The following is a 57,671-nucleotide window of genomic DNA, read 5'->3' as shown; positions in this document are numbered from 1 at the left end:
TTGGCCGTGGATACCCCGTACGGCGCGCCCTCGGCCGAGGTACAGATCGGCGAATTCGCCGGCAAAGAAGTGCTGTTCCTCGCGCGTCATGGCCATCCTCACCGTTTTCCGCCGCATCAGGTCAACTACCGCGCCAACCTCTGGGCGCTGAAACAGGCCGGGGCCGAAGCGATTCTTGCGGTCAACGCCGTGGGTGGGATTCATGCGGCAATGGGGACCGGGCATTTCTGCGTACCGCATCAATTGATTGATTACACCAGCGGTCGTGAACACACCTATTTCGCCGATGACCTGGAACAGGTGACCCACATCGATTTCAGCTACCCCTACAGCGAGCCGCTGCGTCAGCAGTTAATCGCCGCGTTGGCGGCTGAAGGGGTTGGCTACAGCGGGCAGGGCGTGTACGCCTGCACCCAAGGGCCGAGGCTGGAAACTGCCGCTGAAATCGCCAGGCTGGAGCGTGACGGCTGCGACATCGTCGGCATGACCGGGATGCCGGAAGCGGCGCTGGCCCGTGAGCTGGACCTGGATTACGCCTGTCTGGCACTGGTTCTGAACCCGGCGGCGGGCAAGTCCGCGTCGGTGATCACCATGGCCGAGATCGAGCAGGCGCTGCGGGACGGGATGGGGAAAGTCCAATCGACGTTGGCACGGGTGTTGGCGGGTTGAACATCAACGTTCAGGTGGTGTGTCTGGCCGCTTCACGATTCATTTGGTTTTAAGCGGCGTTGATCCCATGACGACAATAATTGAGCAACTTCATGCGCTACCTTGGGCAAAGGTGTTCAGTCATCGCGCTCTGGAAAAAGCTCGCGATTATGCGGATGAGGATCGGATAGAGATCGAACAATTCGATGACGTGATGGTGGTCGCCACCTGTATCGGCTCCGAGGCGCAGGCATACGAGCAAGTCATTGAGCTCACTGTAGACAACCGTGGGCCACGGCTCCGCTGCACGTGTACTTGCCCTGTCATGTTCAATTGCAAGCATTGCGCCGCGGTCATCTATTACCTGCAGGATAATCCCATTGAAACGCCTGGAAATGCCGTCCAGGTTCACCTGAATAGTGAATTGGAGCGCTGGCTCGACGGTATTCCTTCTGCTGGCAATTCCCCTGGAGAGTCGGCGCAGGGCACAGGCACATGCCTGGTGTACAAGCTCAAGGCAACGCCAGCTGCCGGGAAATGGACACTGGAAATTTTCAAGGCCCGGCAACTCAAGAGTGGTGGCTTGCAAGACATCAAGTCGATGTATTCCATGGGGGACATACTGATACGTCAACCCGGATACCTGACTGAACTGGATCTTCGAATCGCCCGGTTGCTGGTTGCCGTTCACTCCCACCACGCGTATTACAGCGGCTATCCGTTACAAGGCAGTAGTGGGGCCGAGCTCCTCGAGATGCTGTTGAGAACCTCGCGGCTGTTCCTTGATCTGGAACAGTTGCAACCCCTGACGCCAGGCATGAAGAGAACAGGTCAGTTCGCCTGGGCCGAACAAGCCAACGGCAGTTTTCGTCCTCAATGGGGCAGCGATGAAGCCCCAGTGGAAACCATCCTGGCCCTGGAGCCGCTGTACTATCTCGATCGCGAGCGGTTGCAAGTCGGACTGCTGTTTAGCGAGCTGGATGAAAAACTGGCCTGTCACTTGTCGTTGGCCCCCGATATCCCAGCGGGTCAGGCGCTGCAGTTCAGTCAACGGATGAGTGCCGCGACCCGGGTAGTGCCGTCGCCGCACACCCTGACAGAGCGGGTCATTGAGGATGTTTTTCCTCAGGCGCACCTGACCCTCGCCAGCGGCAAGCGTTACATCCGTTGGCGATACGAGCCAGAGCACCGTGCTGCATTCGTGTTTACCTACAACGGGCATCCAACGGTGGACAGGAATCCGGAAGTGTTGATCCTTTCGGGTACTGAAACCCAGCGTATCCAGCGTAACCCCGTCGCCGAAAAGACTTTGCGCCAAGCCCTGCAAAAACACGGTTTTAAAAAGGCCTCGCGCAAAAGCAGCCTGGATCGTCCAGGCGAAATGTTAACCCTGCCGGATGACGCGGCCTGGCTTGCCTTTGTGCAGGATGGGGTCCCGGTGCTGCGAAAGAAAAATTGGCTGATCGATATCAGCGATAACTTTCACTTCAACTTGCAGCCCGTAGAGGAGTGGTATGCAGAAGTCGAAGAAGAGTCGGCACACCAGTGGTTCGATCTGCAACTGGGTATCGTCGTCAACGGTGAGCGTCACAGCCTGCTGCCCATCTTGCTGCATTTGCTGCGCAGCCAGCCACAGCTGATGGACCCCGCAAGCCTGGCCCAGCGCAACGATGATGAACACGTGTTGATCGAGCTCGGCGGTGGGCGATTAGGTCCCGGTACCGGCACGAAAGTCGCGCTGCCCTATGGCCGGATCAAACCGTTGATGGCCACGCTGGGCGAGTTGTACCTGGGGGCCCACGAGGGTGACTCCTTGCGTTTGAGTGCTCCGGATGCGGCGCGGCTGAGTGCACTGGACGGTGTGCCTCTGGTCTGGCAGGGCGGTGAGCGACTGCGCCGTTTCGCGAATCGCTTGCGTGAGTCGACTCATGTGCAGGTGCTGGCGCCCGAGGGTCTGAAGGCGACGCTGCGACCGTATCAGCTCGAAGGGTTGAACTGGATGCAGACCCTTCGCGAGCTGGAGGTCGGCGGCATCCTTGGCGACGACATGGGCCTGGGGAAAACGTTGCAAACCCTGGCTCACTTGCTGACGGAAAAACAGGCCGGGCGGCTTGATCGTCCGGCACTTGCCGTGATGCCCACCAGCCTGATCCCGAACTGGCTCGACGAATCACTGCGTTTTACCCCGCAGTTGAAGGTGTTGGCGCTTCATGGCGCCGCGCGGCAAAAAGACTTTGCCAGCCTTGCCGACTACGACTTGGTGTTGACCACCTACGCGTTGCTACCGCGAGACCTGGAGGTGTTGCAGCCTCAAGCCTGGAGTGTGTTGATTCTCGATGAGGCGCAAAACATCAAGAACCCACTTAGCAAAGCCGCTCAGGCCGCCCGAGATCTACAGGCCCGGCAACGATTGTGTCTGTCCGGCACACCGCTGGAAAACCACCTCGGCGAACTGTGGTCACAGTTTCACTTTTTGCTGCCCGGTTGGCTTGGCGACAGCAAGACCTTCAATCGCGATTACCGCACACCGATCGAGAAGCACGGTAATGCCGAGAGGATGCAACATCTGACTGCCCGGATAAAACCCTTTCTGCTGCGTCGCAAAAAAGATCAGGTGGCAACCGAATTGCCGCCGAAAACCGAGATTGTGCATTGGGTGGAACTCAGTGAAGGGCAACGGGATGTGTATGAAACCGTGCGCGTGGCCATGGACAAGAAGGTCCGTGATGAAATTGCCCGCAGCGGTGTTGGACGCAGTCAAATCATTATCCTGGATGCGCTGCTCAAGCTGCGTCAGGTGTGCTGCGATCTGCGGTTGGTCAAGGCGCCGCTGACTGCAAAGGCCCTTCGTTCGGGTAGTGGAAAACTGCTCAGCCTGATGGAGATGCTGGAGGAGTTGCTCAGCGAAGGTCGCAAGGTTTTGCTGTTTTCGCAGTTCACTTCGATGCTCGCCTTGATCGAGGAAGAGTTGCAGCAACGGGGCCTCGGCTACTCATTGCTGACCGGTGAAACAACGGATCGACGCACCCCGGTCAAGGATTTCCAGAGCGGCAACGTGCCGTTGTTTCTGATTAGTTTGAAGGCCGGCGGCACAGGCTTGAACCTGACCGCGGCCGACACGGTCATTCATTTCGATCCCTGGTGGAACCCGGCGGTCGAAAATCAGGCGACCGACCGTGCCTACCGGATCGGGCAAAACAAACCGGTGTTCGTCTACAAGCTGATTGCCCGAGGCACGGTGGAAGAGAAAATACAGGCGCTGCAGCAGGAGAAGGCTGCATTGGCCGGGGCGGTGCTGGAAGGCGGAACGACGGGCGGCTGGAAGCTTGAGCAAGGTGATATTGAGGCGTTGTTTGCGCCGCTGCCTGAGCCCAAGTCCTGATAGTGCGTTTCTTCAGTGGTGGCCTCTTCGCGGGCAAGCCTCGCTCCTACAGGGTTCGTGGTCGACTCAAACCTGTAGGAGCGAGGCTTGCCCGCGAAAGCGATCTGCCCAACACCGCAAACCTCAGCGCTTCTCCAGCTTATCCGGCAACGGCGCAAACAGCGCTTCAATATCATCGCTCTGCAACTTCCAGTCCCCGGCCGAGCGTCCATCCAGTACGCCTGCCGCCAGGTCGGACTTTTCCTTCTGCAGGTGCTGAATCTTCTCTTCCACCGTGCCCCGGGCAATCATCTTGTAGACGAACACCGGTTTCTCCTGACCGATGCGATACGCGCGGTCGGTTGCCTGGTTTTCCGTCGCCGGGTTCCACCACGGATCATAGTGAATCACCGTGTCGGCTTCGGTCAGGTTCAGCCCCACACCACCCGCCTTCAGGCTGATCAAAAAGATCTGACGCTTGCCGCTCTGGAAGTCCTTCACCGGCGCGCGCCGGTCGCGGGTCTGCCCGGTCAACAAGGCGTATTCAACCCCGCGTTTTTTCAGTTCGGCTTCGATCAGCGCCAGCATTGAGGTGAACTGCGAGAACAGCAGAATCCGCCGACCTTCTTCGAACAATTCCTCAAGCATTTCCATCAGGCTGTCGAGCTTGCCCGAGGTGCTGCCGCGAGTGGGCAGTGCGGCGTCGTTGACCAGACGCAAATCGCAGCACACCTGGCGCAGCTTCAGCAGCGCTTCAAGAATGATGATCTGACTGCGTGCCACGCCTTTGCGGGTGATCTCGTCGCGGACTTTCTTGTCCATGGCCAGGCGCATGGTTTCGTACACATCGCGCTGGGCTTCGTTGAGCTCGACCCAATGGATGATCTCGGTTTTCGGTGGCAACTCGGTGGCCACTTGTTCCTTGGTGCGACGCAACAGGAACGGTTTGATCCGACCGTTGAGGTGCTGAAGCCTTACTTCACTGGCGCGCTTTTCAATCGGGACGCGGTAATCGCGGTTGAAGCTTTTGATGTCGCCGAGCCAGCCGGGCAGCAGGAAGTGAAACAGCGACCATAGCTCGCCCAAGTGGTTTTCCAATGGGGTGCCACTCAGGCACAGGCGCTGGCGAGCGTTTAACTCGCGGGCCGCCTGGGCGGCCTTGCTGTTCGGATTCTTGATGTACTGCGCTTCATCCAGCACCAGCACGTGCAGCGGCTGGGCGGCCAGGCGTTCGACGTCTTTGGGCAGCAGCGCGTAGGTGGTCAGGATCAGGTCGTAATCGGCCAGGTGCTCAAAGTGTTTCTTGCGGCTGGCACCGTACAGCGCCAGCACGTTGAGTTGCGGCGTGAAGTGCGCCGCTTCGTCGAGCCAGTTCGGGATCAGGCTGGTGGGCATCACCACCATGCACGGCCGGTCCAGGCGTCCGGCGTTTTTCTCACTGAGAATGTGCGCCAGGGTTTGTAGGGTTTTGCCCAGGCCCATGTCGTCCGCAAGGATTCCGCCGACTTCCAGTTGCCGCAGCGACTGCATCCAGCTCAGGCCTTCCAGCTGATACGGACGCAAAGTCGCGTTCAAACCTTCCGGTGCAGTGGCGGTGAAATCCTTGATGTCGCGCAAACGCTGGGCGAAAGTGCGGATCTGCTCGCCACCTTCCCAGAGCAGCGGCAGGTCTTCCAGCGGATTCAGCCGCGTGGCGTCGGCCTTGCTCAGGCGCAGCGTGGTTTCGCCGGGCCCTTGCAGATAGAACTCGCCGAGGGTCGCCAGCACCGGTTTCAAGCGCCCGAAGGGCAGGGCGACCTGCAGCGGCCCGTACTCGGAGTTCGGACGGTTGGGGATGTTCACCAGAATCAGCTCGTCGTCGCGCCGGCGGGCGAGGCGTTCCGGGTTGAGGATTTCGGTGTGGGAGCGCATCAGGTTCAACAGGATCGGCAACAGGCTCAGCCGCTCACCGTTGACGATGATCCCCAGCTCCAGATCGAACCAGTCACGCTCCGGCGCCTGTTCGACAGTGGCGTACCAGTCGTCGACAGCGGTCAGGTCGAAACCGAAATCCTCGTCGATCTGCAACTCCCAGCCCTGGGTGCGCAGCTTCGGCAGCTCGTTGAGAGTGAAGGTCAGCCAGGCACTGTCGTTGACCATCTCGAAGAGTTCGCCGGCACTTTCCGGCAAGGCCTTGCTCTGCCGGGTGGCGACCTTGAAGCCGAGGATTCTTAGCTGTTCCCTGTAGGCCTGTTCGATTTCCGGGTGGCGTTTTATCCGCAGCGTCTGGGCTTCCTGACGAATCAGGATGTCGGCGTTCTTCTGCCCGGAAACGTATTCGTCCAGATAGCTGAAGGACAGCGCCGCGCGATGCTGGATGTAACGCTGCATCTTGCCGTTGCGCGGTTCGAAGGCGCTGAACTCGATGCTCGCCAGCCACAGGCGCGGCACCGGTTGCACGTTATCCACCAGCACTTGCGGCGGCGCTTTCGGGCTACGGTTTTCCAGCACCGCCGAGAGCTTTTCCAGCAGTTCGGCGTCTTGTGCGGCGGCGGGGTAGGCCAGGGTTTCCTGGACTTTCAGCAAAACGGCTGCGCAATGCTTGCAGTTGTTATGGACCGGGCAAGTGCAGGTGGCGTCGATCATCAGCAACGTGGCTTTCGCTGACTCGCGCAGGCGAATGGTCTGACGGTAAACGTTACCGCCAGAGCCTTCACACGCCGCGATGATCGTTGCGTCGCCCGCCTCGACAATCCTGACGCGGTTTTCCAGCGCATAGCGGCGGCCACGCTCCAGGCTCTGTTCCTTGAATCGGCTGACCCAGGAAGGTGCAAGGGGTTTGCTCAGGGTCGGCATAAGGACTTCAATCAGTCCGGAATTTCATCGGGGACTGGCCGAGGCGCAGGGGCGGTGAGCGAGGTGATCTTGATCAGCAGGCCGAGGTGGCCGTTGTCGAGGAAGTTCAGCTGGCCGTTCTTGGTGTGGCTTTCCTGCTTCATGCGCTCGCTGGCGGTCACCATGCCATTGGCATCGATCTGATTGACCCAGAAATCCGCATCGACGTCGGTGAAACGCCCCAGTTTCAGGCTCAGCGTGCCCTCGATCGGGAACTGGCCGAACTGTTCCGCACCGTCGCTGATCGCCACTTTGCTGGCTTCTTCACCGAGGTTCTGCTTCCAGGCTTTGTGCAGCAACACCGTGTATTCATTGCTGGCGGTGAGTTTTTCTACTTCGCCATTGAGGCTTGGTGTGAGCAAGCTGTCGGGGCTGACGGGCTGCGCGCCGGCAGCCCAGTCCTCCGGTGCAGCCCGGCTGACGATGGCGGGCACGGCGTTTTGGCGGACCAGAATCATTTCAACCTGATACAGATCATCGGCAAACGCCGTCGGTGCAAACAGGGTGATCAACAAGGTCAGTGAGCGAAACAGGCGCATGCGGCGTCCTTCAAGCAGTTTTCGGAATGAGGCGCTCGAACAGCGCCTCTACAGTATTAAAGCGCTCTTCCGGGCGCTCCATCGGCACCTGGAATTTAAACATCGTGGCGCCTTCGAATTTGTAGCGTTTGGGCTGGCTCTGGATCAGTTTGATCAGGGTCAGCGGGTCGACCGGCGTTTGCGTGGCGAACTCGATCCGACCGCCTTGCGGGCCACCGTCGACTTTCTTGATGCCCAGCAACTCGGCCTGCAATTTCAGCGCCGTGATGCGCATCAGGTTCTTGGTCGGCTCCGGTAGCAGGCCGAAACGGTCGATCATCTCCACTTGCAGGTCCTTGAGACCTTCCTCATCGGTGGCCGAGGCGATGCGTTTGTAGAGGATCAGTCGAGCATGAACGTCCGGCAGGTAGTCTTCGGGAATCAACGCCGGTACCCGCAGATTGACTTCCGGACCGCCGCCCAGAGGTTGGTCGAGGTTCGGTTGTTCGCCCTTGCGGATCGACTTCACGGCGCGCTCGAGCATTTCCATGTACAGCGTGAAGCCGACCGCCTGGATCTGCCCGCTCTGACCGTCGCCGAGCAATTCGCCTGCGCCACGGATTTCCAGGTCGTTGGTGGCAAGCACGAAGCCCGCGCCAAGGTCCTGGGTGTTGGCGATCGCCTCCAGACGCTTTTCCGCGTCCGGGGTGATTTGCTGGCGCGGCGGCGTCAACAGGTAAGCGTACGCCTGGTGGTGGCTGCGACCGACGCGACCGCGCAACTGGTGCAACTGCGCCAGGCCGAACTTGTCGGCACGCTCGATGATGATGGTGTTGGCGCTCGGCACGTCGATGCCGGTCTCGATAATGGTCGAGGCGATCAGCACGTTGAAGCGCTTGTGGTAGAAATCGCTCATGACCTGTTCGAGATCGCGTTCGCGCATCTGCCCGTGGCCAATACCGATCCGCGCTTCCGGTACCAGTTCGGCGAGGTCGGCGGCGCATTTCTCGATGGTCTTCACGTCGTTGTGCAGGTAGTAGACCTGGCCGCCACGCAGCAGCTCACGGAGCAAGGCTTCTTTGACCGTGCTCTTGTTCTGCTCCATGACGAAGGTGCGCACCGACAGGCGACGCGCCGGTGGCGTGGCGATGATCGACAAGTCGCGCATGCCCGACACCGCCATGTTCAGCGTGCGCGGAATCGGCGTGGCAGTCAGGGTGAGGATGTCGACTTCACTGCGCAGGGCTTTGAGCTGTTCCTTCTGGCGGACACCGAAACGGTGCTCTTCGTCGATGATCACCAGCCCGAGGTTTTTGATTTTGACGTCGTCCTGCAGCAGCTTGTGCGTGCCGATAACGATGTCGATCTTGCCTTCGGCGAGGTCCGCGACCGCGGCGTTGACTTCCTTGGTCGACTTGAAGCGGCTCATCACTTCCACGCTCACCGGCCAGTCGGCGAAGCGGTCGCGGAAGCTGTTGTAGTGTTGCTGGGCGAGCAGGGTGGTCGGCACCAGAATCGCCACCTGACGACCGCCGTGCACCGCAATGAACGCTGCGCGCATCGCCACCTCGGTCTTGCCGAAACCGACGTCGCCGCAGACCAGGCGGTCCATCGGTTTCGGCGCGAGCATGTCGGCGCGCACCGCTTCGATGGTGGTTTGCTGGTCCGGGGTTTCTTCGAACGGGAAGCCGGCGCTGAAGGCTGCGTAATCGGCTTTCGGGTCGGCGAAGGCATAACCCTCGCGGGCGGCACGACGCGCATAGATGTCGAGCAATTCGGCGGCGACGTCGCGCACCTGTTCGGCGGCTTTGCGTTTGGCTTTCTGCCAGGTCTCGGAACCGAGACGATGCAGCGGGGCCAGCGCATCGTCGCTGCCGGTGTAACGGGCGATCAGGTGCAGGTTGGCCACCGGCACGTAAAGCTTGGCGTTCTCGGCGTATTCAAGGGCGAGGAATTCAGCCGCCTGGTTGTCGATTTCCAGCGTGGCGAGGCCCAGATAGCGACCGACACCGTGATCGATGTGCACCACCGGCGCGCCTTCGCGCAACTCGGTGAGGTTCTTGATCACCGCATCGTTGTTGGCGTCGGCGCGTTTCTCGCGGCGACGACGCTGCATCACGCGCTGGCCGAACAATGGGCTTTCAGCCACCAGCGCCAGTGCCGGGTCGTCGAGCACCAGGCCTTCGTCGAGCGGGGCGATGGTGATCGCCAGGCGCTCCTTGCTCGCGACAAAATCCGGCCAGCTGTCGACGGTTTTCGGTCGCAGCTTCAGGCGCTCCAGCAGTTCCAGCAGCACTTCACGACGGCCTGCAGACTCGGCGGTAAACAGTACGCGGCCAGGGAACTCATCGAGGAAGCCGGCCAGCGCCGCCAACGGTTGGGTGGCCTTGGCTTCGATGGCCAGGTTCGGCAGTTCCCGAGCGGGGAAGCGCTCGCGGCCGACACCGGTGTCCACGTCCTGTTGACTGGCGACCACGCGCGGCCAGTTCTTCAGGCGCGCGAAGCAATCCTCCACCGGCAGGAACAATTCGGCCGGTGGCAATAAAGGACGGGAGGGGTCGACGCGGCGCTCTTCATAACGATTGCGCACGTCGTTCCAGAAGTTCTCTGCCGCTTGTTCGATGCCCGGCAGGGAGAACACTTGCGTGTCCTGGGGCAGGTAGTCGAACAGCGTGGAGGTTTCATCGAAGAACAGCGGCAAGTAATACTCGATACCGGCCGGTGTAATCCCGCTGCTCAGATCCTGGAAGATCGGGCAGCGACGGAAGTCGACATCGAAACGCTCACGGAAGCGCGCCTTGAAGCGCGTGACCGCGTCCTTTTGCAGCGGAAACTCTCGCGCTGGCAGGAGGCGAACGGTTTCGACCTTGTCGATGGAGCGCTGGTTTTCCGGATCGAAGGTACGAAGCGTCTCGATTTCGTCGTCGAACAGGTCGATTCGGAAAGGCAGTTTGCTGCCCATCGGGAACAGATCGATCAGCGAGCCGCGTACGGTAAATTCGCCGTGCTCGTACACCGTGTCGACGTAGCGATAGCCGCTGGCTTCAAGCCGGGTGCGCATTTGCTCGACGTCGAGCTTCTGGCCGATGTCCAGCACCAGGCTGCTGCCGAGCAGGAATTTGGTCGGCGCCAGGCGATGCAAGGCGGTCGTGATCGGCACGACCAGTACGCCATGGCTCAGCTCCGGCAACCGATACAGGGCCGAGATGCGCTGGGAAATGATGTCCTGGTGTGGCGAAAACAGGTCGTAGGGCAGGGTTTCCCAGTCCGGGAAATGCAGCACCGGCAAATCCGGGGCGAAGAAACTCAGCTCCTGTTCCAGCCGTTCGGCACTTTGGCTGTCGGCGGTCAGCAGCAGGGTAAAGCGCTTGGCAGCGCTGGCAGCCTCGGCAATGGCCAGGCTGAGGGCGGCACCGGGCAGGTTGCCCCAGTGCTGTTTACCTGCCGCGGCAGGGAGAAGCGGTAGACGCAGAACGGGCACGGAAGGTTGAGCTCCAAGCGTTGCGACAAAGTCGGTAATTGTAGCGGCCTCAGGTGCCGGCTGTCAGTTGCAGATATGTCTATTACGCGGGTTGGGCAAAATGTAGTGGTAAAGACAAAATTCGGCCGTTTTTTAGTGAAAATTGGCAATTATGTAGTGGCAAAGTTAACCAGTGTTACGGATGGTTACGGACAAGGCAGCGCTACCTCCAAAAATTTGACTGCGCTGAAAGGCCCGGTTTTACTGGGCTTCAGCGCAGCGTAAGTTTTTTGAACAGGAAATTGTTACTGCTCGCACGACAGGCGCGCATTGCTACGAGAGGCACTCGGCGGCATAATGTAGCCCCTTTTTTCTGCCCCTACATGTGGAAGGTTCCCGTGACTCAGAAGCCCGACCAGTGTCTTGGTGAATGGATCGACCGTGAAGCACTCGCAGAAGCGATGATTCCGCTAATCGGTCAGCTCTACCGCAACAACAACGTGGTGAGCTCGATCTATGGCCGCAGCCTGATCAATCGTTCAGTCATTGCGATTCTCAAAGCTCACCGCTTTGCTCGTCATCGCCAGTCCGATGACAGCGAACTGTCCGTCCACGAAACATTCCCGCTGCTCAAAGCCATGAGCGAACTCAAGCTCGGCGCCGCTTCGGTAGACCTGGGCAAGCTGGCGGTCAAATTCAAGACCGAAGGCAATGGTCGCTCCGTCGAGCAGTTCGTTCGCGAAGAACTGGCTGACGTGGTTGGCCAACAAAACGTTTCCGCACGCAAAGGCACCGACGTTGTTCTGTACGGCTTCGGTCGTATCGGCCGTCTGCTGGCGCGCATCCTGATCGAGAAAACCGGTGGTGGCGACGGCCTGCGTCTGCGCGCCATCGTTGTCCGCAAGGGCGCCGAGAACGACCTGGTCAAACGTGCCAGCCTGTTGCGTCGTGACTCGGTTCATGGTCCGTTCGATGGCACCATCACCATTGATGAAGCCAACAACACCATCACCGCCAACGGCAACCTGATCCAGGTTATCTACGCGAAAAACCCGACTGAAGTGGACTACACCCAGTACGGCATCAAAGACGCACTGCTGGTGGACAACACCGGTGTCTGGCGTGACGCCGACGGCCTGGGCCAACACTTGGCTTGCCCGGGGATCGACCGCGTTGTTCTGACCGCACCTGGCAAAGGCAAGCTGAAGAACATCGTTCACGGCATCAACCACGGCGACATCACCGCTGACGACAAGATCGTTTCCGCGGCGTCCTGCACCACCAACGCCATCGTGCCGGTGCTGAAGGCCGTCAACGACAAGTTCGGCATCATCAACGGTCACGTTGAAACGGTTCACTCGTACACCAACGACCAGAACCTGATCGACAACTTCCACAAAGGCGATCGCCGTGGTCGTAGCGCCGCGCTGAACATGGTGATCACCGAGACCGGTGCTGCCACTGCTGCTGCCAAGGCGCTGCCTGAACTGGCTGGCAAGCTGACCGGTAACGCGATCCGCGTTCCGACGCCAAACGTGTCGATGGCCATTCTCAACCTGAACCTTGAGAAAGCCACCACTCGCGAAGAGATCAACGAGTACCTGCGCCAAATGGCCATGCACTCCGATCTGCACAAGCAAATCGACTACGTCAATTCGCAGGAAGTGGTTTCCACCGACTTCGTTGGCTCGCGCCACGCAGGCGTGGTGGACGCTGAAGCGACCATCACCCAAGACAACCGCGTTGTTCTGTACGTTTGGTACGACAACGAGTTCGGTTACAGCTGCCAGGTGGTTCGCGTGATGGAAGACATGGCCGGTGTAAACCCGCCATCGTTCCCGCGCTAAGCGTTAGTTAGCTGCACACGAAAACGCCCCGACTTTGGTCGGGGCGTTTTTGTTTGTGTGGTTTGTCAGTTGCGAGTGTGGTGGCTGGGCGGGCCTCTTCGCGGGCGAGCCTCGCTCCTACAGGTTGTATGCGATTTCAATGTAGGAGCGAGGCTTGCCCGCGAAGGCGATCGATCAGGCGCCGCCAACCACCGCTGCCTGCGCAGTCCGCAATTGATGCCGATTGCCCCGGAACAACACCAGCGTCGCAATCAACCCCAGCACCGCCGCGCCACTGAGCCAGATCCCCGGCGCAGCCTTGTTGTCCAGCACATGAATCAGGTACGTACAAGCCGCCGGCGTAAACCCACCGAAGGTTGCCGTCGCCAGGCTGTAGGCCAACGAGAAACCGGTCGTCCGAACCTCCACCGGCATGATCTCGGTCAGCGCCACGACCATGGCGCCGTTGTACGAGCCATACAGGAACGACAGCCACAGCTCGACAATCAGCAAATGGCTGAAGCTCGGGTTCGCCACCAGCCATGACAGGGCAGGGTAGGCGGTGAAGATGGCCAGAATGGTCGCCGCCAGCAGTAAGGGTTTACGCCCAATTTTGTCGGAAAATGCGCCCATCACCGGCAGCCAGAAGAAGTTCGACAAGCCAATGCACACCGTCACCAGCAACGCATCCAGATCCGACAGGTGCAACTCGGCTTTGCCGAAGGTCGGGGTGTAAGCGGTGATCAGGTAGAACGACACGGTGGTCATCACCACCAGCGCCATGCCGGCGATGACGATGCCAAAGTTCTGCCCGATCGAACGAACGATTTCCCGCAGGGTAGGGCGATGTTTGCGCGCCTGGAATTCCGGTGTTTCTTCCAGCGACCGACGAATCACGAAGATCACCGGCACGATCATGCAGCCGATCAGGAACGGCACGCGCCAGCCCCAGTCACCCATTTGTTCCGGGCTGAGCCAGTGGTTCAAACCCACACCCAGCAGGCCGGCGAACACCACCGCGGCTTGCTGGCTGGCAGACTGCCAACTGACAAAGAAGCCTTTGCGGCCCGGCGTGGAGATTTCCGCCAGGTACACCGACACCCCGCCCAATTCCACCCCGGCCGAGAAACCTTGCAGCAGTCGACCGAACAGCACGATCAGCGGCGCGGCCACGCCCAAGGTGGCGTAACCCGGCACACAGGCAATCAACACCGTACCGGCCGCCATCATCGCCAGGGTGATGATCAGGCCTTTGCGACGGCCGTGACGGTCGATGTAGGCGCCGAGGAAAATCGCCCCCAACGGGCGCATCAGGAAGCCGGCACCGAAGGTGGCCAAAGACAACATCAAGGAAGCGAAAGCGCTGTCGGCCGGGAAGAAGGTTTTGGCAATGGCCGTGGCGTAAAAGCCGTAGACCATAAAGTCGAACATCTCGAGAAAATTGCCGCTGACAACGCGAAAAATCGCTTTGCCTTTGCTCGTGTTGGAGGACATGTGTAGATACTCACGCTGGTAAATCTTGTTTGAAACGCTGCACCTGTGGGAGCGAGCCCACAGGGTTTGCGTCTTGCTGACGGGCGCTGGGCAGACCTCGCTCCCAGGCGCTCTGAGGCCCATAATGGCGGGCGCGGTTTTGAGGGGAGATGAAGATTTGTTAACTGGACGGTGGTCTGGGGTTGTGATGCTGGCCGGCGTTCTGTCCGGTTGTGGCAACGGCGATCGTCTGGAACGCTTCGACGGCCCGACCATGGGCAGTCGTTATTCCATTCAATACGTAAGGCATTCCTCCACGCCCGGGCCGAAAGCGGTGCAGGCCGAGGTCGAAAAGATCCTCGCAGACGTCGATCAACAAATGTCGACCTACCGCAGCGACTCGGACATCGAGCGCTTCAACGATCTCCCCGCCAATCGCTGTCAGAAAATGCCCGCGTCGATCCTCAAACTGGTCCGCGTCGCTGAGCAGTTGTCGGAACAAAGCGCAGGTTCCTACGACCTGACCGTGGAACCGCTGCTCAATCTCTGGGGTTTTGGCCCGCAGGCCCGTGAGGAAAAAGTGCCCACTGCCCAGGCCCTCGCCGAAGTGCGGCAGCGAGTCGGTTACCAGCACTTGCACATTGATCGCGATCAGTTGTGCAAGGACGCCGCCGTCGAAGTCGACTTCAACAGCATCGCCGCCGGTTACGCAGTCGACACGATTGCCGCCAGGCTGGAAGAGCTGGGCATCCATAATTACCTCGCCGAAGCCACCGGTGAACTCAAGGCGGCTGGCAAGAAGCTCGACGGCTCGCCCTGGCGCATCGCTTTGGAGGAACCCCGTGATGATCAGCAAGTGGCCGAACGCGTGATCGCTGTCGACGGCTACGGCGTGTCGACGTCCGGTGACTACCGCAATTATTTCGTACAGGACGGTCGGCGTTATTCCCACACCTTCGATGCCCGCACCGGTGCACCGGTCGCACACACCCTGGCGTCAGTCACGGTGATTAATCCTTCGGCGTTGATGGCCGATGGCTTATCGACGCTGTTGCTGATTCTCGGCCCGGAGCGTGGTTGGGACTACGCAGAAAAACACGACATTGGTGCATTCTTTGTGATTCGTGCCGATACAGGTTTCGTCACACGAACCACGCAGGCTTTTGAGCGCTTGAGTGGCGGAAAAACCGAGTGATCTCGGCGATCCCGGCATTGAAGACTGGCGTTGTAGTGCAGGCAAAACTAGCCTACGACGCGACCAAGGGTTAATGTGCGCGGCGTTGACGCTTCTATAGACTGTGTCCGGGTTCTGCACTGGCCCCAAATTGTTCCTTCACGCCACAGATCGGCGTGATTTAGCCGCAGGTGCCGATGGCGCCGCGGCCTGTTCTGAGGAGTACGCATGGCTGTCTACAACTACGACGTGGTGGTGCTGGGTTCCGGCCCGGCGGGAGAAGGCGCGGCAATGAACGCCGCCAAAGCAGGGCGCAAGGTGGCGATGGTCGATAGCCGTCGCCAGGTCGGCGGCAACTGCACCCACTTGGGTACCATCCCGTCCAAGGCACTGCGTCACTCTGTCCGGCAGATCATGCAGTTCAACACCAACCCGATGTTCCGGGCCATTGGTGAGCCGCGCTGGTTCTCGTTTCCGGACGTGTTGAAAAGCGCCGAGAAAGTCATTTCCAAACAAGTCGCCTCGCGCACCGGCTACTACGCCCGTAACCGCGTCGACGTGTTCTTCGGCACCGGCAGCTTCGCCGACGAGCAAACCATCGAAGTGGTCTGCGCCAACGGCGTGGTCGAAAAACTGGTGGCCAAGCACATCATCATCGCCACCGGTTCGCGCCCGTATCGCCCGGCGGACATCGATTTCCATCACCCGCGTATCTACGATAGCGACACCATCCTCAGCCTCGGCCACACCCCGCGCAAACTCATCGTTTACGGGGCTGGCGTGATCGGTTGCGAATACGCGTCGATCTTCAGTGGCCTGGGTGTACTGGTTGAGCTGGTCGACAACCGTGGTCAGTTGCTGAGCTTCCTCGACTCGGAAATTTCCCAGGCGTTGAGTTACCACTTCAGCAACAACAACATCACGGTTCGCCACAACGAAGAGTACGACCGCGTCGAAGGCGTGGACAACGGCGTGATCCTGCACCTCAAGTCCGGCAAGAAGATCAAGGCCGATGCCTTGCTCTGGTGCAACGGCCGTACCGGCAACACCGATCAGCTGGGTCTGGAAAACATCGGCGTGAAGGTCAACAGCCGTGGCCAGATCGAAGTCGACGAAGCCTACCGCACCTGCGTACCGAACATTTACGGTGCCGGTGACGTGATCGGCTGGCCGAGCCTGGCCAGTGCCGCGCACGACCAGGGCCGTTCGGCCGCTGGCAGCATCGTCGATAACAACAGCTGGCGCTTTGTGAATGATGTGCCGACCGGCATCTACACCATTCCGGAAATCAGCTCGATCGGCAAGAACGAGCAAGAGCTGACTCAGGCCAAGGTGCCGTACGAAGTGGGCAAGGCGTTCTTCAAGAGCATGGCGCGTGCACAGATCGCCGGCGAGCCGCAGGGCATGCTGAAGATCCTGTTCCACCGCGAGACGCTGGAAGTGCTGGGCGTTCACTGCTTCGGTTATCAGGCGTCGGAGATCGTGCACATCGGTCAGGCGATCATGAGTCAGCCGGGCGAACTGAACACCCTGAAGTACTTCGTCAACACGACGTTCAACTACCCGACCATGGCTGAAGCCTATCGGGTAGCGGCGTACGATGGCCTCAACCGGCTTTTTTGAGCGGCTCCGGCCGGTGGCCTGAGCCGGCCGGGGAGACCGATTTCAGCAATTCTCGAGCGTGGCGCTGGCCAAACCGGGAAAGTCTGTAATCAGGCTGTCAACGCCGAAGTCGGCGAGTCTGCGCATCAGCGCGGGCTCGTTGACTGTCCACACCGACACATGCAGCCCCTGACGCTGCGCCTTCTGCAGGCGTTCCGGCGTACACAGGGTCCAGTTCAGCGCCAGAATCTCACAGCCATAGCTTTGCGCGACTTTCAACGGGTCGAGCCAGGCGTACTCGGCCACCAATCCACGAGACACGTCCGGCACCAGGTCCTGCGCGGCTTTCAAGACTTCCCGCGAGCTCGAGGTGATTGTCACCTTGTCGAGCAGGCCGAAACGCTGAGCCATTTCGCGGATCGCCAGCACGGTGGTGACGGCGCGCGTGCGTGAAGCGCTTTTGACTTCGAGCTGCCAGTGCTCGAAATCGCATTTCTCAAACAGTTCTTCCAGCGTTGGAATCGGGCACGGCTTGATCCAGCCCGGGCCGCCCTTGCGCGCGTCGTAGGTCACCAGCTCCTTGGCGGTGTGCTCGACGACTTTGCCGCGCCGGTCGGTGGTGCGCTTGAGTGTCGAGTCATGGATGACCATCAACTCGTTGTCCATGGACAGGTGCAGGTCCAGCTCGCAGCGCCGCACGCCATGCTTGAGGCATTGCTGAAAGCTGGTCAGGGTGTTTTCCGGTGCTTCGCCTTTGGCGCCGCGATGGCCGTAGATGAGGGTCACGGTTCTTCCTTAAATTAAATGCCTGATTCGATGTGTTCGCGGGCCAGGCGTCGTTCCTGGGCCTGCTTCTGCAAGATGTAGCGGGCCAGCAACTGGCGTTGCGCATCGGTCGGGTGCATAAACTCGGTGCCGATGTCATAACCGCCGCCCTTGCGGTCGCAATGGGTGACACGGGCCCGCAGCAGCAGCCCGAGGGCTTGCGGCATCAGCACCAGTTTGACCGAGAGGTGCGCGCCGGCGGCAATCGGGGTCGGATGCTGAAAGTCGATGCCCCCTTCGGAAATGATCACCGGCTGTGGTTCGCCGATCTGCCCGAGCACGGTGATGGCGATCACCTGGCTGAGTAAATCGATGCGTTTATTCTGGGATTTCAGGAAGGCCGCGAGGTTGCGGTCGCGCTCGCTGATCTGGCGCAGCAGGTGTTGCGACTCGAATTCGCTCAGGTGCAGTTCGCTGAGCAAGTTGAAGAGTGGGGAAGCATCCTGCAACACTTCCTGGCCTGCGGCTTCGGGAGCAGACAGGGGCCGAATTTCCAGTGCGATCGAATCCTCGATACGGTAGTATTCGCGGCGATCTTCTTCATCTAATGTCGACATGGCGAACCCATGGTAGCGGCGGTGGTCTGAGTGTAAAGCTGGTTACCGACCCCCGCCACAAGGACGTTCCTATTCCCTCCGAACAAGCCCCGACATGTTCAGACCTCTCTTCGTATTTATTGGCACGCGTTATACCCGTGCAAAGCGTCGCAATCATTTTGTGTCATTCATTTCCCTGACCTCGATGATCGGACTCGCCCTTGGCGTGGTCGTGATGATCGTGGTGTTGTCGGTCATGAACGGCTTCGATCATGAGATGCGCACCCGCGTGCTGGGCATGGTGCCCCACGCGACCATCGAGTCCGGTGAGCCGATCAGCGACTGGCAAAGCCTGGCCGCCAAGGTCAAGCAGCACCCGCAGGTGACGGCCGTTGCGCCGTTCACCCAGATGCAGGGTTTGCTGACCAACAACGGTAAGGTCTCCAAAGTCCTGCTCAATGCCATCGACCCTGCGCTGGAGCGCAACGTCTCGATCATTGACAAGTTCATGCTGCAGGGCAAACTCGACGACCTGGCGCCGGGCAGTTTCGGCATCGTCATCGGCGACAAGGCGGCGGCCAAGCTCGGCGCTGCGGTCGGCGACAAGCTGACCTTCGTGGCGCCGGAAGTCACCGTGACCCCGGCCGGGATGTTCCCGCGCATGAAACGCTTTACCGTGGTCGGCATCTTCCATGTCGGCGCCGGTGAGATCGATGGTTACCTGGGCGTCACCAACCTGCAGGATCTGGCGAAGCTGCATCGCTGGAAACCCGATCAGGTGCAGGGCATCCGGCTGAAGTTCGACGACCTGTTCCAGGCGCCGCGCGTGGCATGGACCATTGCCCAGGAACTCGGCGAAGATCATTTCTACGCGCGCGACTGGACCCGCACCCACGGCAATCTGTATCAGGCGATCCGCATGGAAAAAGCCATGATCGGTTTGCTGTTGCTGCTGATTGTTGCCGTCGCTGCGTTCAACATCATTTCCACGCTGGTGATGGTGGTGAACGACAAGAAGGGCGACATCGCGATTCTGCGTACCCTTGGCGCCACGCCGGGTTCGATCATGGCGATCTTCATGGTGCAGGGCACGGTCATTGGTGTGGTCGGTACGCTGATCGGCGCGGTGGTCGGGATCTTTGCCGCGCTGAACGTCAGCGCCGCGATCTCGGCCCTCGAAGGCCTGATCGGGCACAAGTTCTTGAACGCCGACGTGTATTTCATCGATTACCTGCCGTCGCAAGTGCAGAGCCAGGACGTGTTGATGGTCTGCGCCGCCGCGTTGGTCCTGAGTTTCCTCGCCACCCTGTACCCAGCCTGGCGTGCCGCGCGCACCCAGCCTGCGGAGGCGCTACGTTATGAGTGAGTTGGGCATGAGTGATAAAGCAATCTTGAGCTGCCGCAACCTGGGCAAATCCTACGAGGAAGGCCCGGAGTCGGTAGAGGTTCTGGCCGGTCTGCAACTGGAGCTGCACCCGGGGGAGCGCGTGGCGATCGTTGGTACCTCGGGTTCGGGCAAAAGTACCTTGCTCAACCTGCTGGGCGGACTCGATACGCCAACCAAGGGCAGCGTCTGGCTCGACGGCGAAGAACTGTCGGCGCTGAGCGAGAAGAATCGTGGGCTGCTGCGTAACCGTTTCCTCGGGTTCGTGTACCAGTTCCACCATTTGCTGCCGGAATTCACCGCGCTGGAAAACGTCTGCATGCCGCTGCTGATCGGCAAGACTGCGATCCCGGAAGCACGTCAGCGTGCGACGGCGTTGCTGGAGCGGGTAGGGCTGGGCCATCGCCTGCAGCACAAACCCTCGGAACTGTCCGGTGGCGAACGTCAACGTGTGGCCATCGCCCGCGCACTGGTGAACAAGCCAGGCCTGGTGATGCTCGACGAACCGACCGGCAACCTCGACTCCCACACCGCCCAGGGCATTCAGGATTTGATGCTGGAACTCAGCGTCTCGATGCGCACGGCGTTCCTGGTGGTGACTCACGACATGAACCTGGCTCGCCAGATGGATCGCGTCCTGCATTTGCAGGAAGGTTGCCTGACGCCCATCTGATTGGTCGAAACCCGGCGCGGCTGAACAGTCCGTCGGGTCTTTTATTTTTATACGGTGCCCCAGCGAATGTTCAGACCGTTATCGATCTTTATCGGCACGCGCTATACCCGCGCCAAGCGCCGCAATCGCTTTGTTTCCTTCATCTCGATGACCTCGATGATCGGCCTCGCCCTGGGCGTGCTGGCGATGATCGTGGTGCTGTCGGTGATGAACGGCTTTCAGCGCGAAATGAGCTCGCGCATCCTCGGCATGGTGCCTCACGCGACCATCGTCGGCGTGAACCCCATCAGTGATTGGCAACCGGTGGCCGCGGCCGCGATGAAAAATCCGCAAGTCACGGCGGCGGTGCCGTTCACCGAGATGGAAGGCATGCTGTCCTACAAAGGCACGATGCAGCCGATCCAGGTCAGCGGCGTCGATCCGGCGCTGGAAGGCAAGGTCTCGATCGTTGCCAAGCACATCGTCCAGGGGCGTCTCGATGCCTTGAAACCCGGGGAGTTCGGCGTGGTGGTCGGCGAGATCACGGCCCGACGCTTTCGCTTGAACGTCGGCGACAAAATCACCCTGATCGTGCCGGAAGTCAGCAATGCGCCGGGCGGTATTACCCCGCGCATGCAGCGGCTGAACGTGGTGGGCGTGTTCAAGGTCGGCGCTGAGCTGGACGGCTCCATGGCACTGATCCACGTTGCCGACGCCGCGCAGATGCAACATTGGGAGCCGAATCAGGTGCAGAGCGTGCGCCTGGCGGTGAAGGATCTGTACGCCGCGCCGCAAGTCTCGAGCGATATTGCTGGTGGGTTGGGCACTGCCTACAGGGCTGACGACTGGACCCACACCCAGGGCAGTCTGTTCAGCGCGATGAAAATGGAAAAAACCATGATCGGCCTGCTGTTGCTGATGATCGTCGCCGTGGCGGCGTTCAATATCATCGCCACCTTGATCATGGTGGTGAACGATAAGGGCGCGGACATCGCGATCTTGCGCACCATCGGCGCCACGCCGGGGCAGATCATGGCGATCTTCATGGTGCAGGGCACGGTGATCGGGATTGTCGGTACTTTGATCGGTGGCGTGCTCGGCGTGATTGCGGCACTGAATGTCAGTGAACTGGTGGGCTGGATGGAGCGGGTCAGCGGGCAGCACATCTTCAGTTCCGACGTGTATTTCGTCAGCAATTTGCCGTCTGAATTGCAGGGCGGGGATGTGTTGTTGATCTGCTCGGCGGGGTTTGTATTGAGCTTCCTCGCCACCGTTTACCCGGCTTGGCGTGCGGCGAAGATCGAGCCGGCTCACGCGTTGCGGTATTCGTAAGCCAATAGACCGCTTTCGCGAGCAAGCCCGCTCCCACATTTGATCCGTGTCGTACACAAATCAAATGTGGGAGCGGGCTTGCTCGCGAAGGGGCCGGTACGACTGGCCTCAATCCCCCTTTGGCAACTCAATTACAAACCGCGTCCACCCCGCATCCGATTCACAACGAATCTGCCCACCATGGGCGCGGATGATCGACTGGGTGATCGCCAACCCCAACCCCGCATGCTCACTGCTACCTTCATGACGCGCCGGATCCGCCCGGTAGAAGCGATCAAACAGTCGTGGTAGCAACGCCTCGTCAATTGGGTTTCCACTGTTCTCAACCAATAGACTCAACCCTTTGGGCTGATCAACGATCCGCACCCGAACCGCCCCATCCGCCGGTGTAAACCGCAACGCGTTATCCAGCAAATTCGAAAGCGCCCGCCGCAACATGCTGCGATCGCCCTCAATGCGCGCATGCCCGTCGCGGCTGAGCGTCACTTGAGCGTCCTCGGCCAACGGCGCAAAAAACTCCAGCAGCACATCCACTTCTTCCGCCAGCTCCAGCGGTTCGCGTTTAGGCATCAACAAACCATGGTCAGCCTTGGCCAGGTACAACATGTCGTTGACCAGTTGCGCCATCCATTGCAGTTCTTCGAGGTTGCTGTGCAGCGCTTCGCGGTAATCCTCGATGGGCCGTGGGCGGGTGAGGGTGACTTGGGTGTGGGTCAGCAGGTTCGACAGCGGCGTGCGCAGTTCATGGGCGATGTCGGCGGAGAAGGCCGAGAGCCGTTGAAAAGAGTCGTCGAGGCGTCCGAGCATGGCGTTGAAGTGATGGGCCATTTCCGCGAGTTCTGGCGGCATGTGCTCTTCAGGCAGGCGTGCGTTGAGCGATTGCGCCGAAACACCGCGAGCGACCGCACTCATGCGCCGCAACGGCCGCAAGCCACTGCGCGCCGCCCAGGCACCGAGCAGCGCCGTGGCCAGGGCTGACAAGCCGACCGTCAGCCAGATCAGGTGTTGCATGCGTTGCAGGAAATGCTGGTGATGGGTGATGTCCAGCAGCAACGTCAGGTGCGGTGAATCCGCTTTATCGGCAAACAACGGCGCATTCAGGACCCGGTAGTCGGTGCCGTTGTCATTGATGGTCGACAGGCCCGGTTTATGCGGGAGCTTATCGGGCAGGCGCGCCGAACTGTCGTACCAGCGCTTGCCGTCGCTGCCGCTGATGCGCAGCGACAGATCAGCCTGTCGGCTCAATTCATCGGCCAGTTTCACTTCGCTTTCACTCGTTTGAATGTCATGAAGCGCCCGGCGCAACCCGATCAACTTGCCGTCCAGCAACTGCTGATCGAGTTCAACGAAGTGCGCTTCACTGGCGCGACTGAACAACACCCCGGCGAACAGCGAAACCACCGCGGTGCACGCGGCGAACAGCAGCGCCAGACGATTGCTCAGCGAAAGTCGACGCATCAGGCCGGACGCTCTTCAAGGACGTAACCCATGCCGCGCACGGTATGAATCAACTTATTGGGGAATTCATCGTCGATCTTCAGGCGCAGGCGACGGATCGCCACTTCGATGACGTTGGTGTCGCTGTCGAAATTCATGTCCCAGACCTGCGATGCAATCAGCGACTTCGGCAACACTTCGCCCTGGCGGCGCAGGAGCATTTCCAGCAGGGCGAATTCCTTGGCGGTCAGGTCGATGCGTTGACCGCTGCGCTCGACCCGGCGACGGATCAGGTCCAGACGCAGGTCGGCCAGTTGCAGGCTGGTTTCCTGAGGCGTGGCGCTGCCGCGGCGCAACAGGCTGCGCACCCGGGCCAGCAGTTCGGAGAAGGCAAAGGGCTTGACCAGATAATCGTCGGCACCCAGTTCGAGGCCGTGAACCTTGTCCTCCACGGCGTCGCGCGCGGTCAGAAACAGGACCGGCGTATCGAGGCCCGCCCCGCGCACCGCTTGCAGAATCTGCCAGCCATCACGGCCGGGCAGCATCACGTCGAGAATCAACAAGGCGTAATCACCGCTCAACGCCAGTTGCTGACCGGTGATGCCGTCGGCCACCAATTCGGTGTTGAAGCCAGCCTCGGCCAGGCCCTGGCGCAGGTAATGGCCGGTTTTCGGTTGGTCTTCGACGATCAGCAGTTTCATGGGCAACTCGTGGCAAATGGAACGAACGCTTTATACCGTGGGCAGCGTGCGTACAGGCCAACCTGACAAAGTTGTAATCTGGCTGTCAGGTTGCAGGCAGTGGCAGCAGTTTAGAGTTTTCCACAGGCTGAACCTTATCTTGTTGGAGTACGACTATGTTTTTGCGCAAATCTTTGGTCTTGGCCGCGTGTGTGTTGGCGCTGAGCTCGCCGGTGTGGGCAGCGCCGGCGCATACCTATGATTTCGGTCAACCGGCGCCGGCCGCCAAAGCGACCCGCAGCGTTGAAGTGGTGATGGGCGATATGTCGTTCACGCCCAAGGCGATCGATATCAAGGCCGGTGAGACGGTTCGTTTTGTGCTGGTGAATAAAGGCCAGCTGCTGCACGAATTCAACCTCGGTGATGCGGCGATGCATGCAAAGCATCAGCAGGAAATGCTGAAGATGCAGCAAAGTGGCATGCTCACGCCTACAGGCATGAAGGAAATGGACCACGGCGCCATGGCCGGTATGGACCATGGAACGATGAAACACGACGACCCGAATAGCGTGCTGGTTGAGCCGGGCAAAACCGCCGAGCTGACCTGGACTTTCACCAAAGCCACCAACCTGGAATTTGCCTGCAACATTCCCGGTCATTATCAGGCCGGCATGGTCGGCAAACTGACAGTCAGTCAGTAAGCACTCAAAGGCGGGAGCAAAGGCTGGTAGAATCCGCTGATTCTTCAGTCAGGTTTCCGCCATGCATCCCGCAGCCGAACACTCGCCGCTGGGCAAGTCCAGCGAATACATCGCCACGTACACGCCATCCTTGCTGTTCCCGATCCCGCGCACCGCGAAATGGGCCGAGCTGGGCCTGACGGCGGACACCCTGCCGTACAAGGGCGTGGATTTCTGGAACTGCTTCGAGCTGTCGTGGCTGTTGCCGTCGGGCAAGCCGGTGGTGGCCATCGGTGAATTCAGCATCCCGGCGGATTCACCGAATATCATCGAATCGAAGTCGTTCAAGCTGTACCTCAATTCGCTGAACCAGACACCGTTTGCCGACACCGCCAGCCTTGAAGCAACGCTAGCGAAAGACTTGTCGGCCGCTGCGGGCAAGCCGGTCGGCGTGCGGATCCGCAGCCTGAAAGAGGTTGAGGCCGAAGGCGTCGTGGCATTGCCGGGCGTGTGCATCGATGACCTGGACATCAGCGTCAGCAACTATGAGCATCCGCGTCCGGAACTGCTGCGTTGCGATGAATCGCGCGTTGTCGAAGAGAGCGTGCACAGTCATTTGCTCAAATCCAACTGCCCGGTGACCAGCCAGCCGGACTGGGGCAGTGTGGCGGTGGAATACCGTGGTGCGGCGCTGGATCACGCGAGTTTGCTGGAATACATCGTGAGTTTCCGTCAGCACTCGGACTTCCATGAACAGTGCGTCGAGCGGATCTTTCTCGACCTGCAGCGCTTGTTGAAGCCAGAGAAATTGACGGTGTATGCACGGTATGTGCGGCGCGGTGGGTTGGACATCAACCCGTATCGCAGTACTGAAGCAGTGCAACTGCCAAACCACCGCCTGGTCCGCCAATAAAGCTTTTATGTAGGAGCTAGCCTGCTAGCGATGGTGTGTCAGTTGGCTTGGTGTCGACTGACACTCCATCGCGAGCAGGCTCGCTCCCACAAGGGATTGCATTTCAAATTGCAGATGTTAAAAAGCCCCGCTATCAATAGCGGGGCTTTTTTGTATCCGGCGGGATCAGATACCCATGTTGGCCAGTGCTTGCACGATGTTGCGCAAGGTGCCAGCAAGGGTCGGGTGTTCGATTTCGAAGCGTTCTACGGCCAGGTTCACGTTGTCGGCGAGGCTGGAATCCTGGGTTTTGGTTTCCAGCTCAAGCTCAAGTTCGATCTGTTGCATCAGCGCGTGCAGGTCTTCGCGCTCGGCTTCCGTCAGTGGTGGATTCTGTTCCAATTGCTCGCGCAGAGTATTGAGCTGTTCTTGCAGTTCGCGGGCAGGCATGGCGTTCTTCCTTTTATCGATAGGCACTGGCATAGACCGCAGCAGCGCGCCAAAGGTCTATGGCTGACCTTTAGATTAATCCACTCGCGCCTAACGTGCATGATCTCGATCAGGGCTTTTCGCCCTTGAGCCGGCGCAGGCTGATGTCGGCCAGGCAGGTGTCGAGCTCGCCGAGGTGGTCGATCACCGAATGCACGCCCAGGCCGAACAACTGCACCGTCGCCTTGCCGCGTTTGAGCTCGCGTTCCTGTTGCGTCAGCGCCTGCCATTCGTTGGGCGCCAGCCCGCACAGCGAGCCGCAGGACGCCAAGCCAATCGTCCACAACCCGGCATTCAGCCCCGCTTGCAGCAGTCGTGGTTCGCCGCTGACCAGCACGCAGCCGTCCAGACGTTCGACATTCAACGTCATCAGGGCTTTCCAGCAGGCATCCGGTGCTGGCCATGGTTTGATTGTTTCGGAGTGTTGCGAAGGCTTGATCCAATCCGGCAGGGCAGCGGCCAGGGAATGGCTGAGGGCAGGGGGCAATTCATCCAGCCACACGCAGGGAATTTGCTGATTCTGCAGGCTGTGCAAGCTCTCTAAAGCACCCAGCGTCACCTCGGCGTGTTCCGCCGCGTGACTGGCGTGCGGGCGCGTGCGGGCGCCGAAATCCACCAGGCAGCCACTGAGGCCGAACAGCACGGCGGTCAGACTGGGTGCTGCGAGGGGCAAGGTTTCGGCGTGCGGCATATCAACGTCCCTGAAATAGCGTCGAGGCTAAGGCGCGCCGGTGACAGTTGAGTGACATGGATGTGAATCGCTCACAGTCATCACCCATCCTCTGAGAACGGGCGCGTACGATGCTGCCTAAAGCGGCCTTTCCGTCTTATACTAGCCAGCTTAACGCTTGGGCCAATGGCCCGCGCCAGTACAATCCAAGGAGTTTTCTATGCGCTGGAGCAATCATCTAGCTCAGCTTTGTGTATGCGCCAGTGCGCTGCTGGTCCCGTTTGCTGCCCAGGCAGCCTCGGAAGACGATCCTTGGGAAAGCATCAACCGTCCGATCTACACCTTCAACGACGTCCTCGACACGTATGCGCTCAAGCCATTGGCCCAGGGCTATCAATACGTGACGCCGCAGTTTGTCGAAGATGGCATTCACAACTTCTTCAAGAACATCGGCGATGTGCGCAACCTGGCCAACGACGTGCTGCAAGCCAAACCGGCGGCAGCGGGTGTCGATACCGCACGACTGATCTTCAACACCACCTTCGGCGTGCTGGGCTTCATCGATGTCGGCACGAAAATGGGCCTTCAACGCAATGACGAAGACTTCGGCCAGACCCTTGGCTATTGGGGCGTCGGCAGCGGTCCGTACGTCATGCTGCCGTTCTTCGGTCCAAGCACCTTGCGTGATGCGCCTTCCAAGTTCGTTGACTCCTACACCAGCCCTTATCGCTACGTCGACGATGTTGCGGTGCGCAACTCGTTCTTCGCGCTGGATGTGACCGACGCCCGCGCCAACCTGCTGTCGTCCGAGAAGCTGATCACCGGCGACAAGTACATCTTCATCCGCAACGCGTACTTGCAGAACCGTGAATTCAAAGTCAAAGACGGCCAGGTCGAAGACGATTTTTGATCTCGACCGGTAGATGCGAAGAAGGCGGCCCGATGGCCGCCTTCTTTCGTTTGTTTGGCGAGGCCGGTTTGACTGATCCACACCTTCCATTAAGTTACGGTTTTGCGTGTTCTTATAACTCCTGGTGATTTGAAAGGGTAAGACGTCAAGCGACCATCGGCGTGAGCTTGAAACGCCCCGCGGATGGGAGTACCGTCTGCGCCTTAGAAGGGCACCTCTGGTGTACCTGTGTGTAGGGCAAATGCTCGAAAACAGTGCGACAGAGAGGCTAGAAAGCGAATCCAGTAGTGTGAGCCGGGCCAAAACCCCTGCCTGCTACGCCAACCTAATTCTGGCGCCGTTTGCCCACATGCCAAAAACCAGTGCCACGCTGCTGATAATCGATGATGACGAAGTAGTGCGCGCGAGCCTCGCCGCCTATTTGGAAGACAGTGGTTTCAGCGTCTTGCAGGCCAGCAATGGCCAGCAGGGACTTCAGGTATTCGAGCAAGACAAGCCCGACTTGGTCATCTGCGATCTGCGCATGCCGCAGATGGGCGGACTCGAACTCATCCGTCAGGTCACCGAGCTGTCGCCGCAAACCCCGGTGATCGTGGTTTCGGGCGCCGGCGTGATGAACGACGCGGTCGAGGCCCTGCGCCTGGGCGCAGCGGACTACCTGATCAAGCCTCTCGAAGATCTGGCTGTGCTCGAGCACTCTGTGCGCCGGGCCCTGGATCGTGCGCGCCTGCTGCTGGAAAACCAGCGCTACCGCGAGAAGCTGGAAAAGGCCAACCGCGAGCTCGCCGCCAGCCTGAACCTGCTCCAGGAAGACCAGAACGCCGGTCGCCAGGTGCAGATGAACATGCTGCCGGTCAGTCCCTGGACCATCGACGAGTTCCAGTTTGCTCACCAGATCATCCCGTCGCTGTACCTGTCGGGTGATTTCGTCGACTACTTTCGGGTCGACGAGCGTCGGGTAGCTTTCTACCTGGCGGACGTTTCCGGTCACGGCGCCTCTTCAGCCTTCGTGACCGTGCTGCTGAAGTTCATGACCACGCGCTTGCTGTTTGAATCCAAGCGCAGCGGCACATTGCCGGAATTCAAGCCTTCAGAGGTGCTTGGTCATATCAACCGAGGCCTGATCAGTTGTAAGCTGGGTAAACACGTCACAATGGTCGGTGGAGTCATCGACGAGGAGACAGGTTTGTTGACCTATAGCATCGGTGGTCATTTACCGTTGCCTGTGTTGTACACGCCAGACAGTGTTCGTTATCTGGAAGGGCGTGGCCTGCCGGTGGGCCTCTTCAATGAAGCCACCTACGAAGACCACGTGCTGGAGCTGCCGCAGACGTTCAGCCTGACGCTGATGTCTGATGGCATTCTGGACCTTTTGCCAGAACCTACACTCAAAGAAAAAGAAGCGGCGTTGCCCCAACGGGTCAAGGCTGCGGGCGGCACCCTGGATGGGCTGCGGCAGGTTTTTGGATTGGCCACGCTAGGGGAGATGCCGGATGATATCGCCCTGTTGGTGTTGAGCAGGAATCTTTGATGAGTACCGGTAGAATCCAGTTCGCCGAGCAGGACGGCACCTTCGTCCTGAAGTTCGTCGGTGAAGTTCGCCTGACCCTGTGTTCGGCGTTGGATGCGACTATTGAGCGGATCTTCACGGCGTTGAACTTCAACGCGATCGTGATCGACCTGACCGAAACCCGCAGCATCGACAGCACCACCCTTGGCCTCTTGGCCAAACTGTCGATCCTGTCGCGGCAGAAGGTCGGCCTGCTGCCGACCGTCGTCACCACCCACGAAGACATCACCCGTCTTTTGCAGTCCATGGGCTTCGAGCAAGTGTTCAACATCGTTGACCGCCCGATCCCGTGCCCTGAGTGCCTGACTGATCTGCCAGACCAGGACCAGTCCGAAGAAGTGGTGCGGATCAAAGTGCTCGAAGCGCACAAGATTCTCATGGGCCTGAACGATTCCAATCGTGAAGCGTTCCACGACCTGGTGAATGCGCTGGAGCGGCATTGATCCCCTGATGTGATGTAGGCCTTACTGGCCCCTTCGCGAGCAAGCTCGGCTCCTACAGGTTTCATTTCATTTGCACACAATCCCTGTAGGAGCGAGGCTTGCCCGCGAAGGCGTCCGCAAAATCGCCTCACCAACCGCGCGAAGCCACCCCAATCCCACCACCCAGCAAACACAAAAAAGGGCGAACCCGTGAAGGTTCGCCCTTTTTGCGTTTGCTCCGGTGGATCAGAGCTTGGCTTGCAGCAATGCCTCAAGTTTTTCCTGGTCGCGAGCGAACTGACGAATACCCTCAGCCAGCTTCTCGGTCGCCATCGCGTCCTCGTTGGACAACCAACGGAACTGCGCTTCATTCAAGCTCAAGCGCGCTTCACCGGCATGGCCCGGAGCCAACTTACGCTCCAGCTTGCCAGTATCCGCCGCCAGCTTATCGATCAGGTCCGGGCTGATGGTCAGACGGTCGCAACCGGCCAACTGCTCGATCTGATTCAAGTTACGGAAGCTCGCACCCATCACTACGGTTTTGTAGTCATTGGCCTTGTAGTAGTTGTAGATGCGCGTCACCGACTGCACGCCCGGATCATCCGCGCCGGTGTAGTCGTTGCCATTGGCTTTCTTGTACCAGTCGTAGATACGGCCCACGAACGGCGAAATCAGGAAAACCCCGGCGTCAGCGCAAGCGGCTGCCTGTGCGAAGGAGAACAGCAAGGTCAGGTTGGTCTGGATGCCTTCCTTCTCCAGCGTCTCGGCAGCGCGGATGCCTTCCCAGGTGGAAGCGATCTTGATCAGCACGCGATCACGGCCAATACCAGCCTTGTCGTACAGCTCGATCAGGCGGTGCGCACGCTTCAATACGGCATCCGTGTCGAACGACAGGCGTGCATCCACCTCGGTAGAAATACGGCCAGGAATCACTTTCAGGATTTCTTGCCCGACCGTCACGCCAAAACGGTCGCTGGCCAAGCCAACATCGCCCTTGCAGTCGTTGACGCAAGCGTTCAACAACTCGGCATAACCGGGAATGGCTGCCGCTTTGAGCAGCAGGGAAGGGTTGGTCGTAGCGTCCACGGGTTTAACGCGAGCGATTGCTTCGAAGTCGCCGGTGTCGGCAACCACAGTGGTCATTTGCTTGAGTTGTTCCAGCTTGGAAGTCATGGGCGTGCTCTGTCCTATGGGTCTGTTGACATTACCCGAGCGCTGACAGCCACTCAAGGGTACATGCGTGTATCAATGCCCCCAGCGGCAACAACCTGAGAACAGGCGTTTGAAAGGTGGGGCGCGGTATCGATAAATAGGATGCCAAGCGGGCGCACAGGTTCAACTCATCTGACGGTTAGCGACCTGCCAGCGGATTGCCTGGCTTCTTAATCCTCTTTTAATACTCACTTTCTTGTGACTTTTGAATTTTATAGAGTTTGTTTACGCCTTGAATCGTTGTTATAAAAAGTCCACTAAGTTAGCGAGTAGTTAATCTAATTGTTAGCAACAGGAATGTTATCTGGTAAGCGGGTGGTCGTTAGAATACGTCCATTACCGAAAACGAATAAAGTGTAATGTGATAATAGCAAGTATCTGCTTGATAGAAATGACTTCACACCGTGAAGAGGTATATGTTTTTGGATGCGTTTGATGATCTGATGCTCGGCTACGCGCTAAAAAAGTTGACCGACGTGTTTGAAGAAATCGTCGAGATTTCAAAAAGCACTTCTTCGGATAAGGCAACGGGCGTACTGAATTTCAGGCAAACCAAAATGGCAAAAAAGCTGCCTATCTGGCTGGGGCGCCTGAGGGTCAACACCCCTTATCAAGTGACGCATGTCCTGATCGATCAAATGCACGTCTCTCGAAAACTCAACCGCGACCAACGCTTCGCGGCACAAGTCGCCTTGCTCGAAGCGCTGGTCGAGGACGGACTGGCCATGCACATCGCCAGTTATTCGGTGGTCGTCGTAGAGAATCGCCTGAAGTGCTTCTTGGATCGATGAACCTGGTATCTACTGTGCACGCGCCCAGTGTTCATGACACTGGAAAACCGCAAGCAGCGTGAGGAAGTAGATTGGATTCAAGACTGTACATCACTCAATACGCCGGAATCACCGTCATGCTGCCTGCGGCCATCGTCGTCGCCGGTTGGTTATGGTGCACGGCCTCGAAAAAACTCGCGCTGTTATGGCTAGTCGTACTGTCCGTAGCCTATTTCGTCGTGGGGCTCAGCAAAGTGCTGTTCAAGGGCTGGGGAATCGGCCTGGAAAGCCTGGACATCGCGGTCATCAGCGGCCACGCAATGAATGCCTGCCTGGTCTCGACCGTTGTCCTGAGTTTGCTGTTGCGCCAGATCGATCATCGGCTTCGATGGCTGGCACTGGGTGCGGGGCTGCTGTCGACCTGGTGGTTCAGCGTCGAGTATGTCGGGCAGACTATTCACCCTGTGGCGGAAGCCATTGCCGGGGCGGTCGTTGGATCTGCCGCGGCGTGTGTGTTTCTTTTGAGGTTGGAGAAAAAGGATGTCCGCAAAATTCCGCTGCCGGCCCTGGGGATAGGGCTGGCGGTCATCCTGTTGAGTACCAGCATTCCGAAGTATACGGCTGAGGGGGTTTTGAATTCTCTGGCAGTGACTCTGTCTGGGGCGGAGAAGGCTTTTATGAAGCCTTATTGGCGTACTTCGGGGGCGACGGCACCGTTGTAGAGTGTTGGCGGGAGGACGGCCCTAAGACTCACTACTGCTTTTCTCATCAATCCGAGCCAATAGCTCTGCGGTCTTCAACTGCATGAGTGCAACATCGCCACGACTCTCAACGTTCAGCAGGATTTCGGTTTCGGCTTCAGAGAGATGGAGTTTGAAGCGCCATTCAGCGAACGTCAGGCTTAGTCCGTCCTCATCGTCCTCATCGTCTGTGTCCAGTGCCTTGCTGGCGTACAGAAACCGAAGATACTCCAGGACGGCAGCTGGATTACGCACTGCACAGCGAATTTCCCCGGAGGAGGGAAACAGTCCGATGCGTTCGACCAACAACCTTGGTTGGGGGACGGAAGAGGGGAGTGGTGTTTGGTATGTCCGCAACCAGGCCATCAATCCACTGTCACTCTCGGTGAACTTTCGCCCCAAAAGCATATTGCCAGGTGCAAAAGGGTCCAGCGATTTATAGACAGTGTCGATCGGTGATCTGGAAGCGTTCATAGTGGTCTGCCTTGTAAAAGGTGTATGGCCGCTGTAAAACGCGGCACCCAAGAGCTAGAAAAATACCGTTTACAGACCTTTCTTATACAAGTTCTCATAACAGAAGTTAGTGGCGTCGATGTAGCCTTCTGCGCCGCCGCAGTCAAAGCGGTGACCTTTGAATTTGTAAGCCAGAACACAGCCAGTTTGTGCCTGCTTCATCAACGCATCGGTGATCTGGATTTCGCCGCCCTTGCCGGGTTCGGTATCAGCAATCAAATCAAAGATATCGGCCGTCAGAATATAACGACCAATAATCGCCAGATTGGACGGTGCGTCTTCCGGCTTAGGCTTTTCAACCATGCTGTTGACCCGATAAATGCCTTCGCGAATCTGCTCGCCAGCGATGATCCCGTACTTGTGTGTTTGATCGTTTGGCACTTCCTGAATGGCCACGATCGAACAACGGAATTGCTTATAGAGTGCAATCATCTGAGACAGCACACCGTCGCCTTCCAGGTTCAAACAGAGGTCGTCCGCCAGCACCACCGCAAACGGCTCGTCACCAATCAACGGGCGACCAGAGAGAATGGCATGCCCAAGCCCCTTCATCTCCACCTGGCGGGTGTAAGAAAACGTGCAGGTCTCCATCAACTCGCGAGTGCCCGACAGGAACTTCTCCTTTTCGCTACCGCGAATCTGGTGTTCCAGTTCGTAGCTGATGTCGAAGTGATCCTCTAAAGCCCGCTTGCCACGACCGGTAACGATCGCCATGTGCTGAAGACCTGCGTCCCGAGCTTCCTCTACGCCGTACTGGATCAGCGGTTTATTCACAACCGGCAGCATTTCCTTAGGCATGGCTTTTGTGGCGGGCAGAAAGCGAGTGCCGTAGCCGGCTGCGGGGAATAGGCATTTACGGATCATGTAGGGGTCCTGTTATATATGCGATATAGATTTAACTAAAAAATAACAACCATACTCACTTAGTTGCTATTAATAAAACTGTGCAACAGATAACATAATATATCCAGATGCGCACCGGAAGAGTTACAAATGTTAGGTTTTGTCCGGTAGATTAAATAGCGTTAATTTTTCTGTTTTAAGCATCTTAATAGTCGCACGTTTGCCTTTCCCGTTTTTGGTCGAACTGGCGGGTTGGCGGGGTGTTACAAACTGCTACCGCTTGACCAGCCCCATCAACGAGTTAGCCGAGACGTTAGGTAGGTTTGGAAAAATAGTAGAAAGTTGATTGTCTGACAGATTTAATCCTTTTTGACATATGTGTGAGAGCACATGTCTAAAGTCAGTTGTAATGGCAACATCCCTTTGTTGATACAGTACATCATCTGATAGGCCGGGCCATTCACCGTAAATTTTCTCCCCTCCCACATTGCCTCCAAGGACCATCATTACGTTTCCATGACCATGATCTGTACCGCCAGTGCTGTTTTCTTTAGCAGTTCTGCCGAACTCTGACATTACGACTATTGTAGTGGATTGCCAGTGGCGCCCAATGAGCTTAGGCAATAGCGAAAGGCCGTTGCTCAGTTGAGCAAGATTGGTCGCAAGTACCCCCTTCACTCCACCTTGGTCAACATGAGTATCCCATCCGCTTAGCTGCATAAAAGCAAACTGCAAGTCAGGTTGAGTATTGATCAAGGAACTCAGTAAATTAATATCTCGGGAAAAAAGCGTAGGAGGTGCGGCGCCGTTGTTTGCCATCAGCGCCTCCTTATCCAACTCAGGAGCCTTGATGGATTTAATAATCTCTTCGCGAAATCTCAAGCCTTGGCTGTAATCATGATGTAACGAGTTGTTGTTCGAATAGAGAGACGCCAACGAACTTTGAAAGTCCTTTCTATCTACCGGCAAGCGATGCCCGTAATTTTCCTGAGAATTTATGCTCGCTATAGGCTTTTTCCCCAAAAAAATCTGAGGGACAGTCGCTCCGAAACTAACGGCGGTCATCTCATCCAAATCAGTACTGTTTTCTACAGCAAGCCTATTCATCCAGCCATCGATTGAACGATCAGCATCTGGAATTCCGCACTCCATATTGAACTGCGCTGAAAAGTGCGAACGAGTTTCGCTTGGGCACCCCGAAGCAGGAATAAAGGCGAGCTGGCCTGACTGCCAGAGAGGAAGTAGCGATGAAAGTGCTGGATGAAGCCCAAAGTGGCTATTTAACTTGTGCATTCCACCTTCATTGCCTGGTAACGCAATCGCCGTCTTTTCACGCAATCGATAGTAGTTTTTTTCGGTGTAAGGTATCAGTACGCTTAATCCATCTACAGCCCCGCGTAGCATGACGACGACCAATCGTGCTTGTGCACCTGGCGAATTGGATGAAAGTGTTGAAGCAAGGGACGAATTGAAAAGATTATAGGTCCCGATCGCACCAAAAATCTTAAGAAAAGTTCTGCGATTCATCATGCACTCCTCAGATTTGTTATCGGTACATAAAATCTGGGCTGCTGAGAATCAAAGCTGAATGAACAGATTTTGGAGCCCGCTTGATAACTTCTATCGTACTCGGCGATAACCCTGAGCCAATAGTTGAAAGCATATCTTGGTCACTGGGATGAGGATTGCCACCTTCCGAATTTCGCCCCCAGAGTGACATCCATCCAGCGGCCAATTTGTAGGAAAAATTAGCCCGGTTCAACAAAACCTCTGGAGACAGCCAAGCGCTTTCAATATTTTTATATCCGTCCGGTGCTGGCCATGCAAAAAGCCCATTTCCGGACTGTTTTACCCACGTCTGCAATAGCCTGGAATCTTGGATGGGAGGAAGTCCTGCAGCCCTCACGCTGGAAATCATATAGTAAAACGGTGTCTTGAACTTCGTCTTGTGGTTTTTTGGCCACCAGAACTCATCGCTCTCAAAAATTGTGATAAGGAGTTCTTTTATATTGCCGTCGCTTTCTATATATCGTTTGGTTACCTTGTTTACCAGCGACTGAGGCGGTGTATCATTAACAAAAAACTCAACAAGACTATGTGCAATATGCTGTGCAGTTTTTGGGCTATTAGCAAGGTTTAATAGAGCTTGTTCGCCTTCGTTGTATCCGCCGCCTGATGGAAATGAAACACCCAAAAACGATTTTTCATTCGGGTCGTGAGATTTTTCATCAAATAGAAAATTACCAGCATTGGGGGCATTAGGGTCGGAGACGTAGGTCCAACCAGACAACAATCTCGCCAATGCCTTGATGTCCGATTGACTATACCCACCAACCCCGAGAGTATGGAGTTCCATTACCTCTCTTGCATAGTTCTCATTGATGCTTTTTGTGCCATTGGGCGTGTATCTGTTTCGCCAGTTATCCAAATAGTAGAGCATCGCCATTTCCTTGGCGTTTGCAAGAAGTAACTCCTTGAATTTTCCAAGCGCATAAGGCCGAATGGCATTGTTTTCGTAAGCACCAAGAATGGCACCGTTAGTGGGGGTCTTGCTTTCCCAGATATTGAAGTGGTTGTACCAAAAATCTACCATCACTTCTTGAAGTTGCGCGGGACTATAAAGTGCCCTAAGTATTCTTGCCTCTCGAGCCTGATTTACAAAATTCGTTCTATCTTGGATGAAATTCTTGCGTGCGGCGGTATCAGACTCAACTGCTTTAAAAGATTGTGAGCTGAATTGTTTGTATGTTGTTGTTTGGTCTTGATTTATTGCGTCAATTCCGGAAAGGCGTTTTTTTAACCATTCGGGGTTTTTTATGCTCTCGGGGTGTAATTGTTGAGAGATATATTGTTGTATTCCAATGGCAGAGACAGTTCGGATGTCGTCTGGAGAAGGCCCATAGCCCAGTCTTTCTAACACATGAACTATTTTCTGATTCGATGACAAGCCTGGGTCCGCATTAGATGCATAAGCTGAATGCAGAGATACAAAGAAAGTAGCGGTTATTGCGAGTCTTGATAGTGATTTCATTTATTTGGCGGTCCCGTAAATGATATAGGCGATCGCAAGAAACTCTTTCAAGGATTAAAGGGGTATGAATACGGATGACTACTAAGGGTAATGGGTTTCTTTTTGGGGGTTCTAGCCTTGATGTGTGCAACTAATAAAATCTAAGATTTACACCTGTTCTGTTATAGGTGTGGTTGTAGATGTTGGTTGCGCTATTTTATGATTTACAAAATTTCTTAAGTCATTACGAAAATTCTGACTTGAAAACTTTTCCGCGTTCGCTCTGATTAGCGTGGGGGAAAAAATGAAGGACTTCTCAAATCGCTCAACAGCCTGTTGAATTGCTTCTACAGTCTGGGTAGGAAAGAAGATACCTGTCTCACCATCAATTACAGTTTCGAGTGCTCCACCTTTGGAAAAGGCAATTACCGGCGTGCCGCACGCTTGAGCTTCTACTGGAATAATCCCGAAATCTTCTTCCGCAGCAAAAACGAAAGCTCGAGCGCGCTGCATATGGTCACGTAATACAGAAAATTCCTGATAACCCAATATTTCAATATTTGGAGCAGGGTTCTCCTTGATTTTATTGAATTGTGGACCATCGCCTATGACGACGAGTTTTCGCTCCGGCATATTTTTGAAGGCCTCCACTATCAGATCGATTTTTTTGTAAGGAACTAAACGCGATGCGGTCAGATAGAAATCTTCCTTTTTTTCGGTCATCGTAAAGTTTTCAATTGCTACGGATGGATGAATGACTGTTGATTTTCGACGATAGATCTTCCAGATTCTTCTGGAGATGAAGTCGCTATTGCATATAAAGTGATCCACCCCATTTGAGGTGCGATGATCCCATAGGCGGATGCGATGTAACAAAGAACGTGTCAACCAGCTTTTTATGCCGGTGCTCAATCCGCCATCTCTTAGGTACTGAGCTTGCATATCCCACGCATAACGTATTGGAGAATGGCAGTAACAGATATGCAGTTGATCAGGTCCTGTGAGCACACCTTTAGCGACCGCGTGGCTACTACTGATAATAAGGTTGTAAGAAGAGAGATCAAATTGCTCGATCGCAAGAGGCATTAACGGCAGATACGACCGATAGTTTTTCTTGGCGAAAGGTAATTTCTGAATAAATGATGTCTTCGTTTTTTTGTTGAATATTTCGGTCCGTTGTTCTGGGGTCAGAAAATCCACCACGGTGAAGACGTCCGCTTCTGGATAAATGGACAGTATCTCTCTTAAAACTTTTTCCGCGCCACCCAACGTTACCAACCAGTCATGAATAATGGCTACTTTCATGTGTAGATCTCTTTGTTGAAGTTAAACAATAGTGTTGTTCAAGCAGTTGCGCGCGACAGCTTCATCATCGTATTGAGGAATTCATTCCTAAGATTTTGAACTACAGTCGCATTGTAGGTTCTGGCAACTGACAAATTTCTGGATGACTGAGAGTGAAGCAGTTCGGGGGAAGAGAGGAACTCGATCATTTTGTTAGCTAGAAGTTGTTCGTCATCCGGGGGCACAATCGCACACTCTTCCACCAATTCAGGGGTTCCCCCTACGCGTGTCGCAATAGCTGGCAAAGCCCGTGCCATAGCCTCCAATAGAGCTCTAGGCAAACCTTCCTGGCGTGACGGCAAGACAAACAAATCTGCGGTATCCAGGATTTCCCTGATTGGTTCTCCCGACGCCATTTTTCCTGTGAACGTGACAAAGTTTTCTAAGTTAAGATCTGCACACATCTTTCTATAAAGCGGCTCATTGTTGCCATAGCCGATAATTGTAAGCTTCGCTTTAATGCCTTTCTTGTGAATAATTGCCAATGCATTTAATAACGTGTCATGCCCTTTCATTTTTCCCTGCATATTGCCTGTTAAAACAATATGCGGCGTGGATACCTTGAAATCCTCAATTCTCTTGGCAGTCAGCGCGTAAGCTTCTTCGAAAAGATCAATTGACGTGAATGCATACGATGTCGCAGGTTCGCCTGGTGGATACCTCAATTGTAGAGCGTTCCTTGTCACATAGGCTGTCGCTACAGCCTTACGACATTGCCATTTGACCAGACCGACAAAAAATTTCTGGAAGAGGCTACTTAGAGGATGATTGTTTAATGCTTTGGCACTATAGGAGTCAAACGGGTCTGCGCAGACCTCCATGCAAAAAGGAATTCTTTTTAACCATAATACGAGAGCGTAGATGCTGGGAACATTTGCCGGGACGCGCAATAGATAAGCACTGCCTGGGGTAGTCGTAGAAAGGACGGTCTTAAAGATCGAGGGAAGGCTTTTGATTAATCCTATAGGGCCATGCCCCGCAGGAAGTCTTAAAAAACTCACATTTGGACCATCAACAGGCAGGGCAGTCGGATCCTGCTTCTCAAAAAGTCGACCCACAATAACGACTTCAGAGAAAACCGATAGGTATCTTCGGCCGTACGATTCGTAATGCAGGAGATTGGAGGCCGGACGGCCATTTGTAGTCGTAAAAACTCCATCCCTGATGAGGTAAATCTTCATGCCCTGTACCTTTTTACAATCTCATTTATGTTGTCGTATGAAATTTGTTTTAACTTGGTTAGATGTGCTTTATCGATACCAACTTTTAAAACGTCTTCGATTGCCTCAAAAGCGATTGACGCTGTGGGTAATTTTTCAAAGCACGAAGATTCTCGCCCCATTATTTTGGCGAATGATTTGACTTTCGCATCCCAGCCAAGTTGTACGGTGGGTATGAGCAAAGAGTTAGCAATGATATTCGCATGGAGGCGGTGGGAGATCACGGCGTGAAATCTATTGATGTTTTTGACCAGATCTACCGGCTGGAGTGGCGCTGCACTCAGTTCTATTTTGGAGGAATAACCTTGTTGTGCCAGTTGCGCGTAGACTTCTTCGCAGAATAAAACGTCCTCCACAGAACCATTGGAAAACAGGACAGGTTTCTTTCCTGCATCGACAAGTTTTATCGTTAAATCAGTCCAAAATTTAAGCGTTTCTTCAGGTGGTATTTTTTTGCTCTTTTCAATATGCGCTGAAAGCTCTAATGGGTGTGCAATACCCAAACCGATGATCTCAGGATGTTCTTCTGGGCGATCATTTTCAAGGTTGTAACACTCACTTGTCCACAGTGCAGGATCGACAGTAAGAGCTACATCTTTAGAGTCGTTGATAAGTGTCTTTAGCGCTTGTTGACTTTCCTGATCTCTTACACTCAGATGAATCCATTTTGTTGAATTAAAAGAGGAGGTGTACAGAAATTTCCCAAGCGCAGACATTTTGGAAGAAACACCAATGGCGTTGGTCGCCAATTTAGCGTTTATTGACTTTGTTTTATTAATAAGGTGATTAAATTTTAGCGGGAAATTTAATGCCAGATCACTAATTAGCTGACCGCCGCCAAATAGCAATAAGAAGTTATCGTCGGGTGCATTTTTAGACCACGCATCATCCAGGCGTTTCTTCATGAATAAATGCCAGGCTACTAATGTCATCACCGGTTGTAGAAAGTGAGGTATGAAAAAGAATATTTTTTTAGCGAGTTTTATATCTTGCTTTGCGCTGGGCCGGTACTGAGTTCGGCCAGCAATGTCTATATGATTAATAGAGGATCCTGGACTGGCTTTTTTTATCAGGTACTCAGTGCAGTCCGATATCACTCCGTCTCCCAGGTTGTCGCTATATTTAGCGGTACATATAAGAAAGTTTTTTGGGGGAGTATTGGGCATCGTTTGCGTCCATGTACGAATTTAAGCATAAGGGGAGATCCAGGCTTAGGGCTTGTATAAAATTCCCTAAACTGTGGTGCTCGCTTGCATAAAATGAGTTAGTTGTCAGCCGACGTTGTAACGAGGCTTATCCGGCATGATCAAGAGGAGTGATCAGATTGACTGACGATGGGCTCGTATTTTTTCTTTTTATCTTTAGGCATAAGGTCGTAAGTATTAGCGGAATGGTTAGGTAACGTACCAGTTGCATTAAGAGTACGTTCATGTCTGTGCCAATCATCAATAGAGGGATCAAACACGTTACGGGTATGAACAGAAGTCTTATATCGCGCTTAGGTAAGTGCTTTATCAAACTTCTGATTTTCCCAACAAATAGACCTAGCGCAGCATAAAATAGAAAGATGCCAGGAATGCCAAAGTTAACTAGTGATTCACCAAACTGACCGAGTACAAGCGTCGTCTGCCTGGCTTCGCCACGCTGATAGCTGCCACGGCCATGGATAAGTTCGGTTTTTTCTTTGGTTACTTGATCTGGTATAAAGGGCAATATGGATTTGGGTATACTCGAGAATATACTAACCAGATAAGTTCGGCCAAACGACAATGGCTGCTCGCCCGATACGATTTTTTTGAGCGCTAGCGTTTGCATATCCATGCGCCCTAAATCTCTGACCACCAGGTATTGGTCGACATTCTGACGGCTGCTATGGAAGCTTTGACGGGCACTGGAATCCACAATGGCACTCAACCCATCTGCGCCTGCAATTTTGTACCAATAATAGGACGTTGCAAATAGTAATGAAAATGCAACGCCAGCCAGCAACATCTTAACCGGAAGTTTTCTGATCCAGAAATGGTACATGCCTGCGGCGAATACTAAAGAGAATAACGTGCTGCTCCTGCTGCCTCGCAATCCTCCAAATAATATGAAAGTGATCAACAAACCGATCATGATAATTGCAAAACAATAATTACTTTTTGCCCATTTCCAATCTTTTATGCAATATATTACAAACATAGAAAATAGGAATTTAAAACTCTCGGCGACGAGCATGAGCATGCCCATTCCGGCAAATGGATCTTCGTCCTCAATTCCCGCAGCTTGTCTTGCTGTAAAAGTAGCAATAAACCCAAGAATCCCACCGAAGGACGCATAGATATAGAGTTGGCAAACAGCACATAATGCAAGAAGCATTAAGGATAAAAATATAAATCTTTTGTGATTGAATGTCGCTGGCGTAACGTATGTGGTGGCGTTACGTTTTAATTTGATTCGGCTGAAGAATTTATAAGTCAGCGCACCGAATAGATTTAAGATGGACCAGAATGAAATCCAACCCGAATCATTGGTCAGGGCGGGTAGGTAAGGCCAGAAGTCCCAAGAGACTTGTGATACCGGGCTGATCAGAAAATACAAAAGCCCCGCCAAACCAAGAATTGCACCTGGGTCAAAACTATCCAGTCGCGAACGAGCCCAGTCGACAGTATCCTTTAGGAATATAGAGGACGTTAATATTCCGACACCTAAAGGAATGCCGATCGCGGACTCACCGAATAAAATTATCAGTATGAAGGCGACACTTGCACAGCAAATGAACGATATTGCATAGGAGGATATTTTCTTCATTTGGCTTGTTCGGCAAGTTCGGTTAAGTTTTTCGAGGACGCTGATTTAAGGGCGTTTACCAGTGTGATGATATATCCCGATAATGCTACGCTATTTGCAATTAATGTCGCGGCTACTGCTCCTTTCAACCCGTACAGAGGAATCAGAATAAACGATGCTGCCAGTGCGGCTATAGACGCGGCCGCTTGAACGCTAACTAGGGATATATTACGTTTGGTGGAAGCAATGGCATAACCTAATAAACTACCGAGGTATTGAACCGGTGAAATAGCGAACATCAAAGTAAGTAAGTGTGCGTTCTTGGCTACTTCACTGCCGAAAGTTAAATTTAAAAAGTAGTCGGCGAAAAAAAACGATGCAATTGTACCAAGAATGCTCAAGAGCAGGACAACGAAGGAAGCTTTGATTGTAAGACCCAGGAATGCTTTAGTATCCTTTTGGCTAAACTGTACTGATAGCTTTGGAAGGATAGCTTGCCCAGTCGAGTTTATAATCAGGCTGCCGGTCTGTACAATAAAGGCCATGATGGAATAGATGCCAATAGCATGCATGCCATCAGATTGACCGATAAATATACGCGGAATGCCGGTATTAAGGTTTATTAGTAACGCGGAAATACCCAGCGGTAAACCCGCATATATGAGTGGCATCAGGTCTGCGTACCGAGTGTTTTTATTGTCTCCAATACTACTGATGCTTCGACGTGTGCATTTTTTATCATAAAATAGACAGATCGCCCACCAGGAAACGGTATAACAAATGACGCCTGTGATGAGATTTCCTGATAAATAGGTGCCCGCGGCAAGACTTGTAGCGCCTATGGCCCCTCTGATGGCTAGTGATATTGCAACGATACGGTGCTTGTATTGTTTTTGCAGGATGCCATAAAACAGTTCGGACTGATTTTCCGCAGATTTTGAGAGTGTTACGAGAATGACTACAATGATTAGTTCTGTCGTCGATGACATGACAGCCGCGATTACGACACAGAGGCTAGCGCCAACTGCGCTACAGAGCTGACGAAGTTTTTGATACTCACGCAGCGAGTACGAGTTCTGTGTATCGGTAATGATCTGAGTGCGCAGGCCTATGTTAGACAACAACATAATGGGAGCTGTGATCGCCAATGCAAAGCTGAACATCCCAACCGCTTCGACATTAACCAGTCTTGCCAGAATAGCTAAAATCGCGGCTTGGCTGATGGCATAGATACCATTTCCCATCACCATCCACGCTGCACTGTTTTTAATCATTGTTCCCTCAATCTTCGGTTTGTCGGGGCTGACGTGAATTGCTATTTATGAAAGACAGTATTAGCGATCAGGCTTCTGTCTAAAAATGAACCAGCCCCGATGACGCAATGATCTCCAACGTTGATCGGTCCGACGATGACACTGTTGGGGTAGATGATTGTATGGTTGCCTATTTCTGGATAACCGTTCTTTGAACCAATCGTACTATTCTGGTATATGGTGATACTGCCGTGTAAAACAGCGTTGTCTCCGATTACTATTCCAATGGGGTGTGGAAGTCTCAAGGCAGGACCAATCACCGCGCTTGAGCTAACATCCATTGAGTGTTTTGATATCAATAGGTTTCTGATGATGGCACTGAATATCTTGTTTTTACTGCGTACTAATCGTGTCAGTACGCATGCATGAACGCTCGGATTAAAAAAGGATTTGATAAGTGTTTTCAGGTTGATCGTATTATAGATTGCAGTAATGTCCGATTTTATCAAATCCCTAGTTTTCATCGTCGCTGCTCTTTTCTCTGTTGCTATACGTCAAGTACCAATCAGTAAATGTTGCCATTCCTGTTTCTATATTTGTTGAGGGTTTGAAGCCAACATCCTTAATCAAATCGTCAACGTCAGCATACGTGAGAGGGACATCTCCAGGTTGCATAGGAAGTTCATTCTTTATCGCTTTTTTTCCAAGCGCGTTCTCGATAGAGGATATGAATAGATCTAGAGTAATCGGGTTGTTGTTTCCTATATTGTATATTTTGTATCGGGCAGGAGAGTTTGTATTGACGGAGCTTTGCGAGGCAGGAATTTTATCCATGACCTTCACGATGCCGTTGACGATGTCATCAATATAGGTGAAATCACGCTCCATTTTACCTTTATTAAATACATTGATGGGTTCTCCCACGCAGATGGATTTACTAAATGAGAAATAGGCCATGTCAGGTCTGCCCCAAGGGCCATATACTGTAAAGAAGCGTAAGCCAGTTGTCGGGATATCAAAAAGGTGGCTATAAGAATGCGCCATCAATTCATTAGATTTCTTAGTGGCGGCATACAAACTAATTGGATTGTCTGTTTTATCATGGGTTGAAAATGGTATTTTGCTGTTCATCCCGTAAACAGAACTGGATGAGGCGTACACTAAATGGGGTGTTTTCTGTGCCCTGCATGATTCTAGAATATTCAAAAAACCCACTATGTTAGAATCAATATAGGCTTTTGGGTTTTCTATCGAATAACGAACTCCCGCTTGCGCGGCCAGATGTATAACTCGATCAAAATTATTCTCTTTAAACAATGAAGAGATGGCCGGTGCGTCGACCAAGTCCATTAATTCAAATTTAAAGTTTTCGCTTTTTTCAAGCTTCTCGCAGTATTGTTGTAAATCAGAGAGCCTGTCTTTTTTTAGCTGTGGGTCATAGTAATCATTCAGGTTGTCAATGCCATAGACTATATGGTCCTGAGCAATCAATTTCTTCGTGACGTGATACCCAATGAAGCCTGCTACGCCAGTTACAAGAATTTTCATCAAGCACGCCCTACAGAATAATAAGTCAGTTCTTTATTTTTCATCGCTTTGGGGTCGAACAGGTTGCGCCCGTCGAAAATAAGTGGGTTTTTCAATTGCGCTTTGATCATATCAAAGTCAGGAGCACGGAAATTTTGCCATTCGGTAACGATAATGAGTGCGTCCGCTTGCTTCAAAGCGCTTTCTTTGGTTCCACAGAGTGTCAAGCTATCCACTTCACCATAGAGCCGTTGTGTTTCTTCCATTGCTTCTGGATCAAAAGCCTGAATCTTCGCACCTACTGCCCAGAGTGCTTCCATGATCACGCGGCTAGGTGCTTCACGCATATCATCAGTGTTTGGTTTAAAACTTAATCCCCACAGCGCAAACGTTTTACCGTGCAGATCGCCTTTGAAATGTTTATGAATTTTCGAGAACAAAGTGGTTTTTTGTTCGTTGTTTCGATTTTCAACAGCTTTCAAAACTTTTGCATCGTAGTCAATGGATGTTGCGGTCTTAATCAAAGCCTGAACGTCTTTTGGAAAGCAAGAACCACCGTAACCTACACCAGGGTAAATGAAGTGATACCCTATCCGTGGATCCGCGCCAATACCTTTGCGGACCATCTCAATATCGGCCTCTAGCATTTCAGCCAGGTTTGCTATTTCATTCATGAAGCTGATTTTCGTAGCGAGCATGCAATTGGCGGCGTATTTGGTCAGTTCTGCGCTCCGCACATCCATCATGATTATTTTTTCATGATTGCGATTGAATGGCGCATACAGTTCGCGCATTAGCGCCTCTGACTTCTCGCTTTCTGAACCGATGATAATGCGATCAGGACGCATGCAATCATTTACTGCCGAACCTTCTTTTAGAAATTCCGGGTTAGAAACTACATCGTATGAAATGCTCAGATCACGCCGCGCCAGTACTTCTGAGATACGATCGCTTACGCGTTGCGCGGTACCTACTGGAACAGTGGACTTATTCACGATAATGCGATGTTCTTCCATGTTCTCGGCTATCGCTTCAGCGACCGCTAGTACATGTTTCAAGTCCGCCGATCCATCCTCGTCGGGGGGAGTGCCAACTGCAATAAACTGGATCGTACCGTGATTAACTCCCAGTGCGGCGTCAGTGGAGAACTGAAGAGTTCCAGCGCTGTAATTCTTCTTGACCAGTTCTTCCAGGCCTGGCTCGAATATAGGAATGATACCCTGCTTTAAACGCTCAATTTTTTGTGCGTCAACATCAATACATATGACATTGTGCCCTGCATCTGCAAGAACGGCTCCCTGTACTAATCCGACATAACCAGTGCCAAAAACAGTAATTTTCATATTGATCACCTAAGAGTTTAAAATTCGGTTTGGCGTCTTTGTCAGGCCAAAAGCTTGCGTAGGATTACTGTTGTATTCCCCGTGATTTACACGACAAGCGTGGTTCGCCGTACGCATGTTTCGCGTAACGGCGATCAATGTATCGAGCGTAAGATGCAATTAAGTTTATTTTTTATCAGCGACGTATGAATATTGATAGTAACCGTAGGAGTTGTAACCAGTTTTTGAGGTCGCTCGTTTCTCTACATAATTGAGTATCGCGCCCTTCAAATGCACTCCATTTTGCGCAAATCGTCGAATGGTAAGTTTTATTTCACCTACAGGATTCTTCCCAAATCGAGTAACAATCATCGAAGTTCCTGAAAGGCGTCCGACGATAGCGGCATCAGTAACTGCCAAGATAGGCGGGGTGTCGAGAATTACCAGGTCGAATTGCTCACTGGCTTCTTCAAGGAAGTTACTAAAATTCTTGTGCATCAATAGTTCTGCAGGATTCGGCGGCGTTTGCCCACGGCTGATCAAGAACAGATTTTTCACTTCAGTCTCATGCAGCGCGCTACTTAAACTGCTGCGCGAGGTAAGAATGTCGGAAAGGCCGTTTTCAGCGGGTTTCCCGAACGACTTATGGAGATATCCCTTGCGCATATCAACGTCAACAATCAATACACGTTTCCCAGACTGTGCAATCAGTGCGGCAAGGTTCGAAGAGACAAAAGTTTTACCTACAGATGGGCTAGGGCCAGATATCATCAGGCGATTATTCTGTGCCTCTAGCATAGCGAAGTGCAGGCTGGTGCGCAGGCTCCTGACCGCTTCAACCGCGAGGTCAGTGGGCTGGCTTATCGCAAGAATTTGAGCGTGATCTTGCGCTTTTGTGTTTCGCGAACCAGCCTCTGCTGATTTTTGTAGAGTGCTAAAGGGGATAGACGCGTATACAGGCAATCCCAGTTGCTCAATAACATCAGCACTTTCAATCCCTCGATTGATTGCCCGGCGGAGCATTACGAATACGATTGAAAGGAAGGCACCTAACAGAGTTGCCATTAGCACTACTAAAGCTTTCTTAGGGCGGACGGGTTCTCTCAAATCAACATCTGCATCGTCGACTATATGTACGTTACCAACAGAGCCGGCACGAACTATATCGAGCTCTTGTGCTCGGTTTAGTAACTGAGTATATATTTCTGTGCTAACTTGAACGTCGCGAGTTAGGCTCAACAATTCTTGTTGAGTGGCAGGAAGACTTTCTACTCTCTTGGACAGCCCACTTTGTTTACTGCTCAGCTCTTCAATTTTTGATAACAGCGCTTTATAAGCAGGGTGTTGAGTGGTGAATTTTCTATCCATTTCTGCTTGTTGAAGCTTTAACTCAGATATGCTTGTGTCAAGAGCAACGATCTGGTCCAGAATGGCTTTGGTTTCCAGACTTATATCGATGGATTTACTGCGAGTTTGGTATTTGTTAAGGGCGTTTTCCGCCTCTTCCAGATCCTTGCGTACTTGAGGTAGCTGATCTTTCAGAAAGTCGAGACTGGCGGCGGCTTCTGCTGACGTGCGCTCGACATTCTGGCGAACGTATAACCGTGAAATTTCGTTGAGTGTTTTGACTGCTTTTTGCGGATCGGTACTTTCGAGGGCAAGCCCAAGAATCCCAGAGTCTTTGCCGCGCTCACTGACATCCAGCGCTTCCTGATAGTCTTTGATACTGTTCAGGCGCGGTTCACGCATCACGGAGAACGTGGCGCCTGGGTTGGCGCGTAATTCAGAAACTAAAATTTCGACCCCATTGCTTTCTGCCGGGGATCCCACATGGCCACTGACCAAAAGATTACCGTCTTCGTCCAATAGGTCGTAGGAACCTTTTTCCTTGGATGTCAGTGTGAGATCTCCTCCGAGTAAATCCTTGGATAGATCAAGTCTCGAGATGGTTAATGATTCTCCACCCCAGTTATAGCTATTCATCCCAAACCAAGGTGTGGCTAGAGAATCAGGAGTGTCTCCTGTATATCTTTTTGCGATGAATCTGCCAAAGACAGGAAAATAGTCAGGCTCGCTCAAGATGTCTAGTTTTAGGTTATCGATCGCTTTTCCTAGAACAGATCGAGATTTGATTAGCTCAATTTCTGTACCAGAAGGGGACTCGCCACCCAATAGGCTGCTCATATCATTGAACCCAAGCACATCATTTTTCTTGGGTTCTACCTGGATGATGGAATTCGCCCTATAAACGGGGGCTGCCAATACGGCATAGGCTAAACCGCCAATCATAAATACACTGGTGATCCCAGCGATAACAAATTTGTAGTCTATCAGGGTGCCTAACAAATCAAGCAAATCTATTTCTTCGCTTTCATTTGGGCTAACGGTATTTATTGGCGGCTGCTGCATGTATGGACTTCTATATGATATTGGTATGAGAGGGAGGGCTTCATGGAGTTAGTCGGATAGCCCATGCGTGTACCGCCTCTTTTATCAAGGCATGTGCATGTTCAAATGCAGCCTTTCCTTGGCGATAAGGATCTGGTATTTCGCGTTCATCCTGCCATTTGCCTAGCAGGAAAACTTTTCCGCGAGTTTCGGAAGAAAGTTGGAGTACGCTGGTTAACTGACGTTTTTCCATCACCAGCACAAGATCAGCGTCCCCGAGCATCGCAGATGTTAATTGACGCGCTTTATGTGCCGCAGGCGTGTGACCGTGTTGGTCTAATACGGCCAGGGTGGTAGATTCAATAGGTTGATCGACCAGTGCGCCTAATCCGGCAGACCTGATTTCGATATCAGTTCCCTCTAACAACTCGGCAAACATTATTTCAGCCATAGGGCTTCGACATATATTGCCGGTGCAGACGATCAAGATACTTTTAAACAAAGCAATTTTCGCCTCTCATGCTGGATGGTGATCGGTCGGATCGCCTATGCATTGACTGGGTCGTGTATTCATAAAAGTAAATACGATGAGTCGGGTATAAAATGGCGGGAGAGCTAGGCTCTGCCATACTTGTCTTCGAAGCGAACAATATCGTCCTCTCCTAGATATGAACCGGACTGCACCTCAATTAACTCTAGTGGAATTACGCCTGGGTTTTCTAACGCGTGTATTTGACCGATAGGGATATAGGTCGATTCGTTTTCGGCGACGAGGTAAGTGTTTTCACCGTTTGTAACCTTTGCGGTACCACTTACAACGATCCAATGCTCTGCGCGATGGTGATGCATCTGAACCGAGAGTTTGGCCCCAGGTTGTACAGTAATCCGCTTAACTTGGTAGCGGGGGCCGTTATCAATAGAGTCGTACATTCCCCACGGACGGTAAACCTCTCGATGATTGATGTGTTCCTGTCGTCCTGACTGTTTCAGTTGTTCAACCAGCTTCTTGATATCCTGCTCATGGGATTTATGAGCAACCAACACAGCATCTTTTGTTTCTACGATGACGAGATCTTCAACACCTAAAGTCGCGACCAAACGATTGTTTGCATGGACGTAGGTATTTAGAGTGCTTTCCATCAGCACGTCACCTTTGCGGCTATTACCCACTTCATCTTTGGTCGAGACATTTGCCAATGCGTTCCAGGAACCGAGATCACTCCACCCCGCATTCAAGGGAACCAATACCGCATCGGCAGTATTTTCCATTACGGCATAGTCAATGGATTCGTCGGCGCAGGTCGCAAATATTTCGCTATTTATGCGTGTGAAATACATGTCCTCAGACCCGCCACTCAAAGCGGATCGGCAGATAGATAACATTTCAGGACGGTACTTTTCCAGTTCCTCAAGATAGCGACTGGCCTTGAACATGAACATTCCGCTGTTCCAAAGGTACCGCTGGCTTTCTATGTAATTTCTCGCTGTCGCAGCATCTGGTTTTTCGACGAAACGCTTTACTCTGTATCCCTTTTCGCCAACTTCCTCACCTATTTCGAGATAGCCATATCCCGTTTCCGGTGTTTTAGGTACAACCCCGAAAGTGACCAGTTTTCCATCTTCAGCCAGTGGGATCGCTGCCTTCACACTGGAATGGAATTCTGCGATATCTTCGATCAAGTGGTCAGCAGCAAGGACCAATAAAATTGGGTCGCTTTCTGTAGTGATAGCCTGAATTGCAGCAATTGCTATGGCAGGAGCTGTGTTCCGTCCGATCGGTTCCAGCAAAATACGAAAATCTTCTATTCCTAGATTGAGCACCTGTTCTGCAGCCAAGAATCGATGTGCTTCATTGCAGATGAGTTGCGGTGCTTTTAAGCCCAATCCGTCCAGCCGTTGGATAGTCGCCTGGAGCATCGAAAACGTATTGTCGGCGAGCGGTAGAAATTGTTTGGGGCGTTGTTGACGAGAAAGGGGCCATAAGCGGGACCCTGTTCCGCCTGATAAAATAATGGGGATCATAACGATACTCTGCTGAAGTGATTTTTGATGTTCGACTTTGTGCAACCGGCGCGCGTAATAAGGCCGCGCTTCGTTCCTTTTTTAGGACGCGGACATCTGGATGAATTCAAAAAAAGGCATGCTACCGCCCCAGGATTTAGAGTATTAATCCTGAAAACTCTTTGGAGCTTGCGAGTGCTCCAGGCTTTCTGATGCTGAAAAAATCCCTACATCTATTCTGAAAATCGGATCGTAATATAATGATTGTTAATTTTCTTGCTCGGAATGTTATTTATGCTATTAATCTGTATGCCTTGGTGTTTTACGTAGTCAGCAAGTATTCGTCATGCTACTAGAGAGGTGTTCTTTATACAGTCTCAATTGGGCTTAATTTCTAACATGATTTTTCATAGAGACGGCAGTATTTTTGTTGACCAAAAATAACAGTTATCTCTATTGGGTTAAGCAGCTAAGTACCTGTTTCTATTGTAAAAATAACGTTGCGATGAGTCTTCTGGCATGCTAGAGAGGCTCGCGCCTATTTTCCTCAGCGCCTCGCTGGTCAATTTGACGGGCGTGATTGTTCTAGTGCCTCCTATGGCGATGATGCTTGGGTTTATATAGCCTTGCGAGCCCGACATTTATTAACAGTGCGTTCTGCCGTTGATTGTTAGAATTCGACAAATCAAGTCTAAAACCCCAATAACTTGCTGAGTTTCCTAGGAAAACGCAAGATAACACTGCTTCATGAATCTAACCTTTGGTCTTTGTGAGTGTTCGAGCCTGGCGCGATCACTGGTATCAGTGATCTTTCAGTGAGATGATCTACAGAAGGTAAAAAGGGGAGCGGTCACAGTCGTTTGATGATTATATTGTCGGTGGCTGTTCACTCTTTCGTTTAGGTGCCTGGTTTCCAGCACTGTAACTAGAGAAGGAGTCTGATATGAAAAAGCTTTTTGCTGTCACGCTGTTGACTGTCTTGAGTACTTCAGTAATCGCGGCAGAAGAGCCGCTTACGCTGAGCACTCCGGTAGTGGGTTCAGTCACTGTTGGTACAAGTTTGCTGATCGGCGCTGCAGTGGTCGCGGGTGTGGTAGCTGCGTCTAATAGTGGCGGTAGTTCCAATGGCGGTACTGGTGGTACGACCGGTACCACTGGCACCACCGGAACTACTAATTGAAATTGCAGTAGCGTTTTGGACAAGGTCACGCAGGGCTACCTGTGTGACCTTGTCTTTTTGGGTGAGCTCTTAACTAACGTAGTGCCAATATGATACGAAATCTTTCTGTTGCCGTGCTGGCAAGTATTACTTTGCAGGGTTGTATGTTTTCTCCCGGCCAACATATGGACACCAGTCAAATCGTACGTGATGGGGCGTCTGAGAACAGTCGTGTCGAGCTAATTCCGATCACCCCTAAATTGATTGCCATGGACGCGGCCACGAAAGTGGGTGAGGTCATTGCACACGAACTATTGCACTACTCACCCACCAGTTATCGGATTGGTGCCAATGATCTACTGTTTATTACTGTCTGGGACCATCCGGAGTTAACGGCGCCTTCAGGGCCACAGCAGCAGATCGATGCGAATGGGCGCCTCGTTCGCCCTGATGGCAGTCTTTTTTATCCTTATGTTGGTAATGTCGCAGCGGCAGGTAAAACAATTGAAGAACTGCGCGACCATATTTCCAGTCGGCTGTCGCAGTTTATTGAGAGCCCGCAAGTAGACGTCAGCGTATTGCGCTTCGCCAGCCAGAGAATCGTTGTTTCTGGTGCGGTCATCCGGGCAGGGCAGCAACCACTCACCACTACACCACTGAGCGTCGTGGAAGCTGTGGGTGCTGCCGGTATCGATCCGCTGAATGCTGACCTTTCGGGTCTGGTCCTTACGCGTGGCGGTCGTGAATATAAACTGGATCTGGATGCGCTAAGCCGTCAGAACAATTCCCAGTTGCCCAATGTTTACCTTCAGACGGGTGACCAGTTGTATGTTCCTTACAATGACCGCAAGCGGATCTATGTGATGGGTGAAGTAAACCAACCCCGGGCATTGAGCTTCAAAACCAAAACCATGAATTTGTCCGATGTGCTGGGAACGGTAGGGGGCTTGAATCAGACGACTTCTAATGGCAACGCCGTTTACGTCATTAGGGGTGTAGAAAATCTGGATAAAGAACCGGCTAAGATTTTCCAACTCGAAGCCTCCTCGCCTTCTGCAATGGCATTAGCAACACGTTTCGATGTGCAAGCGCAGGACGTAGTCTATGTCGGGCCTGCCAATGTTACCCGTTGGAATCGCTTTATCAGCCAGTTGCTTCCATCTGCATCCATCGTGGGTATAGGAGCATCGGCGAAAAACAATATAAGCGACTAAGGGTAAAGGCTTCCGGTGAACATTTTACGCAGCAGCGTCTACTTGGCGATGGCTTTCATTTTGTGCGGGTGTAATCCGTTGATGAAGGCCTCTTTCGACACGCTTAAAGCGTCCACTGCGGGGCCAGACTCTTTGGAGTTGACCCAGGCTCAGGTGGACGCCGTTCCCTATCCGCAGATTAAAGTCACAACGTCTTCCAGCGAGGGCGTCATGGCGATGCTTCGCCAGCGAGGTGACCTGCAGTTCTGGGTCGCCTCCGGTAAGCAGGTATTGTTGATGCGCGACGGTTTGATTGTGCGCAGCGTTGGTCTCGGTAGCAATCTCGATGGTACCCGTTGGGAGGGTGAGTCGCCGTTCAAGCGGGGATTGCATCTACTGCCCGATGGTTATAGCAGCACTCGTCGGATCGATATCTATGACGGCTACCGTGTCGGGATCGCCTTGAACAGCCGGTTTACGCAAGTAGGCATCGAGGACATCAAAATTATGGACAAGACGTATGCCTTGCTTCGTATAGATGAACGCATCGATGCCCCAGAAATAGATTTCCAGGCGGTCAATCATTATTGGATCAGACCACGCGACGGTTTAATTCTTCAGAGCCAGCAACATATAACGCCTCAAATTTCCCTGAAGGTCATTCAGTTGCGTTCTAAGCAGGGAGCTATTAATTGAAGCGTCTGAACATAGTATTAGCGGGTTTGCTATTAGTCAGCTCAGGTCTGAGTCATGCAGATGTCACCGTTAGTGGTGATGTTCGCAGTCCGGGACAATACAAAATTGAACCGGGGGCGCGTTTGCTGGATATCATTACCGTTGCGCAACCAAACGCCGAAAGTTACTGGTTAGGTGCTGCGTGGTTGCGCCAGCCTTTGCTGGAAGAGCAGCAGCGGTTGAAAGTCGGCGTATTGTTTGATCTGAAAGTGCTGCAGCGTAGCGCCCTGCTATATGACAAACCTGCCCGCGCTGCCTTGGCGGATCTCCTGTCCAGGGAAGTCAGCCGGTTACCGGTAACCGGGCGTCAAGTCGCGGTACTTGACCCTATTGCCGTTGAGGTCGGATTTGCTCTAAACGCTCGTCTTAATGACGGCGATCGGCTTGTCTATCCGCTTCGGCCTGATTCGGTGGAAGTGTTGGGAGCGGTCGCCACGCCTTGCCGGTTGCCTTATCTAGCGACGCAAGAAGCCCTTGATTATGTGCGTTCCTGCCAGGCTTCGCCCGACGCTGAGGCGGATTACCTTTGGATCATCCAGCCCGATGGCCACACCCAACGGATTGGTATCGCACTGTGGAATCGGGAAGAGGGGCATTGGCCCGCCGCAGGCAGCAAGATCCTGGTGCCAATCAAGAGCGATGATCTTGACCCGCCCACACCCGAACTCAACCAGCAGTTGGCCGAATTCCTCGCCACTCAACCTGTGGCCGAGGTGGCCCCTTGAAGTTACGTTTTGCAGCAGTCCTGTTGTTGCCTTGTGGTTTAGCTCATGGAGAGCCGCGATATACCCAGAATGATTTCGGTGGTGTGGGCTTGTTACAAACACCCACTGCACGTATGGCGCCGGCCGGTGAACTTAGCATCAACGCCAGCCGAACCGAACCCTATAGTCGTTACAGTCTTTCACTACAGCCTTTTGACTGGCTTGAGGGTTCTTTTCGCTATACAGCTATTACCAATCGATCCTACGGACCCGAATCCCTCAGCGGTAGTCAAAGCTATAAAGACAAGGCAGTCGACGGCAAAATTCGTTTGTGGCAGGAAAGCCATTGGCTTCCTCAAGTGGCGTTGGGTTTTCAGGACATCGGTGGTACGGGGTTATTTTCCAGCGAGTATTTTGTAGCCAACAAACGCTTTGGAAATTTTGACTTCAGCGCCGGTGTCGCTTGGGGTTATATGGGGAGTCGAGGCGATTTTGATAACCCACTTGGGTGGGTCGATGACCGCTTTGATACGCGACCTGACACCGAAGGGACAGGTGACTTCAATGCGAATTATTTTAGAGGATCGCCATCCTTGTTCGGTGGTGTCGCCTATCAGACACCTTGGGCACCACTCAGTTTGAAGGCTGAATACGAAGGCAACGATTATAAAAACGAACCACTCGATAATGTCATCAAGCAAGACTCGCCCATCAACATTGGCGCAGTTTTCAAACTGACCGACTCGGTTGACCTCAGCGCTGCCTGGGAACGTGGCAATACCGCCATGTTTGGCATCACGCTTCACACTAACTTTTCTAACCGCAAGACGCCGACAAAAACCTATGATCCGCCGGCAGAACCTCTTCCAGCTCGGGCGCCTGTCACCCCTGCGGATCAGGTCAATTGGGCCAATGTGTCCCACCGACTGCAGAACAATGCCGGTTATAAAGTGGAGCGCATCACACAGCGTGGCTCTGAGTTGTTGGTGTACGGTGAGCAGTCGCGTTACTTCTATTCGGCGAAAGCCGTGGGACGGGCCAGCCGGATTCTGGACAATAGCGTCAATGACGATATCGATTGGTTCACTTTGGTGAATAAGCGATATGACATGCCGCTGGAAGAAACCAGTGTCCCTCGCGAAACCTTTCGCGAGGTGGTCAAAAACGAAGAACCTCTACAAGACTTGCATCGCGCTACCGAGGTCAACGCCGCGGTACCGCACACTGAGACCACGCTCTATACCGCGACGCGAGATCCTTTCTCTTATGGTCTGGGTCTGGGTTACAAGCAGAACATCGGTGGCCCCGATGGTTTGCTCTATCAGGTCACGGCCGATGCGGACGCTGAATATCGCTTCACTCGTAATACCTGGTGGAGCGGTTTGCTGAGCGTCAACTTGTTGAATAACTATGACAAGTTCACGTACGACGCACCCAGTGGCTTGCCTCGGGTACGCACGGATCTACGCAAGTATTTGACGACCTCCGACGTCACGATGCCGACGTTTCAGTTGAACCACGCCAAGCAGTTGGATAAAGACTTGTACGGCATGGTTTACGGGGGCTATCTGGAGTCCATGTTTGCCGGTGTCGGTGGTGAGGTGCTCTTTCGCCCTGCAGGCCAACGCTGGTCTGTCGGTGCCGATCTGAACTATGTTCGCCAGCGCGACTTTGATCAGGGATTTGGTCTGCGTGACTATTCGACCGTCACTGGCCACATCACTGGCTATACCGATTTACCTTTCGATGCCCAGGCGGCCGTTAGTGTTGGACGTTACCTGGCGCGCGATTGGGGCACCACGGTCGACCTGTCACGTGAATTCCGCAACGGTGTGCGTTTTGGTGGCTGGGTCACGCTGACAACGGCCACTAAAGAAGAGTATGGCGAAGGTAGTTTCGACAAAGGCATCTACATCTCCATCCCGTTCGACGAGTTGATGAGCGTGTCGACGATGCGTCGCGCCAATATCGTCTGGGCACCATTGACCCGGGACGGTGGTGCAAAACTTAATCGCAGTTATTTGTTGCACAGCATGACGGATAGCCGCGACAGTGATCTGTTCTATCGTAACTTTGAGAAGATCACGGAGTGAGGTTGACGACCTACAGGGCGAGTAAGCCCTGTAGGTTGCTTGGCAGTCAGTCAGAAAGGCAGTGTGAGGAGAGGGGAGTGCGGCACCGCTTGGAAGTCGCTTATGTGCGGCGACCTCGTGTTCCTAAAGTCTGGTGACGCTCGACAGTGGCAGCTTGACGCGCTGTTCGCGTTGCAGAAAGTTCATCAGCAGTACAACCCGTTCATCACCATCCATCGCCAGAAATAGCGCTTCCAACTCTGCAAAAGTCCCTTGATTGATACGCACCAGGTCACCCTGTGTCAGCAGCGGTTGTGCAGACGGCTCGCTCTCGCGTAGTTGAAGATGCCCAATCACTTCATCGGCAATCGCCACCGGCTGACCGCCGAAACTGACTGTCCTCAATACGCCTCGCGTTGAACGCAAGGGGCCCCAATTGTCGTGTCCGCTGAGCTGGATAAACAGATAGCCTGGAAACAGCGACTCGCAGTGCGTTTGTCGCTTGCCCCGCAGGAGGCGTTCACGTCGATAAGTCGGGCGATAGCACTGGTAACCCTGACGCTGCAGATTTTCCTCGGCGCGCTCATCCTGCTTGGCTTTGCAATGAATCAGGTACCAGGCGGGGTTGGCATATTGTTTACTCGCGATCATCCGAGTATTCCTTACTTGTCGAGTTTTTGGTCTTGAGTTGGCACCAGACCAAACGCAAAGGGGACTTTCGTCCCCTGATTAACCTGCTGGTGCGCAATCAACTAGAGTCTTTGCCGTCAATAAATGTCTTTCGACAGCAAGGTGAAGGGTGTCTTCACCAGGATTTTCAGATCCAGCCACAACGACCAGTTATTGATGTACTTAAGGTCGATCTCGACGCGTTTCTGCATCTTGTCGATGGTGTCGGTCTCACCGCGGCAGCCGTTGATTTGAGCCAGGCCGGTAATTCCCGGTTTGATTCGGTGGCGAGCCATATAGGCGAGGATCTTGCCGGAGTAATAGTCGTTATGCGCAACGGCATGAGGGCGCGGCCCGACCAGCGCCATATGACCTTGCAGGACATTGAACAACTGCGGCAGTTCGTCGATTGAAGTGCGGCGGATAAAGCGTCCGATCGGGGTAATCCGCGAGTCGTTACGACTGGCCTGCTTAACCTCGTGATCGTCATGCACGCGCATCGAACGAAACTTCCAGACTTTGATGACTTTGCCGTTCCAGCCATGACGATCCTGCTTGAAGAACACCGGGCCGTGAGAGGTGAGTTTGACAGCCAGTCCAATGATCAGCAGTAACGGGCTTAGAAGAATAATGGCCATCAGTGCAACGCTTTTATCGAGCAGGCTTTTACTCAGTGCGGCGGTGGGCTGGCTGGTCAACGGGCTTTCATTCAAATAGATCGCCGGAAGACCGTCGACATCACTGACCGAGTGATTGAGTAGCGTCAGGCTGTTCAGGTCCGGAACCCAGACAACATCAACGTTGGCATC

The 57,671-nt window shown here is 53.9% G+C and carries 48 protein-coding genes (2 of these 48 only partly in view); 20 read left to right on the top strand and 28 right to left on the bottom strand.

What is annotated here, in order from left to right:
- A protein-coding gene (locus ACIPL2_RS05225) for an S-methyl-5'-thioinosine phosphorylase (protein WP_401353648.1) crosses the window boundary here: on the top strand, window positions 1–669 show its 3' portion. Its footprint begins 69 nt before the window's first position; 669 of the gene's 738 nt are visible here — the last part of the coding sequence; its start codon lies beyond the left edge, outside the window; its stop codon occupies window positions 667–669.
- A 67-nt stretch (window positions 670–736) separates the two neighbouring features.
- A complete protein-coding gene (locus tag ACIPL2_RS05220; RefSeq protein WP_401353646.1) occupies window positions 737–4,030 on the top strand; it encodes an SNF2-related protein in 3,294 nt (1,097 codons plus the stop codon).
- Between the two features lie 123 nt (window positions 4,031–4,153).
- Here the strand turns inward: ACIPL2_RS05220 and ACIPL2_RS05215 are convergent, their stop codons facing one another.
- The 3 genes from ACIPL2_RS05215 to mfd are packed head-to-tail and all read right to left on the bottom strand — an operon-like array spanning window position 4,154 to window position 10,882.
- The gene (locus ACIPL2_RS05215) at window positions 4,154–6,844 is read right to left on the bottom strand and encodes a DEAD/DEAH box helicase (RefSeq protein ID WP_401353644.1); all 2,691 of its coding nucleotides are present in this window, start codon (window positions 6,842–6,844) and stop codon (window positions 4,154–4,156) included.
- An 11-nt stretch (window positions 6,845–6,855) separates the two neighbouring features.
- On the bottom strand, window positions 6,856–7,422 hold the full coding sequence (locus tag ACIPL2_RS05210; protein ID WP_401353643.1) for a CsiV family protein: 567 nt from the start codon (window positions 7,420–7,422) through the stop codon (window positions 6,856–6,858).
- Window positions 7,423–7,432: 10 nt separating this feature from the next.
- Entirely contained in the window at window positions 7,433–10,882 is a 3,450-nt protein-coding gene (mfd, locus tag ACIPL2_RS05205; protein ID WP_401353641.1) for a transcription-repair coupling factor, read from the bottom strand.
- A gap of 362 nt (window positions 10,883–11,244) precedes the next feature.
- On the opposite strand from mfd, the gene ACIPL2_RS05200 reads away from it, so the two are divergent.
- Window positions 11,245–12,708, top strand: a complete 1,464-nt coding sequence (locus tag ACIPL2_RS05200) for a glyceraldehyde-3-phosphate dehydrogenase (RefSeq protein WP_401353639.1) — start codon at window positions 11,245–11,247, stop codon at window positions 12,706–12,708.
- Window positions 12,709–12,882: 174 nt separating this feature from the next.
- Here the strand turns inward: ACIPL2_RS05200 and ACIPL2_RS05195 are convergent, their stop codons facing one another.
- Window positions 12,883–14,181, bottom strand: a complete 1,299-nt coding sequence (locus ACIPL2_RS05195; RefSeq protein WP_401353637.1) for an MFS transporter — start codon at window positions 14,179–14,181, stop codon at window positions 12,883–12,885.
- 187 nt (window positions 14,182–14,368) lie between these two features.
- Between ACIPL2_RS05195 and ACIPL2_RS05190 the strand changes: the two genes are divergently transcribed.
- Together ACIPL2_RS05190 and sthA are read left to right on the top strand one after the other, a co-directional pair.
- Complete coding sequence (locus ACIPL2_RS05190; RefSeq protein WP_401353635.1) at window positions 14,369–15,355, top strand: FAD:protein FMN transferase; 987 nt, start codon at window positions 14,369–14,371, stop codon at window positions 15,353–15,355.
- A 207-nt stretch (window positions 15,356–15,562) separates the two neighbouring features.
- A complete protein-coding gene (sthA, locus tag ACIPL2_RS05185; protein WP_401353633.1) occupies window positions 15,563–16,957 on the top strand; it encodes a Si-specific NAD(P)(+) transhydrogenase in 1,395 nt (464 codons plus the stop codon).
- A gap of 42 nt (window positions 16,958–16,999) precedes the next feature.
- Here the strand turns inward: sthA and ACIPL2_RS05180 are convergent, their stop codons facing one another.
- Window positions 17,000–17,722 carry a glycerophosphodiester phosphodiesterase gene (locus tag ACIPL2_RS05180; protein ID WP_401353631.1) on the bottom strand — a complete coding sequence of 241 codons (723 nt, stop codon included), beginning with the start codon at window positions 17,720–17,722 and terminating at the stop codon, window positions 17,000–17,002.
- A 14-nt stretch (window positions 17,723–17,736) separates the two neighbouring features.
- Window positions 17,737–18,318, bottom strand: coding sequence for a PilZ domain-containing protein (locus tag ACIPL2_RS05175; RefSeq protein ID WP_401353629.1), 582 nt, complete (start codon window positions 18,316–18,318; stop codon window positions 17,737–17,739).
- Between the two features lie 94 nt (window positions 18,319–18,412).
- Between ACIPL2_RS05175 and ACIPL2_RS05170 the strand changes: the two genes are divergently transcribed.
- The 3 genes from ACIPL2_RS05170 to ACIPL2_RS05160 all read left to right on the top strand — a co-directional run bounded on the left by ACIPL2_RS05170 (window position 18,413) and on the right by ACIPL2_RS05160 (window position 21,665).
- Complete coding sequence (locus tag ACIPL2_RS05170; RefSeq protein WP_401353627.1) at window positions 18,413–19,663, top strand: lipoprotein-releasing ABC transporter permease subunit; 1,251 nt, start codon at window positions 18,413–18,415, stop codon at window positions 19,661–19,663.
- Window positions 19,664–19,670: 7 nt separating this feature from the next.
- Window positions 19,671–20,354 carry a lipoprotein-releasing ABC transporter ATP-binding protein LolD gene (gene lolD / locus ACIPL2_RS05165; RefSeq protein WP_401353625.1) on the top strand — a complete coding sequence of 228 codons (684 nt, stop codon included), beginning with the start codon at window positions 19,671–19,673 and terminating at the stop codon, window positions 20,352–20,354.
- A gap of 66 nt (window positions 20,355–20,420) precedes the next feature.
- Entirely contained in the window at window positions 20,421–21,665 is a 1,245-nt protein-coding gene (locus ACIPL2_RS05160; RefSeq protein ID WP_401353623.1) for a lipoprotein-releasing ABC transporter permease subunit, read from the top strand.
- Between the two features lie 108 nt (window positions 21,666–21,773).
- Here the strand turns inward: ACIPL2_RS05160 and ACIPL2_RS05155 are convergent, their stop codons facing one another.
- Window positions 21,774–23,123, bottom strand: a complete 1,350-nt coding sequence (locus ACIPL2_RS05155; RefSeq protein WP_401353621.1) for a heavy metal sensor histidine kinase — start codon at window positions 23,121–23,123, stop codon at window positions 21,774–21,776.
- Window positions 23,123–23,803 (bottom strand): heavy metal response regulator transcription factor, encoded by a 681-nt coding sequence (locus ACIPL2_RS05150; protein WP_401353619.1) that lies wholly within the window; start codon window positions 23,801–23,803, stop codon window positions 23,123–23,125. Before ACIPL2_RS05150 ends, ACIPL2_RS05155 begins: the two co-directional genes overlap by 1 nt.
- 155 nt (window positions 23,804–23,958) lie before the next feature.
- Here ACIPL2_RS05150 and ACIPL2_RS05145 point away from each other — a divergent pair, with 155 nt between their 5' ends.
- Together ACIPL2_RS05145 and queF are read left to right on the top strand one after the other, a co-directional pair.
- Window positions 23,959–24,483, top strand: coding sequence for a plastocyanin/azurin family copper-binding protein (locus tag ACIPL2_RS05145; RefSeq protein WP_401353617.1), 525 nt, complete (start codon window positions 23,959–23,961; stop codon window positions 24,481–24,483).
- 61 nt (window positions 24,484–24,544) lie between these two features.
- Window positions 24,545–25,375, top strand: coding sequence for an NADPH-dependent 7-cyano-7-deazaguanine reductase QueF (queF, locus tag ACIPL2_RS05140; RefSeq protein WP_401353615.1), 831 nt, complete (start codon window positions 24,545–24,547; stop codon window positions 25,373–25,375).
- Window positions 25,376–25,540: 165 nt separating this feature from the next.
- On the opposite strand, the gene ACIPL2_RS05135 is transcribed toward queF, so the two are convergent.
- Both ACIPL2_RS05135 and ACIPL2_RS05130 read right to left on the bottom strand, forming a co-directional pair.
- Complete coding sequence (locus tag ACIPL2_RS05135) at window positions 25,541–25,804, bottom strand: DUF4404 family protein (RefSeq protein ID WP_401353613.1); 264 nt, start codon at window positions 25,802–25,804, stop codon at window positions 25,541–25,543.
- Window positions 25,805–25,913: 109 nt separating this feature from the next.
- On the bottom strand, window positions 25,914–26,534 hold the full coding sequence (locus ACIPL2_RS05130) for an HAD family phosphatase (RefSeq protein WP_401353611.1): 621 nt from the start codon (window positions 26,532–26,534) through the stop codon (window positions 25,914–25,916).
- 199 nt (window positions 26,535–26,733) lie between these two features.
- Here ACIPL2_RS05130 and ACIPL2_RS05125 point away from each other — a divergent pair, with 199 nt between their 5' ends.
- The 3 genes from ACIPL2_RS05125 (at window position 26,734) to rssC (ending at window position 29,436) form a co-directional block, all read left to right on the top strand.
- On the top strand, window positions 26,734–27,423 hold the full coding sequence (locus ACIPL2_RS05125) for a VacJ family lipoprotein (protein ID WP_401353609.1): 690 nt from the start codon (window positions 26,734–26,736) through the stop codon (window positions 27,421–27,423).
- 349 nt (window positions 27,424–27,772) lie between these two features.
- Window positions 27,773–28,954 carry a two-component system response regulator RssB gene (gene rssB, locus ACIPL2_RS05120; RefSeq protein ID WP_401353607.1) on the top strand — a complete coding sequence of 394 codons (1,182 nt, stop codon included), beginning with the start codon at window positions 27,773–27,775 and terminating at the stop codon, window positions 28,952–28,954.
- Entirely contained in the window at window positions 28,954–29,436 is a 483-nt protein-coding gene (gene rssC, locus ACIPL2_RS05115; protein WP_007935262.1) for an anti-sigma factor antagonist RssC, read from the top strand. The genes rssB and rssC overlap by 1 nt, the downstream gene beginning before the upstream one ends.
- A gap of 225 nt (window positions 29,437–29,661) precedes the next feature.
- On the opposite strand, the gene tal is transcribed toward rssC, so the two are convergent.
- A complete protein-coding gene (gene tal, locus ACIPL2_RS05110) occupies window positions 29,662–30,588 on the bottom strand; it encodes a transaldolase (RefSeq protein ID WP_401353605.1) in 927 nt (308 codons plus the stop codon).
- A 461-nt stretch (window positions 30,589–31,049) separates the two neighbouring features.
- On the opposite strand from tal, the gene ACIPL2_RS05105 reads away from it, so the two are divergent.
- Both ACIPL2_RS05105 and ACIPL2_RS05100 read left to right on the top strand, forming a co-directional pair.
- The gene (locus ACIPL2_RS05105; protein ID WP_401353603.1) at window positions 31,050–31,418 is read left to right on the top strand and encodes a hypothetical protein; all 369 of its coding nucleotides are present in this window, start codon (window positions 31,050–31,052) and stop codon (window positions 31,416–31,418) included.
- Between the two features lie 116 nt (window positions 31,419–31,534).
- Window positions 31,535–32,119, top strand: a complete 585-nt coding sequence (locus ACIPL2_RS05100) for a hypothetical protein (RefSeq protein WP_401353601.1) — start codon at window positions 31,535–31,537, stop codon at window positions 32,117–32,119.
- Between the two features lie 21 nt (window positions 32,120–32,140).
- Here ACIPL2_RS05100 and ACIPL2_RS05095 read toward each other — a convergent pair whose 3' ends face one another.
- The 15 genes from ACIPL2_RS05095 to ACIPL2_RS05025 form a co-directional block, all read right to left on the bottom strand.
- On the bottom strand, window positions 32,141–32,611 hold the full coding sequence (locus tag ACIPL2_RS05095; RefSeq protein ID WP_401353599.1) for a hypothetical protein: 471 nt from the start codon (window positions 32,609–32,611) through the stop codon (window positions 32,141–32,143).
- A 69-nt stretch (window positions 32,612–32,680) separates the two neighbouring features.
- A complete protein-coding gene (galU, locus tag ACIPL2_RS05090; protein ID WP_401353597.1) occupies window positions 32,681–33,514 on the bottom strand; it encodes a UTP--glucose-1-phosphate uridylyltransferase GalU in 834 nt (277 codons plus the stop codon).
- Window positions 33,515–33,766: 252 nt separating this feature from the next.
- The gene (locus ACIPL2_RS05085; RefSeq protein WP_401353595.1) at window positions 33,767–35,020 is read right to left on the bottom strand and encodes a DUF1501 domain-containing protein; all 1,254 of its coding nucleotides are present in this window, start codon (window positions 35,018–35,020) and stop codon (window positions 33,767–33,769) included.
- A 19-nt stretch (window positions 35,021–35,039) separates the two neighbouring features.
- Window positions 35,040–36,524 (bottom strand): DUF1800 domain-containing protein, encoded by a 1,485-nt coding sequence (locus ACIPL2_RS05080; RefSeq protein ID WP_401353593.1) that lies wholly within the window; start codon window positions 36,522–36,524, stop codon window positions 35,040–35,042.
- Window positions 36,525–36,671: 147 nt separating this feature from the next.
- A complete protein-coding gene (locus ACIPL2_RS05075) occupies window positions 36,672–37,808 on the bottom strand; it encodes a glycosyltransferase family 4 protein (protein WP_401353591.1) in 1,137 nt (378 codons plus the stop codon).
- 38 nt (window positions 37,809–37,846) lie between these two features.
- Complete coding sequence (locus tag ACIPL2_RS05070; protein ID WP_401353589.1) at window positions 37,847–39,028, bottom strand: glycosyltransferase; 1,182 nt, start codon at window positions 39,026–39,028, stop codon at window positions 37,847–37,849.
- The gene (locus tag ACIPL2_RS05065; RefSeq protein WP_401353587.1) at window positions 39,025–40,233 is read right to left on the bottom strand and encodes a polysaccharide pyruvyl transferase family protein; all 1,209 of its coding nucleotides are present in this window, start codon (window positions 40,231–40,233) and stop codon (window positions 39,025–39,027) included. The genes ACIPL2_RS05070 and ACIPL2_RS05065 overlap by 4 nt, the downstream gene beginning before the upstream one ends.
- Window positions 40,234–40,360: 127 nt before the next feature.
- Window positions 40,361–41,860, bottom strand: coding sequence for a hypothetical protein (locus ACIPL2_RS05060; protein WP_401353585.1), 1,500 nt, complete (start codon window positions 41,858–41,860; stop codon window positions 40,361–40,363).
- On the bottom strand, window positions 41,857–43,113 hold the full coding sequence (locus ACIPL2_RS05055; protein ID WP_401353583.1) for an oligosaccharide flippase family protein: 1,257 nt from the start codon (window positions 43,111–43,113) through the stop codon (window positions 41,857–41,859). Before ACIPL2_RS05055 ends, ACIPL2_RS05060 begins: the two co-directional genes overlap by 4 nt.
- Before the next feature lie 41 nt (window positions 43,114–43,154).
- A complete protein-coding gene (locus ACIPL2_RS05050; protein ID WP_401353822.1) occupies window positions 43,155–43,433 on the bottom strand; it encodes a DapH/DapD/GlmU-related protein in 279 nt (92 codons plus the stop codon).
- Between the two features lie 172 nt (window positions 43,434–43,605).
- Window positions 43,606–44,640, bottom strand: a complete 1,035-nt coding sequence (locus tag ACIPL2_RS05045) for an NAD-dependent epimerase (RefSeq protein WP_401353581.1) — start codon at window positions 44,638–44,640, stop codon at window positions 43,606–43,608.
- The gene (locus tag ACIPL2_RS05040) at window positions 44,640–45,962 is read right to left on the bottom strand and encodes a UDP-glucose dehydrogenase family protein (protein WP_401353579.1); all 1,323 of its coding nucleotides are present in this window, start codon (window positions 45,960–45,962) and stop codon (window positions 44,640–44,642) included. Before ACIPL2_RS05040 ends, ACIPL2_RS05045 begins: the two co-directional genes overlap by 1 nt.
- Before the next feature lie 165 nt (window positions 45,963–46,127).
- Window positions 46,128–48,350, bottom strand: coding sequence for a polysaccharide biosynthesis tyrosine autokinase (locus ACIPL2_RS05035; protein WP_401353577.1), 2,223 nt, complete (start codon window positions 48,348–48,350; stop codon window positions 46,128–46,130).
- Window positions 48,351–48,390: 40 nt separating this feature from the next.
- A complete protein-coding gene (locus tag ACIPL2_RS05030) occupies window positions 48,391–48,831 on the bottom strand; it encodes a low molecular weight protein-tyrosine-phosphatase (protein ID WP_401353575.1) in 441 nt (146 codons plus the stop codon).
- Window positions 48,832–48,944: 113 nt separating this feature from the next.
- Entirely contained in the window at window positions 48,945–50,351 is a 1,407-nt protein-coding gene (locus ACIPL2_RS05025) for a mannose-1-phosphate guanylyltransferase/mannose-6-phosphate isomerase (RefSeq protein ID WP_401353573.1), read from the bottom strand.
- Between the two features lie 922 nt (window positions 50,352–51,273).
- On the opposite strand from ACIPL2_RS05025, the gene ACIPL2_RS05020 reads away from it, so the two are divergent.
- The 5 genes from ACIPL2_RS05020 (at window position 51,274) to ACIPL2_RS05000 (ending at window position 56,214) form a co-directional block, all read left to right on the top strand.
- Window positions 51,274–51,510, top strand: a complete 237-nt coding sequence (locus ACIPL2_RS05020; protein ID WP_401353569.1) for a hypothetical protein — start codon at window positions 51,274–51,276, stop codon at window positions 51,508–51,510.
- An 89-nt stretch (window positions 51,511–51,599) separates the two neighbouring features.
- Window positions 51,600–52,703 carry a polysaccharide biosynthesis/export family protein gene (locus tag ACIPL2_RS05015; RefSeq protein ID WP_401353567.1) on the top strand — a complete coding sequence of 368 codons (1,104 nt, stop codon included), beginning with the start codon at window positions 51,600–51,602 and terminating at the stop codon, window positions 52,701–52,703.
- Window positions 52,704–52,718: 15 nt separating this feature from the next.
- Window positions 52,719–53,378, top strand: a complete 660-nt coding sequence (locus tag ACIPL2_RS05010) for a YjbF family lipoprotein (protein ID WP_401353565.1) — start codon at window positions 52,719–52,721, stop codon at window positions 53,376–53,378.
- Complete coding sequence (locus tag ACIPL2_RS05005) at window positions 53,375–54,142, top strand: capsule biosynthesis GfcC family protein (RefSeq protein WP_401353563.1); 768 nt, start codon at window positions 53,375–53,377, stop codon at window positions 54,140–54,142. Before ACIPL2_RS05010 ends, ACIPL2_RS05005 begins: the two co-directional genes overlap by 4 nt.
- The gene (locus ACIPL2_RS05000) at window positions 54,139–56,214 is read left to right on the top strand and encodes a YjbH domain-containing protein (RefSeq protein WP_401353561.1); all 2,076 of its coding nucleotides are present in this window, start codon (window positions 54,139–54,141) and stop codon (window positions 56,212–56,214) included. Before ACIPL2_RS05005 ends, ACIPL2_RS05000 begins: the two co-directional genes overlap by 4 nt.
- 123 nt (window positions 56,215–56,337) lie before the next feature.
- Here ACIPL2_RS05000 and rfaH read toward each other — a convergent pair whose 3' ends face one another.
- The gene (gene rfaH / locus ACIPL2_RS04995) at window positions 56,338–56,844 is read right to left on the bottom strand and encodes a transcription/translation regulatory transformer protein RfaH (protein ID WP_401353559.1); all 507 of its coding nucleotides are present in this window, start codon (window positions 56,842–56,844) and stop codon (window positions 56,338–56,340) included.
- A 116-nt stretch (window positions 56,845–56,960) separates the two neighbouring features.
- On the bottom strand, window positions 56,961–57,671 hold the 3' portion of the coding sequence (locus ACIPL2_RS04990) for an undecaprenyl-phosphate glucose phosphotransferase (protein WP_401353557.1). It continues 684 nt past the right edge of the window; 711 of the gene's 1,395 nt are visible here — the last part of the coding sequence; the start codon falls outside the window, past its right edge — the gene reads right to left on this strand; its stop codon occupies window positions 56,961–56,963.

The sequence above is a fragment of the Pseudomonas sp. NPDC086251 genome, assembly GCF_044746405.1.
Taxonomy (GTDB): domain Bacteria; phylum Pseudomonadota; class Gammaproteobacteria; order Pseudomonadales; family Pseudomonadaceae; genus Aquipseudomonas.
Note: the sequence above shows the minus strand (reverse complement) of the source record. Positions and strands in the feature narration are given on the sequence as shown.

What these genes read in the sequence shown, in the direction of transcription:
- ACIPL2_RS05160 (WP_401353623.1), top strand. Translation starts at nt 20,421, where the DNA reads ATGTTCAGACCGTTATCGATCTTTATCGGCACGCGCTATACCCGCGCC.
- ACIPL2_RS05045 (WP_401353581.1), bottom strand. Translation starts at nt 44,640, where the DNA reads ATGAAAATTCTTGTAACTGGCGTAGCAGGCTTCATTGGGTATCACGTC.
- rfaH (WP_401353559.1), bottom strand. Translation starts at nt 56,844, where the DNA reads ATGATCGCGAGTAAACAATATGCCAACCCCGCCTGGTACCTGATTCAT.
- lolD (WP_401353625.1), top strand. Translation starts at nt 19,671, where the DNA reads ATGAGTGATAAAGCAATCTTGAGCTGCCGCAACCTGGGCAAATCCTAC.
- ACIPL2_RS05220 (WP_401353646.1), top strand. Translation starts at nt 737, where the DNA reads ATGACGACAATAATTGAGCAACTTCATGCGCTACCTTGGGCAAAGGTG.
- ACIPL2_RS05210 (WP_401353643.1), bottom strand. Translation starts at nt 7,422, where the DNA reads ATGCGCCTGTTTCGCTCACTGACCTTGTTGATCACCCTGTTTGCACCG.
- ACIPL2_RS05190 (WP_401353635.1), top strand. Translation starts at nt 14,369, where the DNA reads ATGCTGGCCGGCGTTCTGTCCGGTTGTGGCAACGGCGATCGTCTGGAA.
- ACIPL2_RS05075 (WP_401353591.1), bottom strand. Translation starts at nt 37,808, where the DNA reads ATGAAAGTAGCCATTATTCATGACTGGTTGGTAACGTTGGGTGGCGCG.
- ACIPL2_RS05200 (WP_401353639.1), top strand. Translation starts at nt 11,245, where the DNA reads ATGTGGAAGGTTCCCGTGACTCAGAAGCCCGACCAGTGTCTTGGTGAA.
- ACIPL2_RS05085 (WP_401353595.1), bottom strand. Translation starts at nt 35,020, where the DNA reads ATGAATCGCAGAACTTTTCTTAAGATTTTTGGTGCGATCGGGACCTAT.
- ACIPL2_RS05055 (WP_401353583.1), bottom strand. Translation starts at nt 43,113, where the DNA reads ATGATTAAAAACAGTGCAGCGTGGATGGTGATGGGAAATGGTATCTAT.
- ACIPL2_RS05070 (WP_401353589.1), bottom strand. Translation starts at nt 39,028, where the DNA reads ATGAAGATTTACCTCATCAGGGATGGAGTTTTTACGACTACAAATGGC.
- ACIPL2_RS05215 (WP_401353644.1), bottom strand. Translation starts at nt 6,844, where the DNA reads ATGCCGACCCTGAGCAAACCCCTTGCACCTTCCTGGGTCAGCCGATTC.
- ACIPL2_RS05060 (WP_401353585.1), bottom strand. Translation starts at nt 41,860, where the DNA reads ATGAAGAAAATATCCTCCTATGCAATATCGTTCATTTGCTGTGCAAGT.
- ACIPL2_RS05015 (WP_401353567.1), top strand. Translation starts at nt 51,600, where the DNA reads ATGATACGAAATCTTTCTGTTGCCGTGCTGGCAAGTATTACTTTGCAG.
- ACIPL2_RS05095 (WP_401353599.1), bottom strand. Translation starts at nt 32,611, where the DNA reads ATGAACGCTTCCAGATCACCGATCGACACTGTCTATAAATCGCTGGAC.
- ACIPL2_RS05135 (WP_401353613.1), bottom strand. Translation starts at nt 25,804, where the DNA reads ATGCCTGCCCGCGAACTGCAAGAACAGCTCAATACTCTGCGCGAGCAA.
- ACIPL2_RS05035 (WP_401353577.1), bottom strand. Translation starts at nt 48,350, where the DNA reads ATGCAGCAGCCGCCAATAAATACCGTTAGCCCAAATGAAAGCGAAGAA.
- rssC (WP_007935262.1), top strand. Translation starts at nt 28,954, where the DNA reads ATGAGTACCGGTAGAATCCAGTTCGCCGAGCAGGACGGCACCTTCGTC.
- ACIPL2_RS05025 (WP_401353573.1), bottom strand. Translation starts at nt 50,351, where the DNA reads ATGATCCCCATTATTTTATCAGGCGGAACAGGGTCCCGCTTATGGCCC.
- ACIPL2_RS05130 (WP_401353611.1), bottom strand. Translation starts at nt 26,534, where the DNA reads ATGCCGCACGCCGAAACCTTGCCCCTCGCAGCACCCAGTCTGACCGCC.
- ACIPL2_RS05020 (WP_401353569.1), top strand. Translation starts at nt 51,274, where the DNA reads ATGAAAAAGCTTTTTGCTGTCACGCTGTTGACTGTCTTGAGTACTTCA.
- ACIPL2_RS05150 (WP_401353619.1), bottom strand. Translation starts at nt 23,803, where the DNA reads ATGAAACTGCTGATCGTCGAAGACCAACCGAAAACCGGCCATTACCTG.
- ACIPL2_RS05175 (WP_401353629.1), bottom strand. Translation starts at nt 18,318, where the DNA reads ATGTCGACATTAGATGAAGAAGATCGCCGCGAATACTACCGTATCGAG.
- sthA (WP_401353633.1), top strand. Translation starts at nt 15,563, where the DNA reads ATGGCTGTCTACAACTACGACGTGGTGGTGCTGGGTTCCGGCCCGGCG.
- queF (WP_401353615.1), top strand. Translation starts at nt 24,545, where the DNA reads ATGCATCCCGCAGCCGAACACTCGCCGCTGGGCAAGTCCAGCGAATAC.
- ACIPL2_RS05100 (WP_401353601.1), top strand. Translation starts at nt 31,535, where the DNA reads ATGCTGCCTGCGGCCATCGTCGTCGCCGGTTGGTTATGGTGCACGGCC.
- rssB (WP_401353607.1), top strand. Translation starts at nt 27,773, where the DNA reads ATGCCAAAAACCAGTGCCACGCTGCTGATAATCGATGATGACGAAGTA.
- ACIPL2_RS05155 (WP_401353621.1), bottom strand. Translation starts at nt 23,123, where the DNA reads ATGCGTCGACTTTCGCTGAGCAATCGTCTGGCGCTGCTGTTCGCCGCG.
- ACIPL2_RS05065 (WP_401353587.1), bottom strand. Translation starts at nt 40,233, where the DNA reads ATGCCCAATACTCCCCCAAAAAACTTTCTTATATGTACCGCTAAATAT.
- ACIPL2_RS05145 (WP_401353617.1), top strand. Translation starts at nt 23,959, where the DNA reads ATGTTTTTGCGCAAATCTTTGGTCTTGGCCGCGTGTGTGTTGGCGCTG.
- ACIPL2_RS05195 (WP_401353637.1), bottom strand. Translation starts at nt 14,181, where the DNA reads ATGTCCTCCAACACGAGCAAAGGCAAAGCGATTTTTCGCGTTGTCAGC.
- ACIPL2_RS05050 (WP_401353822.1), bottom strand. Translation starts at nt 43,433, where the DNA reads ATGGATGTTAGCTCAAGCGCGGTGATTGGTCCTGCCTTGAGACTTCCA.
- galU (WP_401353597.1), bottom strand. Translation starts at nt 33,514, where the DNA reads ATGATCCGTAAATGCCTATTCCCCGCAGCCGGCTACGGCACTCGCTTT.
- ACIPL2_RS05040 (WP_401353579.1), bottom strand. Translation starts at nt 45,962, where the DNA reads ATGAAAATTACTGTTTTTGGCACTGGTTATGTCGGATTAGTACAGGGA.
- ACIPL2_RS05170 (WP_401353627.1), top strand. Translation starts at nt 18,413, where the DNA reads ATGTTCAGACCTCTCTTCGTATTTATTGGCACGCGTTATACCCGTGCA.
- ACIPL2_RS05125 (WP_401353609.1), top strand. Translation starts at nt 26,734, where the DNA reads ATGCGCTGGAGCAATCATCTAGCTCAGCTTTGTGTATGCGCCAGTGCG.
- ACIPL2_RS05080 (WP_401353593.1), bottom strand. Translation starts at nt 36,524, where the DNA reads ATGAAATCACTATCAAGACTCGCAATAACCGCTACTTTCTTTGTATCT.
- tal (WP_401353605.1), bottom strand. Translation starts at nt 30,588, where the DNA reads ATGACTTCCAAGCTGGAACAACTCAAGCAAATGACCACTGTGGTTGCC.